Below are 48049 nucleotides of genomic sequence, written 5' to 3'. Positions count from 1 at the left end.
CAAGGCCAAGGCCGACCACATCGTGATCGCCGGCCACGACGGCGGCACAGGCGCTTCGCCCTGGTCGTCCATCAAGCACTGCGGCACGCCGTGGGAGCTGGGCCTGGCTGAAACCCAGCAGACCCTGGTGCTCAACCGCCTGCGCGGCCGTGTGCGCGTGCAGACCGACGGCCAGATCAAGACCGGCCGCGACGTGATCGTGGGCGCCCTGCTGGGTGCCGACGAGTTCGGCTTCGCCACCGCACCGCTGGTGGTCGAGGGCTGCATCATGATGCGCAAGTGCCACCTCAACACCTGCCCGGTGGGCGGGGCCACGCAAGACCCGGTGCTGCGCCAGAAGTTCTCCGGCAAGCCCGAGCACGTCGTGAACTACTTCTTCTTCGTTGCCGAAGAAGCGCGTCAGATCATGGCCCAGCTGGGTATCAGGAAGTTCGACGACCTGATCGGCCGTGCCGACCTGCTCGACATGCGCAAGGGCGTGGAGCACTGGAAGGCTCAGGGCCTGGACTTCAGCCGCGTCTTCGCGCTGCCTCCGGTGCCTGCCGAAGTGCCTCGTCTGCATGTGTCTACGCAAGACCACGGTCTGGACAAGGCCCTGGACGTGCGCCTGATCGAGAAGGCCCAGCCCGCCATCCAGCGCGGCGAGAAGGTCCAGTTCATGGAAGAGGCCCGCAACGTCAACCGTACCGTTGGCGCCATGCTGTCGGGCGAGTTGATCAAGCACCATCCTGATGGCCTGCCTGATCAGACCGTGTTCATCCAGATGGAAGGCACGGGCGGTCAATCGTTCGGCGCGTTCCTGGCCAAGGGCATCACCCTGTACCTGATCGGTGAAGCCAACGACTACACAGGCAAGGGCCTGTCGGGTGGCCGCGTGGTCGTGCGCCCCAGCATCGACTTCCGTGGCAACGCCACCGACAACATCATCGTCGGCAACACCGTGCTGTACGGTGCCACCGAAGGTGAAGCCTTCTTCCGCGGTGTGGGCGGCGAGCGCTTTGGCGTGCGTCTGTCCGGTGCCACGGCAGTTGTCGAAGGCACGGGCGACCACGGTTGCGAATACATGACCGGTGGTACGGTCGTGGTGCTGGGCAAGACCGGCCGCAACTTCGCTGCCGGTATGTCCGGTGGTATCGCCTACGTCTACGACGAAGATGGCCAGTTCGCCAAGCGCGTCAACACCGCCCAGGTCTCCCTGGAGAAGGTGCTGCCAGCCGCCGAGCAAGCCGATGCAGGTATCCCGATGCACAAGGGTGTGGCCGACGAAGCTGCGCTCAAGAAGCTCATCGAAGACCACCATCGCTGGACCGGTTCGCTGCGTGCCCGCGAGATCCTGGACAACTGGTCGACTGCCATGGCCAAGTTCGTCAAGGTGTTCCCGCACGAGTACCGCCGCGCGCTGACCGAAATGGGCGCCAAGCAAGAAGCAACCGTCACCATCGCCAAGGCTAAGGGCGATGAGGGCAAGTCGAAGTCCGGCAAGGCCAAGGCCTGAACCGACGACGTGGAGTGAATTGAAATGGGAAAAGTCACTGGCTTTCTGGAATTCGAGCGGCTGGAAGAGGGCTACGAGCCCGTCGAAAAGCGCGTCAAGAACTACAAGGAATTCGTCATTGGTCTGAAGCCTGAAGAGGCCAAGATCCAGGGCGCACGTTGCATGGACTGCGGCACACCGTTTTGCAATAGCGGCTGCCCGGTCAATAACATCATTCCGGACTTCAACGATCTGGTTTACCGCAACGACTGGAAGAACGCGATCGAGGTGCTGCACTCGACCAACAACTTCCCCGACTTCACTGGTCGTGTCTGCCCGGCACCTTGTGAAGCCGCTTGCGTGCTGAACATCAACAACGACGCCGTTGGCATCAAGTCGATCGAGCATTCGATCGTTGACCGTGCCTGGGCCGAAGGTTGGATCAAGCCTCAGCCTGCTGCCGTCAAGACCGGCAAGAAGATCGCTGTCGTGGGCTCCGGCCCTGCCGGCATGGCTGCTGCTCAGCAGCTGGCTCGCGCCGGTCACGCTGTGACCGTGTTCGAGAAGAACGACACCATCGGTGGCTTGCTGCGTTTCGGTATCCCCGACTTCAAGTTCGACAAGTCGCACATCGACAAGCGCGTCAAGCAGATGGAAGCCGAAGGCGTGGTCTTCAAGACCAACACCATCGTGGGCGAGATGCCCAAGGGTTCCAAGGTCACCAACTGGGCCAAGGATACCGTCACCCCCGAGCAACTCAACAAGGAGTTCGATGCGGTGATCCTGGCTGGCGGCTCCGAGCAATCGCGTGACCTGCCTGTGCCCGGTCGTGACCTGGCTGGTATCCATTTCGCGATGGAGTTCCTGCCTCAGCAGAACCGCGTGAATGCGGGCGGCAAGGTCAAGGACCAGATCATGGCCACGGGCAAGAACGTGATCGTGATCGGCGGCGGCGACACGGGTTCCGACTGCGTGGGTACCTCCAACCGTCATGGTGCCAAGAGCGTGATCCAGTTCGAGCTGATGCCTCAGCCTCCCGAGCAGGAAAACAAGGAACTGACCTGGCCTTACTGGCCGATCAAGATGCGCACGTCTTCGAGCCATGAAGAAGGTTGCGAGCGCGAGTTCGCCATCGCCACGAAGGAATTCATTGGCGAAAATGGCAAGGTCACGGCTGTGAAGACGGTTCGCGTCGAGTTCAAGGACGGCAAGTTCATTGAAGTCGCCGGTTCCGAGCAGATCCTCAAGGCTGACCTGGTGCTGCTGGCCATGGGCTTCACCAACCCGGTGGAAACCATGCTGACCGGCTTTGGCGTCGAGAAGGATGGCCGTGGCAATGCCAAGGCTTCGACCGACGCTGGCGGCTACCGCACCAATGTGGCCAAGGTTTTCGCCGCCGGTGACGTGCGCCGTGGTCAATCGCTGGTGGTCTGGGCCATCCGCGAAGGCCGCCAGGCTGCCCGTGAGGTGGACGCATTCCTGATGGGCTCGACCACGCTGCCCCGATAAACACCGTTTATTGGCCTTTTGCCTGTTGTGCCCACCCATCGGGGCGACAGGCAGATGGCGCGTGAATACCCTATCATCGGAGGGGCCGGCACTACGCCGGCCCTTTTTCTTTTCTGCTCCACCACCTGTGTCCCCAGATGTCTGAACCAGACGCGTCCACACCGTTGCCCGAAAACGCCGTCGAGTTGCGCGCCGTGACTTGCGGCTATGGCGATCGGATCATTCTGGAGAACATCAGCCTGGTGGTGCCGCGTGGCAGCGTCGTCGCCTTGATGGGCACGTCCGGCGGTGGCAAGACCACCGTGCTGCGTTTGATCGGCCGCCAGATCAAGGCCTTGTCCGGGCAAGTGTTGGTCAATGGCCAGGATGTGGCCACGCTGGATGCAGAAGGTCTGATGGCCGCGCGACGTCGCATGGGCATGCTGTTCCAGTTCGGCGCCTTGTTCACCGATCTGTCCGTGTTCGAGAACGTGGCCTTCCCGCTGCGCGAGCACACCAATCTGCCAGAGTCCATCCTGCGTGATCTGGTGCTGATGAAGCTCAACGCGGTGGGCCTGCGTGGTGCGCGTGATCTGATGCCCAGCGAGGTGTCCGGTGGCATGTCGCGTCGTGTGGCCCTGGCGCGTGCCATGGCGCTGGATCCCGAGTTGATGCTGTATGACGAGCCCTTTGCCGGGTTGGACCCCATCTCCATGGGCATCGCCGCGCGCCTGATCCGTGAGCTCAACGACACCATGGGCCTGACCAGCATCGTGGTCTCGCACGACGTGGAGGAAACCTTCCTGATCGCCGATCACATCGTGCTGCTGGCCAATGGCCGCATCGTGGCGCAGGGCACACCCGCCGAGATGCGCGTCAGCGAAGATCCGCTGGTCAAGCAGTTCGTGCATGCCGCGCCCGATGGTCCGGTTCGTTTCCACTACCCTGCTGCCGAAGCAGGTCAAGATTTCGGGGTGCGCGGATGATCAACTGGCTCAATCCGGCCTATGTGGGGCGGGCCACCCGCTCCAAGCTGGCAGACATGGGCTATGGTGCCCGTCTGTTCCTGCGCTTGTTGATGACGCTGGGCGCCACCCTGCGTCGCCCACGCTTGCTGTCCGAGCAGATCTTCTTCCTGGGCAATTACTCGCTGGCCATCATCGTGGTGTCTGGCCTGTTCGTCGGCTTCGTGCTGGGCTTGCAGGGCTACTACATCCTGCAGCGCTATGGCTCCAGCGAAGCCTTGGGCCTGATGGTGGCCTTGTCACTGGTGCGTGAACTGGGGCCTGTGGTGGCAGCCTTGTTGTTTGCTGGTCGTGCAGGTACGGCTCTGACAGCCGGGATAGGCCTGATGAAAGCCGGCGAGCAACTGGCCGCCATGGAAATGATGGCGGTGGATCCGATTCAACGCGTGCTGGCACCTCGTTTCTGGGGTGGCGTGATCGCGATGCCCCTGCTGGGCGCGGTGTTCTCGGCTGTGGGTATTCTGGGCGGCTGGGTGGTGGGCGTCGTGATGATCGGCGTGGACGAAGGTGCCTTCTGGTCGCAGATGCAGAACGGCGTCGAGGTCTGGGCCGACGTCGGCAACGGCATGCTCAAGAGCGTGGTGTTTGGCTTGACCGTGACTTTCGTGGCGCTCTTGCAAGGCTACGAGTGCCAGCCGACGCCAGAAGGTGTGTCGCTGGCCACAACGCGTACGGTGGTGATGGCCTCGCTGGCCGTGCTGGCGCTGGACTTTGTGCTGACAGCCATGATGTTCTCGATCTGAGATCGGGCAGGGCTGCAAGGAAGAACAAGATGCAGAAATCAAAACATGATGTGTGGGTTGGCCTGTTCGTGCTGCTGGGCGCGGCCGCCATCCTCTTTCTGGCGCTCAAGGCCGGCAACCTGCTGACTTTGTCGTTTGACAGCGGCTACAACGTGGTGGCCCGCTTTGACAACATCGGCGGGCTCAAGCGTCAGGCGGCGGTCAAGAGTGCGGGTGTGGTGGTCGGTCGTGTGCAGTCCATCACCTTTGACACCAAGACCTATCAGGCGCAAGTTGAGATCGCCCTCAACAAAGGTGTGGCTTTTCCGAAAGATACGTCAGCCAAGATCCTGACCGCAGGGCTGCTCGGTGAGCAGTACATCGGTCTGGAGCCTGGTTATGGCGAGTCCAATCTGGTTGCTGGCGACACCATCAAGAGCACCCAGTCGGCCATCGTCCTCGAAAACCTGATCAGCCAGTTCCTCTACAGCAAGGCTGCTGAAGGGAGCGGTGGCAAGGAGGGGCAGAAGTGAACAGGAAAACCGCTTTGCTGGTCGGCTTGATGCTGGCTGGCGCTTTGCAAGGCTGCGCCACGCGCCAGAACCCCGATCCGCTGGAGCCCTGGAACCGCAAGGTATTCGGCTTCAACGAGTCGCTGGATGCCAATGTGCTCAAGCCTGTGGCTGAGGGCTACAAGGCCGTGACGCCAGAGCCGGTGCGCACGGCTGTCAGCAATTTCGTCGGCAACATCAAGGAAGTCTGGTCGACGGCCAACCTGTTTCTGCAAGGGCGCTTCAAGGACGGCACACTGGGCGTGATTCGGGTCTCGGTCAACTCCACCCTGGGCTTGGGTGGCCTGATCGACATCGCCACACCGATGCAACTGTACAAATCCAATGAGGATTTCGGGCAGACGTTGGGTGTATGGGGTGTCAAGCCTGGCGCTTACATCGTCTGGCCGGTGCTGGGGTCGTCCACCTTGCGCGATTCGGTCGGGATGCCTGGCGACATGTATTTCTCGCCATCGACCTTGGGCACGTATCCGCGAGAGGAAAACCTGCTGCGTGCCTTGCAGATCGTCAACGCACGCGCCAGTTACCTGAGTGCCACCAATCTGGTTGACGACGTGGCGCTGGACAAGTACTCGTTCGTGCGTGACGCCTTCCTGCAGCGCCGGCAAAACCTGATCTACGAAGGTGATCCGCCCGAGGAAGAGGAGCTGGATGACCCCTCTCAGCCTGAGAACGTGGCGCCACCTGCAGCAGGCGCCAGTGAAGTCGGTGCGGCATCTGGGCCTGCTGATGCACAGGTAAAGGTAGCGCAAGCCGAATCCGCCGCCAACCCATGGGCCATGTTCCCCTGATACCGGCGGGTCTGGCGTAAAGAAAGATAATCGAGGGCAACCAGGTCCACCTGGCGCGCTTTTGCCGCGTTAGTGGATGGAATGCTCTCCGAAAGGGACCACAACATGTCTTCCGTCAATGTCATCACTGTTCGTCTGATCGCGGCTGCCGCCTTGTCGCTGGCTGCGCTGTCGGGTGCATCTGCAGCAGCCGAGGCTGTCGCGACCACGTCTGCCGCCGCTTCCGCTCAGACGCCGGATGCCTTCATCAAGACCATCACCACCGAGGTGTTCGCCACGGTCAAGGGTGACAAGGCCATTCAGGCCGGCGATCTCCACAAGGTGATCCTGGTTGTCGACAGCAAGATCATGCCGAATGTGAACTTCACGCGCATGACGGCTACCGCCGTGGGCCGTGCATGGCGCCAGGCCACACCCGAGCAACAAAAGCGCCTGCAGGACGAGTTCAAGACTTTGCTGGTCTACACCTACGCGGGTGCCGTGGCCCAGATCAAGGATCAGGTCGTTGAGTACAAGCCCATGCGCAGCCGTCCGGAAGACACCGAAGTGGTGGTGCGTACCATCGTGCGCGGCAAGGGTGACCCGATCCAGCTGGACTACCGTCTGGAAAAGGCAGGCGACAGCTGGAAGATCTATGACGTGAACGTGCTGGGCGCCTGGCTGGTCCAGACCTACCAGAGCAGCTTTGCCCAGGAGGTCAATGCATCCGGTATTGATGGCCTGATCGCCAAGCTGGTCGAGCGCAACAAGCAACTGGCGACCAAGAAGGTCGCAGGCTGATTCGGGAACACCATGCTGCTTTTGCCCGCCGTCATCACGCACGCTGAAGTGCCCCATGTGCTGAGCCTGTTCAAGCAGACGCTGGACAAGGCCGCCAAAGGCAGTTCGGATGCAGCCATGCTGACGGTGGATGGCTCTGCCCTGCAGCGTTTTGATTCAAGCGCCTTGGCCGTGCTGCTGGAGTGCCAGCGCATGGCCCGCGCCAAGGGCAGGGCGTTTGCAGTGCAATCGCTGCCCCCGCGCCTGACGGAGTTGGCTCGCCTTTATGGCGTGGACGGCTTGCTGCAGTCGGCCTGATCGTTCAGGCCTCTTCGGCCCAGGCAAACCCATCACGCGCCACGAGGGCGCTGGCCGCAGGTGGCCCCCAGGTGCCGGCGGTGTAGCTGCGCACGGTGCTGCTGTCGTGTGCCCAGGTATCCAGAATCGGCTCCACCCAACGCCAGGCCTGTTCCTGCTCATCGGAGCGCACAAACAGATTGAGCCGGCCGGCCAGTGCATCCAGCAGCATGCGTTCGTAGGCGCCCACGCGATCGGTGGGGAAGGCCTTGTCGAAATCCAGGTCCAGCGACACGGGTGATAAGGTCTCGGGCAATGCACCCACGCCAGCCGATGCCACCGAACCCTTGGCGGCCAGCAGGTGCAACTCCAGCCCGTCCTCAGGCTGCAGCTTGATCACCAGCTTGTTGGCCGTGTGGGCGCCGGGAAAGATCGGGTGCGGTGTCGGGCGGAAGTTCACCACGATGTCCGCATGGCGGTCAGCCATGCGCTTGCCTGTGCGCAGGTAGAAGGGCACGCCCGCCCAGCGCCAGTTCTGTACCTCGCAGCGCAGGGCCACAAAGGTCTCCGTGTGGCTGCCCGCCGGCACCTTGTCTTCTTCCAGGTAACCCTTGACCGGCTGTCCCGCAATCGTGCCAGCGCGGTACTGACCACGCACCACATCGCGGTTCACCGTGGCGGCATCGAAGGGCTTGAGCGAGCGCAGCACCTTGAGTTTCTCATCGCGGATCGCATCCGCGTCGGCGCTGGAGGGGGGCTCCATCGCGACCATGGTCAGCAACTGCAGTGCATGGTTCTGGATCATGTCGCGCAGGGCGCCGGTGCGGTCGTAAAAATCGCCTCGCGTGCCCACGCCCAGCGTTTCTGCCAGCGTGATCTGGATGTTGGCGATGCTCTCGCGGCGCCACAAGGGCTCGAACAGCACATTGCCGAAGCGCAGCGCCATGAGGTTCTGCACCGAAGGTTTGCCCAGGTAGTGGTCGATGCGCAAGGCCTGGCGTTCAGTGAACACGGCGCGCACCGCCTGGTTGATGTCCTGCGCACTGGCCAGGTCGTGGCCCAGGGGCTTCTCCAGCACGACACGGATGCCCTCGTGATTGAGGCCGCAGGCACCCAGTTGCTGGCAGATGGTCGGGAACAGATGCGGGCTGGTGGCCAGGTAGATGACGGTGTTGTCAGTCTGGCGCTCTTGCAACCAAGCCTTGAGGCGCAGGTAATCAGCTGGCAGCGACAGGTCCATGCGCATGTAGTGGATCAGCGCCGAGAACTGGGCGTATTCGTCTTCCGTCGGGCGCTTGGCGCTGTCGGCGGCGCGCAGGCGTTCCTGCAGCCAGTTGCGGTAACTGGCGTCGTCCTGTTCGTCGCGGGCCACGGCGAGGATGCGGCCGTCGGCCGGCAATTTGCCATGGCGCCAGGCCTGAAACAGCGAAGGCATGAGCTTGCGCCAGGTCAGGTCGCCGGTTCCGCCGAAGAAAACGAGGTCAAAAGACATGCGCAGTTGCGAAAAATGGTCAGTCTGACTATCCGCTTGAGGGGTAGTACCGAACTTTGTCACCGAATTGGACTCAGAATAAAGGGAACAATAAGGCAAATTCACCGCTGCAGTCTGTGTATTCAGTACTGGATAAGCCGGTGTATTTTTGACACGCCAACAAAAACACCAAGCGAATCCGCTTTTCCGATTCGAATCAGAGATATGACCTCGCAACTCGAACAGCTCAAGGCCTGCACCACCGTCGTGGCCGATACCGGCGATTTCAAACAACTCGCCCAGTTCACGCCGCAGGATGCGACCACCAACCCCTCTCTGATCCTCAAGGCTGTTCAGAAGCCCGACTATGCGCCCTTGCTGGCTGATACGGTGGCTGCTCACCGAACCGAGTCGCTGGCAGCCATCGTCGATCAGGTGCTGGTGCGCTTCGGGCTGGAAATTCTCAAAGTGGTGCCTGGCCGTGTTTCCACGGAAGTGGACGCCCGCCTGAGTTTCGATACCCAGGCGACGATCGCGCGTGCCCGCCACATCATGGGCTTGTATGAGGCTGCGGGTATTTCGCGCAGCCGCGTGCTGATCAAGATCGCTTCGACCTGGGAAGGCATCCAGGCTGCCAAGGTGCTGGAGGAAGAGGGCATTCACTGCAATCTGACCTTGCTGTTTGCCTACGTACAGGCCCAGGCCTGTGGCGATGCCAAGGTGCAACTGATCTCGCCTTTCGTCGGTCGCATCTATGACTGGTACAAGAAGACGGCCGGTGCGCAGTGGGACGAAGCTGCCAACGCTGGTGTCAACGATCCAGGCGTGAAGTCCGTGGCGCGCATTTACGACTACTACAAGCAGCATGGCATCCGCACCGAGGTGATGGGGGCCAGCTTCCGCAATGTGGGCCAGATTCTGGCGCTGGCTGGTTGTGATCTGCTGACCATCAGCCCGGATCTGCTCGCTCAACTGCAGTCGGCAGATGGCTTGGCTCAACCGGTGGTGCGTCAGTTGACGTCGCCTTCCAGCACGGCGGCTGCCCCGGCACCCTTGACGGAGTCTGCCTTCCGCTACGCTCTCAATGAAGACGCGATGGCCACCGAGAAACTGGCCGAGGGGATTCGTTTGTTTGCGGTGGATGCCGGCAAGCTCGATGCCTTGATCGAGGCGCAGCGTTGACGCGAGTTGCCATGGGCTATCCCCGTTGTGATCAGACTGTGGCCTGGTCCGCTTTGAGCGGGCATTTCGAGGCCCATGGGCGAGATCTGGATCTTCGCCAGGTGTTTGCCGACAACCCCGATCGCGTTCAGTGTCTGGGCATTCAGGCGCCGGAAGTGTTTGCAGATTTGTCGCGTGCGCATTGGGATGTGGCCACGATGCGCCACTTGCTGGATCTGGCGCGCGAGTGTGGCCTGGAGGCGCGGCGCGATGCGCTCCTGGCCGGTGACATCGTCAATCAGACTGAAGGGCGTGCTGCGTTGCACACGGCCTTGCGTGCACCACGAGGGCCTGCGCCATACAGTGAGCAGGTGCATCAGGTCCTGGATCGCATGCTGGCCTTTGTCGAGCGCGTGCGTTTGACCGCCGGTGGTACGGCGCCTGGGCAGATCACGGACGTGGTCAATATTGGCATTGGTGGCTCCGATCTGGGGCCTCAGATGGTGGTGCCCGCGCTGGATGCCTACGTGCACCCTGGCTTGAACTTCCATTTCGTGTCCAACGCGGACGGCCAGGATCTGGCCAGCGTGCTGCGCAAGGTGCGCCCTGATCACACCTTGTTCGTGGTGGCTTCCAAGACCTTCACGACCCAGGAAACCATGGCCAATGCGCAGGCTGCGCGGCAGTGGTTCCTGGACCAGGGGGGCAAGGACATCGCCCGTCACTTCGTGGCCACCACCACCAACGTGGAATTGGCCGCCGCCTTTGGCATCACCCAGACCTTTGGCTTCTGGGACTGGGTAGGCGGGCGCTTTTCGATGTGGTCGGCCATCGGTTTGCCGATTGCGCTGGCACTGGGCAGCAGCAACTTCCACGCGATGCTGGCAGGTGCGCACGCGATGGATGAGCACTTTGCGCAAGCGCCCGTGCAGGCCAACCTTCCGATGCTGCTGGGTTTGATGGACGTCTGGTATCGCAATTTCAAGGGCTACACGAGCCGTTGCGTGGTGCCGTATCACCATGGCCTGCGCCGCTTGCCCGCTTACTTGCAGCAGCTCGTGATGGAGAGCAATGGCAAGAGCGTGGATGCCAACGGCGACCCGCTGCCCTATGCCACCAGCGACGTGCTGTGGGGTGAGCCAGGCACCAATGGCCAGCATGCTTTTTTCCAGATGCTGCACCAGGGCTCGGATGTGATCCCGGTCGAGTTCCTGCTCGTCAAGCACGCCAGTTACCGGGCACCCGGCGCCATGTCGCCGGCCATGCGGGCCTTGCTGGGGCAGCAACACCATGTGCTGTTGGCCAACGGCCTGGCGCAGGCCCAGGCGCTGACGTGGGGCAAGTCCGCTGCGGATGCACTGCAGGAGCATGTGCCTACCGCGTCGAAGGACATGAGCCCTCAGGCCATCGCCAAGCACCGCACCTTCCCCGGCAACCGGCCCAGCCTGACGCTGCTGCTGGACGAAGTCACGCCGCGTTCGCTGGGCGCACTGGTGGCCCTCTATGAGCACCGCACTTTCGTGAGTGGCGCGCTGTGGGGCATCAACTCGTTCGATCAGTGGGGCGTGGAGTTGGGCAAGGCCTTGTGCAAGGACCTGCTGCCGCGCTTGACCTCTGGCGATACCGCCGGACTGGATGCGGCCACGGCCGCCATGATCGCGCGCCTGCGTTGAGCCCGACTTTTCAAGGAATGTGACATGAGCCAGCTTGATGCCGCTCGTCAGCCTCAGGCTGTGGTGTTCGATTTCGGCGGCGTGCTGTTCAACTGGCAACCCGCCAAGCTGATTCAGTCCGTCTTGCCACACCTGGCCAGCAATGACCAGCAGGCACTGGATCTGGCTGCGCGGGTGTTCGAATCCTTTGTGCCGGGCAGCGACTGGTCGGAGTTTGACCGTGGCGTCTTGAGCTGGGATGGGGTTCGCGACAAGATCGCGCACCGGACCGGTCTGCAAGGGCACGACGTTCACCGCCTGATGGAGGCGATTCCGCCGCACCTGGCGCCGATTCCCGCTACGGTGGATTGGTTGCATCGCCTGTCTGAATCAGGCATGCCTTTGTACTTCCTGTCGAACATGCCGCGCCCTTACGCGGAGTTCTTGCAGCGTGAGCACGCCTTCCTGGATCGCTTCCTGGCAGGCGTGTTTTCGTGCGACGTGCAGCAGATCAAGCCCAACGCGGACATCTTTGAAACGGCCGCGGTCCAGTTCGGTGTGCAGCCAGAGCAGACCGTGTTCATCGACGACAACCTCCACAACATCAAAACAGCCCGCACACTGGGGTGGCGGGCTGTTCAATTTGTGGATGCGGCCCAGTGCCAGGCTGAGCTGGCCGAGCTGGGCTGGCTCTGATTGCCTGGGCGACCGGGCCAGGTGATCAGGCTTCGACCGTATCGCTCAGCGCCTTGCGCATCTTCTTCATCGCGGCCACCTCGATCTGGCGGATGCGTTCGGCGCTGACGCCGTAGACCGCCGCCAGATCATGCAGGGTCATGCCGCCGGAGCCGTCGTCATTGACCTTGAGCCAGCGCTCTTCCACGATGCGGCGGCTGCGCTCGTCCAGCTGTTCCAGCGCCATGGCGATGCCATCGCTGGCCAGCCAGTCGCGGCGATGTGCTTCGATCACGCGGGTGGGTTCGTGCACCTCGTCCGACAGGTAGGTCAGCGGCGAGATGGCGCCTTCATGGTCGTCGTCGGCCGGGGCTTCCAGGGCCACGTCACCGCCGGACATGCGGGTTTCCATCTCGATGACATCCTCGGGGCGCACATTCAGTTCTTGCGCCACGCGGTGGATTTCGGCGTCACTGAAGCCGGCGCGACCGACGTGGTCGTTGCCTTCTTCGCCCTTGAACTGGTGCTTCATCGAGCGCAGATTGAAGAACAGCTTGCGCTGGGCCTTGGTCGTGGCGACCTTGACCATGCGCCAGTTCTTGAGGATGTACTCGTGGATCTCAGCCTTGATCCAGTGCATGGCGTAGCTCACCAGGCGCACACCTTGATCCGGGTCGAAGCGCTTGACGGCCTTCATCAGACCGACGTTGCCTTCCTGGATCAGGTCGCCCTGGGGCAGGCCGTAACCCATGTACTGGCGGGAGATGGACACCACTAGACGCAAGTGAGACAGCACCAGCTTGGAAGCTGCTTGCAGATCCTGCTGATCACGCAGACGGCGGGCCAGGGCTTGCTCTTCGTCGGCCTCCAGCATGGGGATGGCCTGCACGGAACGGATGTACGCGTCCAGGTTGCCCAGCGAGGGCACCACACTCCAGGGGTCACGGGTAGCAATGGCGGTGGTCACGGTCATGGGTGGTCCTTTCGTGAATCCTTCTCAGAACATATTAGCACTCTTGCTCAGAGAGTGCTAAGCCCGAAAAGTTCCATCATCGTGCCGTGATTTGATGGCCTCTGCAGCCCAGGTTGATTTTGCAATACAAAAACATGGCGCAGCAGGCGCATGTCAGTGCGCCGGCTCGGGTGGCCGGTGTGAGGCCGGACCTTGCGGCAGGTAGAACGAAAAAGTGGCGCCTTGACCGGGCCGGCTGTCAGCCCACACGTGCCCGCCGTGACGTTCAATGATGCGCTTGACGATGGTCAGGCCGATGCCGGTGCCTTCAAACTCCGAGCTGGCATGCAGTCGCTTGAAGGGTGAAAACAGCACCTGCTTTTTGTCAGGGTCGAAGCCCACGCCGTTGTCCTGGATGTGAACGGTGATGCCCTCACTAGCCTTCTCCGCGTGCACATGAACATCAGGTGACGGCGCCTGTCGTGAGAACTTCAAAGCATTGCCGATCAGGTTGACCAGCACCTGGCGCAGCAAGGCGGGGTCCACATCAACGGATGGCAGAGGACCATGGCGAATGCACGATACAGCGTGATCGCCATGGCTGACTTTCAGCAACCGTACGGCCTCCTGCATCAGTTCCTCCAGTGAGCTTGCCTGCCTGCGCAACTCCGAATGCGACACTTTGGCCAATGTGAGCAAGTCAGACACCAGTTCCGCCAGACGGCCACTTTCGACATTGATGACGTCAAACAGCCGCTTGGCCTTGGCGATGTCGCCTTCATGAATGGCTTGCAAGGCCACAGCTGACAGGCCGCTGATGCCGCCCAGCGGGCCTCGCAGATCATGGGACACCATGCCGTTGAACTGCTCCAGTGAGGTCACCAGTTCCTGCAATTCCTGGGTACGTTCCTGTACACGGCGCTCCAGCGAGACGTTCAGCTCCTTGAGCTCGGACCGCAAGCGCCCCATGGTGGCGGACATCACGCCCAGACCTGCCAGGGTGAAAGGAATGGAGGCCCAGTAAAGAACTTCATTGGGTGGGAACCCGGCCAGAATGGCGCTCACGACCATCATGGGGTAGGCACTGAGCATGAGGGCGGCTGCACCGTGACCTGCCGTGGGCTCTCGGCGGTCTGCACTGATGAACAGTGAAATCAAATACACGAAGATGATCGCCGTCAGCATGTTGCCGCTGCTGGCCATTTGCACAGGGTAGGCAGCACGCAAGGCGATGTTGAGTGCGTAGAGCACCCACATGATCAGAAACCATCGCCATGGACTCAGGCGTGCGTGCCTGGTGTATTTGTGCAGGCCTGCCACCAATGCGCCCATGGTGGAGATGCCCAGAACCAGCGCCACCAGTTTGATGCTGAGGCTCAAGCCAGCGACTTGTTGCGCTTTGATGAGAACTGGCGCCCCGATGTTGAGCAGGGAGCCCATGCCATAGGCCGCAGCCAGCCACCCCAGGCCCCATTCGGGACGCGCATGTTTGAAGCGCCAGAACGTCGCTGCGACAAAGGCTTGCATGACGCCAGCGCTGACGGCAAGGCCTTCTGAAAAGGTCAGGGTGATCATGTGTTGGCGTAGGGATTTCGGAACCAGTATCCCTTAGCCCGCTCACCCATACAAGGCCGCGTCTTTCCCGAGCGCCAGGGCTCAGGGAGGACAGGGTGCATCTGCTTGCCCCATCCCCATGATCAGCATGTCGATCGCGGCATCCACGTAGCGTTGCAGGCCGGCCTCGTCATGTGGCGCTGACAAATAGCGCATGACGCCGCCCTGGATCATGCCCACCACCACCTGGGCCGAGGCGTTGACGTCCAGGTCGCGGCGGAAAAAGCCTTGCGCGACGCCGTTTTGCAGATAGGCCGCGGTGACCTTGCCCGTGACACCGAACATCTTGAAGACCTGATCGGTCATGGCCGCATCGATGGAGGTGGCCTCCAGCATGATCAGCCGCAGCGCGCGTGGGTTGGCGCAGCCGAAGTCCATGAAGCGTTGCGCGATGCGCTGGCACTGGGCGCGGTAGTCCGCCAGGGAGGTGGCCACTGCAGGGGCGTTGTCGTCCACCAGCAGCTGGCTGAGCTTGATGGCCACGTCCTGCACCACGTGCTCGAAGATGTCCCGCTTGTTCTGGAAGTAGCGGTAGAAGGTGCCGTGGCCCACGCCCAGGCGGCGGGCGATGTCGGCGATGCCGGTCTGGTGGTAGCCCTGTTCGGAGAAGGTCTCGAACGCGGCCTCGATGATGTCGGCCCTCAAACGCTGTTTGTTGGATTCGGCGCGAGACATGGGCACAGAGTCGGTCATGCGCCGATGTTACCCGAGCACCTTCACCTGATTACCCCTGGTTGACACCTGATTCCTTGATTGATATTGTGTTCCAAAACGGAATGACATGTCACGTTGTCAGAAAAGGACGGTTTCATGGGGTCAGATCAGTCGAGTGCAAAGCGCGAGGTGCGCCACAGCGAGATCATCATCGTCGGGGCGGGCTTTGCCGGTATTGGCGCGGCCATCCGCTTGCTGCAGGAAGGCATCCAGGATGTCGTTGTGCTGGAGAAGGCGCCCAGCCTGGGCGGCGTCTGGCGTGACAACACCTATCCAGGTTGCGCGTGTGATGTGCCCTCGGCGCTGTACTCCTACTCGTTTGCGCCCAAGCCGGACTGGAGCCGCGTGTTCGCGCCGCAGGAGGAAATTCGCCGTTATCTGCAGGACGTGGCCGCACGGCATGGCGTGACCTCGCGCTGCCGCTTCCAGCACGAGTTGCTGGAGGCGAGCTGGTCTGAAGCCGATCAGCTCTGGCATCTGCAGACCAGCCAGGGGCCTTACACGGCACGCTTTGCCATCATGGCCTGCGGGCCCATGCACGAGCCTGTCTTGCCGGATGTGCCTGGCCTGGCCGCTTTCCCGGGGCAGGTGTTCCATTCCTCACAGTGGCGGCATGAGCATGATCTGCGGGGGCGCCGTGTGGCCGTGATCGGCACGGGGGCGTCTGCCATCCAGTTCGTGCCGACCATCCAGCCGCAGGTGGGCCACATGACGGTGTTCCAGCGCACGCCGCAGTGGATCCTGCCCAAGATGGATCTGGGTATTCCACCTTGGGCGCGTGGGCTGTTTGCCAGGCTGCCGTTGACGCAAAAGCTCATGCGGGCGGGCATCTATGGTGTGTTCGAGATGCTCAATGGCGGCATTCGCCATCCGGCGGCGATGCGCCTGGTGCAGGCCCTGGCGCGCCACAACATCCACCGCAGCGTGAAGGATCCGGCCATGCGGCGCCTGCTCACGCCCAACTATGTGGCCGGTTGCAAGCGCATCCTGCAATCCAACCATTGGTATCGGGCCTTGACGAAGCCCAACGTGTCGCTGGTGCCGCACGGCGTGAAGGCGATCGAGGGCTCGCGTGTCATCGCCGCAGACGGCAGCGCGCACGAGGTCGACACCATCATCCTGGGCACGGGCTTCGAGATCACGGCGCCGCCCATTGCCGAGCGCATCAAAGGCCGCAGTGGTGTGCCAGTGGCGCAGCGCTGGAAGGGCAGCCCTGAGGGCTACCTGGGCACCATGGTGCTGGACTGTCCCAATGCCTTCCTGACGATCGGGCCAAATCTGGCCGTGAGCTCATCGGCGGTCATCATCATCGAGGCCCAACTGGCCTACATCGTGGATGCGCTGAAGCAGGCGCGTGCCAAGGGCTATCGCACGATTGACGTGGACCCTGAACGGCATCGCCGCTACAACGATCGCCTGCAGGAGGCCTTGCAGCACACGGTGTGGAACATCGGCGGCTGTCAGAGCTATTACCTGGATGCCAATGGCCGCAACAGCACGGCCTGGCCTTGGTCGACCTTCGAGATGCGCAGGCAGCTGGCGAGCTTCGAGGCGCAGGATCACATCGTTCAGAAAGGCTGAGCCAGTGGACCCGCTCACGTCACCCTCTGCGGCGGCTTGACGCGGCAGCGCCCTAGCTACCTTTCTTCTTGTTTGCTTCACTGTTGTTGGATCTCATGAACATCACATCATCGTTTGCACCGTCATCGTCCACGGATGGCTCGGCCGTGTCCCTGGGGCAGTCTTTCAAGCTGCGCAATGGCGTGGCCATCAAGAACCGGCTGGTGAAGTCAGCCCTGCATGAGTCCATGGGCGACAAGAAGGGAAGGCCGCTCGATTGCCTGCTGCCTTTGTACAAGGCCTGGGCTGAAGGCGGCATCGGCTTGAGCATCACGGGCAATGTGATGGTGGACCAGCGTGCGCGCAGTGAGCCCGGCAATGTGGTGGTGGAAGACGAGCGCCACCTGGCGTTTCTCAAGCAATGGGCCGAGGCCGGTTCTCGCAATGGCACCGCCTTGTGGATGCAGATCAACCATCCTGGCAAGCAGGCCATGATCGGCTTGAACAAGGAGACGGTGGCACCTTCAGCCATCCCCTTCAAGCCGGAGTTGGCGCCGTTCTTCGGCAAGCCCCGCGAGATGACGCCCGCCGAGATCGAAGACACCATCGTGCGCTTTGGTCGCACGGCACGCATTGCCAAACAGGCGGGTTTTGGTGGTGTGCAGATCCACGCGGCCCATGGCTACTTGATCAGCCAGTTCCTGTCACCACACCACAACCGACGTTCAGACAAATGGGGTGGTTCGGCTGATAACCGCAGGCGCTTCCTGATGGCGGTGTACCGCAGCATGCGTGAGGCCGTGGGCCCTGACTTCCCCATTGGCATCAAGCTCAACTCGGCGGATTTCCAGCGTGGTGGCTTCAACGAAGCGGAGTCGATGGACGCGGTGCTGGCGATCGCCGAGGCCGGCATCGACATGGTCGAGATTTCCGGCGGCACGTATGAAGCCCCTGCGATGACGGGCTCCGAGCAGCCGATCAAGGACAGCACACGCCAGCGTGAGGCCTATTTCATGGACTTTGCCGAGCAGGTGCGCCAACAAACCAAGGTGCCCTTGATGGTGACGGGTGGCTTCCGGTCGGTGGCGGGCATGCAAGAGGCCTTGGCTTCGGGCTCGCTGGACTTCATTGGCCTGGGGCGCCTGATGTGCATCGATGCGTCCACGCCCCAGCGACTGCTGGCCGGTCTGGATCCACAGTACGCCGTGTCACCCCGTGTCAGTGGCATCGGCTACATCGATCGCTCTCGCATGATGGAGGTGATCTGGTACAGCCATCAGTTGATGCGCATTGCGCGTGAAGGGCAGGCACGGCCCAATGAGTCTGTGCTCAAGGTGGCCTTGACCTACCTGGTTGGCAACTTCCTGAAGGGGGAGTTCAGCATGCCCAAGTTCCGGGCGAGTTGATGTGGTCGATGCGTTCATCGCAAGAATCGGAGTGCGGAGACGTCGGTATGTGGCTAAAGTGATGCTGTCAATACCGCATGCAGCAGAGTACAAACTTGGCAGATTCACATACGGAATGGGTGGTAGCGATGTGTCGCTACATAGAGCAGGCCCGTTCGGAACCCAGCTTGTCCGAGCTGGCCGCATGGGCTGGCCTGAGCGCCGCACACCTGCAGCGGGTGTTCAAAGCCCGGATCGGGTTGACGCCAAAGGGCTATGCGGCGGCGCATCGTGCCGCGCGCGTGCGTGAAGCGCTTGTGCAAGGTGGCTCGGTGACGCAAGCCATGTATGACGCGGGATATGGTTCCAGCGGACGCTTTTACGAGCAAACCCATGCGGTGCTCGGCATGACGCCATCGGAGTTCAAGGCAGGGGGGCGCGATCACTGCATTCGCTTCGCTGTGGGCCAGTGTTCGCTGGGTGCCGTGCTCGTAGCCGCCAGTGAGCGTGGCGTTTGCGCCATCTTGCTGGGCGAAGAGGCTGATGCGCTGCTGCGCGATCTGCAAGATCGTTTCCCCGCCGCCGAATTGATCGGCGCCGATGCCGGCTTCGAGCAATGTGTGGCACAGGTCATCGGCTTGATCGAGGCGCCTCAACTGGGCCTGCAACTGCCTTTGGACATTCGCGGCACCGCCTTTCAGCAGCGGGTATGGCAGGCCTTGCGTGCCATACCGCCCGGGCAAACGGTGAGCTACAGCGAACTGGCCGAACGCATCGGCTCGCCCAAGGCTGTGCGGGCGGTGGCTGGCGCTTGTGCGGCCAATGCGCTGGCTGTGGCCATTCCCTGCCATCGGGTTGTGAGAAGTGATGGATCGTTATCCGGCTACCGTTGGGGCGTCGAGCGCAAATGCGCTTTGCTGAAACGAGAAGGTGCAGTGATACATCGGGAGTGATACCGATCTGGTCTGGCTATCGAAGCGGGGGGAAAGGCGCTACATTGTCCGACCAGGAGATCTGAAATGGCTATTCGGGCAACATGGTCGGTGCTGGCTGTATGTGCGGGACTGTGGACAACCGCCATGGCCACTGAGGTGGTGACCGTGGCCGCCGAGGACGACTGGGCCCCTTATTCATCCATGCGCGCTGATCGCACGGGCCCCGAGGGTTTGTCACCCGCCTTGGTCAAGGCCGCATTCAAGACCCAGGACGTGGAGGTGCGCTTTCAGGTCGTCCCTTTTTCAAGGTGCCTGCATTACGCAGAGAAGGGGACGGTGGTGGGGTGTTTTGACACCACGCGAACCGAAACCAACAAGGACTTGTTCTACTGGCATCCCACGCCGCTGTTTCAGGAAGAGTTGGGCATCTTTGCGCGCAGTGAGGTGAACGCCCGAGACATGAAGCAGAAAGACCTGGAGGGCCAGGCAGTGGGCATCACGATCGGCTACACCTATCCGACCGACTTCATGCAGAACCCGCGCATCAAGAAGCTGAGCGCCGTGTCGGACGGTAACCTTGTCAAGATGCTGGTGGCCAAAAGGGTGAATTACATCCTGCTCAACACCATGCCGGGCTATTACCGTATCAAGCAGGAGCCCGCGCTCAAGGGGCAGATCAAACGGGTTGGCGCCATTGGCATGGACCGCTTCTGGGTCAGTTTTTCTCGTGCACATCCTGATGGCAAGCGCCTGTCCGAGGTGTTCGAGAAAGGCTTGCAAGCCATCAAGGCCAATGGCGAATACGATCGCATGCTGACTGCGTTCAAGCAGGAACTTCAACCCTGACAGGAGGCGTTGCGCCATGACGTACTCCATCACGCGCCGCATGACCCTGCTGGTGTTGCTGATCAGCCTGGGCATCGCGCTGCTGGCGGCCGCCTATCAGATCTATGGCGGTTACCGCGTCGGTCTGCGCGCGGTGGAAGACAACCTGCATCTGATCGAATCCAGCCATGTGCCGGCCTTGACGGCCAATGTGTGGCTGCTTGATCAATCGCTGATCGAAAAGCAGCTCGATGGCATCGCGAAGTTACCCGACGTGACCTATGTAGATGTCACCGGTGACTTGCCGTTTCGGGTCAAGGCGGTTGGCAAGCCCCACGCCAGCCCTGCTGCACTGAGCTTCGTGGTGCCCACCTTGCGGCGCGTCTATGACCTGGCCTATACCGACCCGATGCAGCCCGGGCAACACCAGGTGATCGGGCAGCTGCAGGTCGAGGTTTCTCTGGACGGCCTGTATGCCAGACTGAAGGAAACGGCCGTCACCATTATCGTGGCCGAGGTGGTTCGCACCACCGTGCTGGCTTTTGCCATCGTGCTGGGCATGCGCTTGTTGATCACGCGTCATCTCACCCGGATTGCCCGTTTTTCGTCCACCTTGTCGATCGACAACCTGGACACTGCCTTGCAGTTGCCGCAGAGGCAGGCGCACCGCCGCGATGAGATCGATGCCCTGGTGGCGTCCATCAATGGCATGCGTCTGTCGCTGATGAACGAGATCGGCAAGCGTCGCGAAATGGAGTCGCGCAGCCAGCAGCTCACCATCGACAAGGAAGCCGCCGTGCTGGCCAACGAGGCCAAGAGCGAATTTCTGGCGAACATGAGCCACGAGATCCGCACGCCCATGAACGCCATCATCGGCATGTCTGAACTGGCGCTGCAAAGTGGCCTGGACACACGTCAGAGCAACTATGTGCAGAAGGTGCACACCTCGGCCAAATTGTTGCTGGGCATCATCAATGACATCCTGGATTTTTCCAAGATCGAGGCAGGCAAGCTGGACATTGAATCTGTCGAGTTCAGCCTGTACGACACGCTCAATGGCCTGGCAGATCTCATTGGTCTGAAGGCGGAGGAAAAGGATCTGGAGTTGTTGCTCGTGCAGTCGCCCGGTGTGCCTGATCGTGTGATGGGCGACCCCTTGCGCCTGCACCAGGTGCTGGTCAACCTGGCTGCCAATGCAGTGAAGTTCACCAGCCAGGGCGAGGTCATGGTGGGCGTGGAAGAGATCGAGCGCAGCGCCGGTTCGGTGGTGTTGCGGTTCTGGGTCAAGGACACGGGCGTTGGCATGAGTGAGGCTCAGCAGGAGCGCTTGTTCACACCTTTCACGCAGGCGGAGATGTCAACCTCTCGGCGCTTTGGTGGCACCGGGCTGGGCCTGGCCATCAGCCAGAAGCTGGTGCGCATGATGGGCTCCACCATAGAAGTGGACAGTCACGAAGGCAAGGGCAGCACCTTCTATTTCAATTTGCGCATGGGCCTGGGGGCCTCGCAGGCTCAGCAGCCTGGCGCCTTGCCTTTGCCCTCAGGCGGGCGTTTGCTGGTGGTGGACGACAACGCCGCTGCCAGAGAGGTGCTCGCCAGCATGGCCGTGCGCATGGGCTTTGCGGTGGATGAAGCCCACGACGGTGAGCAGGCTTTGCGGATGGTCCATGAGGCCAGCGAAGCCGGGCGGCCTTTCCAGCTTGTCTTGCTGGACTGGAAGATGCCAGGCCTGGATGGCGTCAGTTGCGCGCGTCGCCTGGCGCAGGCGGGGCATGATCGCCCGCAGGTGCTGATGGTCACGGCCTTCAGCCGCGACGAGGTGTTGCGCCGCATGCGTCAGGAAGAGGTACAGGTGCAGGCCGTGTTGACCAAGCCTGTGACGCCGTCGTCCCTGCACGATGCCTGTGTGCGGGTGCTGGTTGCCCCTGGCGCGCCTGCCGTGGAGATGGCCCGTGATATCAAGCTGGCTTTGACCGATCACCAGAAGCGTCTGGCTGGCGTGCGCGTGCTGCTGGCGGAAGACAACGAGATCAACCAGGAGCTGGCTATCGAGTTGCTGCAGCGTGTCGGGGTGACGGTGGCGGTGGCCAAGGACGGGCAGACGGCCTTGGCGATGTTGGCCGAGCAGCCATTTGATGCCGTGCTCATGGATTGCCAGATGCCCGGTATGGACGGCTATACCGCAACGAGCCACATTCGCCAGAACCCGGCGTGGCGGGAGCTGCCTGTCATCGCGATGACGGCCAATGCCATGCTGGGTGACCGCGAGCGTGCGCTGGCTGCAGGCATGAATGACCACGTCGCCAAGCCCATTGATGTGGAGGAGCTCTACCGCACGCTGGCGAAATGGACGCGTGCTCTCAATCAGGCATCAAGGGCCGGGCAGGCTTCAACGGCGCCAGCGGGCTTGCCCTTGCATTTGCCTGGTGTCGATGTCCATGTGGGTCTGGCCCGTACCTTGGGTAACGCGACCTTGTATATGCGCATGCTGCGCATCTTTGTCGAGCGGGAGCGCCACTTCATCGCGCAGTGGCAGACGGCCTGGCAGCAGGGCGATATCGATACCGTCAAGCGCCTGTTGCACACCATGCAGAGCGTGGCCAATACACTCGGCGCCTTGGGGCTCGCACAGGCTTGCCAGCAGGTGGCGGCTGAGGTCCAGGCGCAGGCCTCACCTGATCAAATCGAGCAAGCCGTGTTGATCATGGCCCGCGAACTGGATCAGGTGCTCGTTGGTATTGATGCAGCGTTGACGAGCTGACCAGAACAGCTCAGGTCATGGCGTGAGGTGCCCCTCAGGCAGCACCATGGGCTTGCCCTTGTGATAGTGGGCCGGCAGTTCACTCAATGACTTGACCTGGTAGCGGGGCTGGGCCACTTGTTTGCGCAGGCCTTCCAGCGTCACCAGGGGGGCCTTGGTGGACACGGCGTTGGCCAGCCAGTCAGGCACCAGACCACCCAGGTCAACCTGGGTTTCGAACTCGACGCGGGTCCAGTTGCCCTTGAGCGGCACGAGCTTGAAGGTGTTGTGCAGGTAGGGCATGCGCACATGTCCATCCTGTTGTGGGTAGCCTTCCACCTGATTGGAGTCCACCACGATGGCGCCATCGGCTTGCTGGCTGACGGTAGAGCGGAACATCACGTCGCGATCTGATGCGGGCCAGATGCCCTTGAAGCGCGCATAGGTGTGATCGGGCGGGAATTTGTCGGTGGGACCGCTGGTTTTGCAGTGGTAGACCCAGTTGTTCAGGCCGTTGGTGTCGGCCAGCAGCGCCAGCACGGTCAGGGCCGAGTAGTGCACCTCGGTCACGCCCTTGAACGCCTTGACGGTCATGCCATCCACGCTGCGCACCCAGGTGCTCACGTCTTCGCGTCCCTGGCCTTGTCGAACGGTTTCCCAGTCGTTGGCGGCCAATACCGGTGCGCTCAGGCTCAAGAGGCTCAGAGCAAGAAAGGTCATGCGCAGTGAGGACATGGCGAACGTCTCCGTTGAAGCAGGTTTGCAAACGGTCCAGCGTAGCAAGCTCACGGCAGTGTGATTTGCGCAGAAGCAAGCGCAATCGCAGACTGAGGGGTGCTTTGGCGACGATGGGGCGCTCCTTTTTACCCCTTCTGCGCGCGGATGGCCACTGCTCGATCAAAGATCCTTCAGCACGGCAGGCACCACAGAACGATGGAAACCATCGTAGCTGGGCGCGCCAGCATGGTTGGCCGTCGGCATGACAGGGCTGTGCAGCGGGGCGCCGCCGTCGATGGCCACCGTGATGCCGGTGACGAAGGAAGCGCCCGGGCTCAGCAGGAAGCAGATGACCGAGCTGACCTCGGCCTCCAGGCCCAGGCGCTTGGCCGGCAGGTTGTCCTTGAGCACGCGGATCATGGGGGCCATGGCGGGGCCGTAACTGTCCATGCCGCTCGATGCGATCCAGCCGGGCGCCACGGCGTTGACGCGCACATGGGAGGCAGCCCACTCATAGGCTGCCGTCTTGGTCAGGTTGGCCATGCCGGCGCGTGCTGCGCCAGAGTGCGCCATGCCCGGCATGCCGTTCCACATGTCGGCGGTCATGTTCACGATGGCGCCGCCCTGCTTCATCATGGTCTGGTTGAAGACCTCGCGCATCATCAAAAAGCCGCCCGTCAGGTTGTTGGTGACCACTGCATCGAACCCGCGCTTGGAGATCATGTTCATGGGCGAGGGGAACTGGCCGCCGGCGTTGTTCACCAGGCCATGGATCTGGCCGTGCTTGGCCACGATGCCCGCCACGGCGGTTTTGACCTGGTCTTCGTCGCGGATGTCGAAGGCGAAAGAATCGGCCTTGCCGCCGTCTTCCGTGATCTCGGCCACCACACGGGCCAGCTTTTCCTCATTGCGGCCCGTGATGACCACGGTGGCGCCCAGTGCGGCCAGTTCGTGCGCCACGCAGCGCCCGATGCCGCTGCCCCCACCGGTGACCACATGGACCTGGCCGGTGAACAGACCGGATCGGAAGATGCTGTCGTAGTGCTGCGCGCTCATGGATGTCGTCCTCGGAAATCGTGTTGGTAGGGGAAAGAATATGGGCGACTGTACCGATGCTTTACGTTTGCGTCAACCGGTGGCCGTCTTGGTAAATTGATTGTAGTATTGGGTATGCGAACAAGGCCGCACCAAGGTGGCCGCTACAGGAGACGCCAGCATGAGCACCACACCCTTCGTCACGTACTTCAACGAAACCCATGAGATGGCCCGCGCCACCGCACGCCGTTTCGTCGAGCAGGAAATCAAGCCCCATATCGCCGAGTGGGAAGAGGCAGGCAGCTTCCCGCGTGAGTTGTACAAGAAGGCGGGTGATCTGGGTATCCTGGGTATCGGCCATCCCGAGCACCTGGGCGGCAGTTATGCCGACGACGTGTTCATGAAGCTGGCCGTCAGCGAAGAGCTGATGCGCAGCACATCTGGCGGCCTGGTGGCCAGCCTGGGTTCGCTGGACATCGGTACGCCCCCCATCTGGCGCGGCGCTTCGCCCGAAGTGCAGCAGCGCGTGGTCCCCGCTGTGCTGGCAGGCGACAAGATTGCCGCGCTGGCCATCACCGAGCCCGGTGGCGGCTCCGACGTGGCCAATCTGAAAACGCGTGCCGTGCGGGATGGCGATCACTATGTCGTCAATGGATCCAAGACCTTCATCACGTCCGGTGTGCGCGCCGACTACTACACCGTGGCCGTGCGCACGGGCGGCGAAGGTTATGCCGGCGTGTCGTTGCTGCTGATCGAGAAGGGCACGCCCGGCTTCTCGGTAGGCCGCAATCTCAAGAAGATGGGTTGGTGGGCGTCTGACACCGCCGAACTGTTCTTCGAGGATGTGCGCGTGCCCGTGAGCAACCTGGTTGGCCCGGAGAACGCGGGCTTCATGCTGATCATGGCCAACTTCCAGGCCGAGCGTCTGGCCCTGGCCGTGATGGCCTACATGACCGCCCAGATGGCGCTGGAAGCCTGCCTGGACTACGTCAAGGACCGTGTCACCTTCGGCAAGCCCTTGAGCAAGCACCAGGTGATCCGCCACAAGCTGGCCGAGATGGCCACCAAGGTGGACGTGGCGCGTGAGTACGCCTACCGCGTGGCTGCCCGCATGCAGGCTGGCAAGACCGCCATCCAGGAAGTGTCCATGGCCAAGAATTTCGCCACCGATGTGGCCGATGAGGTGACGTATGAAGCCGTGCAGATCTTTGGTGGCATGGGCTATATGCGCGAGTCCGTGGTCGAGCGCCTCTACCGCGACAACCGCATTCTCTCGATCGGTGGCGGCACGCACGAGATCATGAACGAGATCATCTCCAAGCAGATGGGGCTGTGATCACTTCAGGCGGGCTGACAGAAAAGCGCCGCCTGACACCAGCACCAGCCCTGCTACCAGCCAGCCCGTGAGTGGTTCGCCCAGCAAGGGCACGGCGCCCAGGCCGGCCATCACGGGCACAAGGGCCACCAGCGCCCCGGTGCGCTCGGCGCCCAGGATGGCTACGGCGCGCAGGAACAGCAGCATGGCCACGATGGTGGGCCCCAGCCCCTGATACAGCCCTTGCAGCAAGAGCATGGACATGGGCGTCTGGTCAATGCCCTTGGGCAGGAAGGCCAGGTAGATGGGCATGTAGACCAGGCACGATGCCAGCGCCACAAAGCGCGTGAGCAGCCAGGCATCGACCACCCACTTCTTGACCAGCACGCTGTAGGTGGCCCAGGCCAGCGAGCCACCCAGCAGGAACAGATCGCCGCTCAGGGTGGAGGGCCCATCATGGGCCCCCAGCATCTGAGGTGCGGCGACGCAGCCCACGCCAGCCGCAATCGGGATCAGGCCCAGCAGGCGCAGGCGTGACGGCCTTGCGCCCATGAGCAGCCAGGCCAGCGCGGTCACCAGAAAGGGTTGCATGCCCGGCAACAGGATGCCGCCATGAGCTGCCGGCGCGCGCTTGAAGCCCGCATACACCAGGATCAGAAACAGCAGGCCGCCGATAAGGGCCATGGCCCACATGCGCTTGTTGCGCCAGGTGCCTGCAGGCAGGCTCAGTGAAAAGGGCAGCAGGAACAAGGATGCCGTACCCAGGCGCAGGGCCACGATGTCCCAGCCGGTGAGGGCGGTCTTGCCACCCAGGCGCGAGATCAGGATGAAGCCCGCCCAGATGACCACGGTGGCCAAGGCCGCCAGATAGCCCTGCAGGATGTCGCTGTGAGCTGGCGTACGCGCGAGTGAGGTCATGGGCTCAGTCTAGCGGCGAAGCCAAAAACGAATAGGCCAACTTCTGGTGGCCATTGGCAGCTTGGGTTCAATCTGGCTGTCGGGTTAGGCCGATTGACTAAGGTGTTTGATCTGCTAGGCTTTCAATTCAGCCCAAGCTCGACGTCGGGCTGAATCCACACATAAAACAGGAAGGAAAACTCATGAATATGAGGTTACACGCGTCATGCGTGGCGTTGCTGATTGCGTTGCCGTTGGCAGCCCAAGCCCAACTCAGCGTGGTCAGTCAAAGTGGTTCCGCGACCGTGGGTCAGACAAGCCGCACACCAACAGGAAGCACGGTATCTGCTTCTGTGGGCCAAAGCGCGTCGTTTGCGGCGACGGGGGGGCGAGGGTTGACGACGGGTCGTGCGTCTGCAGTTTCACTTATCGGTGACAGCAGCATCTCGATATGGACAACGTCGTCTTGGTGGTACAACGGGCCTTCGGGGGACGTGGGGCCTTCAGGTGGCAACGCTTCATCGAGCATGGCGTTGTCCTTTTCGGTTCTGAGCGACACGTCGGTTCAGTTTGATGTGGACCGCACGAATGACCCGGGCGTTCCCGCGACTCGACTGACCCTGACAGGACCCAATGGTGACTTCACACCAACTCTGCTGCCTAGTACAACTGGTGCAGGCTTGCGGGCAACCGTGCTGGCAACATTGAAGCCGGGCGTCTACAGCATGGCAGTTAGCGGGGGAATTTCAAATCCCGGCGCCTATGTCAATAAATACGCCTCTGGAAGCATCAAGGTGAGCGTGGTGCCAGAGGCGTCGTCGTGGGTGATGATGGCCATCGGCCTGGGCGCACTTGGTGCGTTGCGCCGCAGGTCGAAGATGCACTGATGCTTCTGCGGCCTTAGCGGCCGTGAGCTGCCTGTGGCGCGCCGTGCGCCACCGCCACAGCCGTCATGTTGACGATGCGGCGCACGGTGGCGGAGGGGTTGAGGATGTGCACCGGTGCGGCCGCACCCAGCAGGATGGGGCCCACGGTCACGCCCTGGCCGCCCGTCATCTTCAGCACGTTGAACAGGATGTTGGCAGCATCCAGGTTCGGGCAGATCAGGACGTTGGCCGTGCCTTGCAGCGTGCTGTCGGGCAGCAGCTTGTTGCGCACCGACTCGCTCAGTGCGGCATCACCCTGCATCTCGCCATCGGCGGGGATGTGGGGCATGCGTTGCACGAAGATGTCACGCGCCTGGCGCATCTTGCGCGCAGACGGCCGGCTGCTGGAGCCGAACATCGAGTGCGACAGGAAGGCCACGCGCGGAGGCAGGCCAAAGCGCTGGACTTCCTCCACAGCCAGGGCCGCGATGTCCGCCAGCTGTTCGGCCGTCGGGTCTTCGTTGACGAAGGTGTCGGCGATGAACAGGTTGTGCTGGTCCAGGATCAGGGCGTTGAGCGCGGCCAGGCCATGGGCCTCGGGGCGCACGCCGATCACTTCCTGAACATGCGCCAGGTGCAGGTCGTAGCGACCGATTACGCCGCAGATCATGCCGTCGGCATCACCCAGCTTGACCATCATCGTCGCGATCAGCGAGTTGGAGCGGCGCACGGCCACCTTGGCCAGATCCGGCGAGATGCCGTCACGGGCGCGCAGCTTGTGATAGGCCTCGTAGTACTGCTTGAAGCGTTCGTCCTTGGCAGGGTTGACGATGTCGCAGTTCACGCCATCTTGCAGGCGCAGGCCGGCGCGTTCGATGCGCGTGGTGATCACGTCGGGGCGGCCGATCAGCAGCGGGCGGGCAATGCCTTCGTCCACGGCGATCTGGGCGGCACGCAGCACGCGCTCGTCTTCACCTTCGGCGTAGGCAATGCGCTTGGGGTTGGCCTTGGCACCCAGGAACAGCGGGCGCATGAACAGACCCGTGTTGCTCACGAACTGCGACAGCGAATCGCGGTAGGCTTTCAGGTCCGTGATGGGGCGCTTGGCCACACCGGATGCGGCGGCTGCCTCGGCCACAGCCGGGGCAATGCGCAGGATCAGGCGCGAATCAAACGGGGTGGGGATCAGGTAGTCCGGGCCGAAGCGCAGTTCGCGGCCTGGGTAGGCGGCAGCCACTTCGTCGGAGATCTCGGCCTTGGCCAGATCGGCGATCTGGCGCACGCAGGCCAGTTTCATTTCGTCCGTGATCTTGGTGGCGCCGCAATCGAGCGCGCCACGGAAGATGTAGGGGAAGCACAGGACGTTGTTGACCTGGTTGGGGTAGTCCGAGCGGCCCGTGGCGATGATGCAATCCGGGCGCACGGCCTTGGCAATCTCGGGGCGAATTTCCGGCTCGGGGTTGGCCAGCGCCAAGATGATGGGGTTGGGCGCCATGGTCTTGACCATGTCGGCAGTCAACGTGCCGGCCGCCGAGCAGCCCAGGAACACGTCGGCGCCATTGACCGCGTCCGCCAGCGTGCGGCCCGTCGTGGGCTGCGCATAGCGGCGCTTGGATTCGTCCAGCTTGTCGGTGCGTTCGGTGTGAATCAGCCCCTTGGAGTCGCACACGAACACGTTTTCGCGCTTGATGCCCAGGCCAACCATGACGTCCAGGCAGGCGATGGCTGCGGCGCCGGCGCCCGATACGGCCACCTTGACTTCGCCGATCTGCTTGCTCACCAGTTCCAGGCCGTTCAACAGGGCGGCGCTGGAGATGATGGCCGTGCCATGCTGGTCATCATGGAACACGGGGATGTTCATGCGGGCGCTGAGCTGCTTCTCGATATAGAAGCATTCAGGCGCCTTGATGTCTTCCAGGTTGATGCCGCCGAGCGTGGGCTCCAGGGCGGCGATCATGTCGATGAGCTTGTCCGGGTCTCGTTCGGCCAGTTCGATGTCGAACACATCCACGCCAGCGAACTTCTTGAACAGGCAACCCTTGCCTTCCATCACCGGCTTGGAGGCCAGCGGGCCAATGTCGCCCAGGCCCAGCACGGCGGTGCCGTTGGTGATCACGCCAACCAGGTTACCGCGCGAGGTGTACTCGGCAGCCAGATCCGGGTTCTGTTCGATGGCCAGACAGGGATAAGCCACGCCAGGCGAGTAGGCCAGCGACAGGTCACGCTGGTTGGACAGCGGCTTGGTCGGCACCACGGCGATCTTGCCGCGGCGGGGCAGGCGGTGGTATTCGTTGGCGGCGTCGCGCAGAGCCTGTTCGGCATCTGACAAAGGTTTGTCGGCACTCATATTGGCTTTTTCACTCAGCAAGGGCGGAGATGGTAAGCCAAATGACGCACCAAATTACTGGGGCGGGCGTGCCTTATGCCGCTGCAACCCCGTGAACAAGGCATCCAATTTCGTCTGACGATATCAAGTTCGGGGGCAAACTGCCGATTCCGTCAGGGTTATCCACATTGGATTGAATGGTGGGGATGTTTCCTTCCAAAGCTACTCAGACGCCAACGATCCGGCAGCGGTTTGAAGAACTGCTCAACGAGGTCTCGCCTCAGGAGGCCATAGACGGGCCGCAGGCTTCCTATTTCCGTGGGCGTCAGGTTCAGGCCTTGATGCGTCTGTTGCCGCTCATCATGACGGGCAACGGCATCAACACGCTGGTAATCTGCTGGGTGTTCTGGGGCAAGATCAACAGCCTTGGGCTGGGGCTCTGGTGCTTCTTTGTGATCTCGGCGCTGCCGATTGCGGCCGTCTGGTGGCGCATGTTGATCACCGATGGCGCACGGGTGCTGGCCCAGAAGTCGGCGCAGTACATCATCGTCGGGCACGTGATCCTGTTTGCCGTGTTGTGGTCGGTGTTGCCCTTGATCGTGTTTCCCAGCGCGGATCACAACGGTGCGATGCTGGTCGCCACGGTGGTCGTGGGTACCATCTGCGGTGGCGCTTTCATGCTCAGCCCCATGGTGCCGGCCGCGATGGCCTATGTGATCACCATGTGCTCTACCTGCGTGATCGGCCTGCTGCAGTCCGATTACGCCACCAGTGAAGCGCTGATGATCGCGTTGGTGGTCTATATGGTGATCATGAGCGGCGTGAGCTATACCAATGGCAAGGTCTTCATGAGCCGGCTTCGCGCCGAGGCGGAAACCGAGCGCCAGAAGCAGCTGATCGACCTGCTGCTGCGAGACTTCGAAGAGCATGCCTCCGACTGGTTGTGGGAAATATCGCCTACAGGGCACCTGCGGCATGTGTCAACCCGGCTGGCGCACGCCTTTGGCATGCCCACCAAGGCCTTGCTGCAGAAGTCCTTCATCGATCTGCTGTCCAACATGCTGCCGCCAGACGACGACGAGGCCACCGCCGCGCTGGCGCACCTCACCACCTGCATCCGCATGGGGCAGCCTTTCCGCGATCTGGAACTTGCGGTCGAGGTGGGGCACGAGATCCACTGCTGGTCACTGACCGCCAAGCCCTTGCTGGACGACACCGGGCGCTCGGCAGGCTGGCGCGGCGTGGGCTCGGACATCACCCACACGCGCCGTACCCGCGACGAACTGGCCCGCCTGGCCAATTTCGATGCCTTGACCGGCCTGGCCAATCGCCATCGTTTCAGCTCCGAACTGAGCAAGCTGGCCTCCGATCCCAAGACGCCGAACCGCCCCTGTTCATTGTTGTTCCTGGATCTGGACAATTTCAAGAACATCAACGACTCCCTGGGGCACGGTGTGGGCGATCAGCTCTTGCGCCGAGTCGGGGCGCGCCTGAAATCCTGCGTGGCGGAGGGCGACCTGCTGGCCCGCCTGGGAGGCGACGAATTCGCCTTGTTGAGCTGGCGTTATGCCTCGCACGAAGAAGCTGCCGCTCTGGCAGAACGCCTGGTGGTCCTGCTGGCCGAACCCTGTCAGCTGGACGATGCCATGGTAGAGGTGCGCGCCAGCATGGGTGTGGCCCTGGCGCCTCGCGACGGCAAGGATCCGCAATCGCTGCTGCAGTGCGCCGATCTGGCCTTGTACGCGGCCAAGGCGGCAGGTCGCAATACCTATCGTTTCTTTGATCAGCAGATGGCTGAAAGCGCCCGGGCCCGTGTGCGCTTGCAGCACGAGCTGGGTCAGGCGCTTAACGCCAACCAGTTCACCTTGTTCTTCCAACCCCAGATGCGGCTGGACACGGGCGAGATCATTGGTTTCGAGGCCTTGGTGCGCTGGCAACATTCCGAGCGTGGGCTGATCGGGCCGGGCGAGTTCATCCCTGTGGCCGAAGAAACCGGCCAGATCGTGCCCCTGGGCAACTGGGTGCTGCGCGAGGCCTGCCGCGTGGCGGCCAAGTGGCCGGGTGACCTGCGCGTGGCCGTCAACCTGTCGGCGGTGCAGTTCCGCAGCTCCGCCGTGATCGACCTGGTGGACGAGGCCTTGGCAGAGAGTGGTCTGGATCCCGAGCGCCTGGAGGTGGAAATCACCGAGTCGGCCCTGATCGAGGACCACGATGGTGCGCAATCCACGCTGATGGCCCTGCGCAGCCGGGGCGTACGGGTGGCCATGGATGATTTTGGTACCGGGTACTCGTCGCTGGCCTACCTGCGCAGCTTCCCGATGGACAAGCTCAAGATCGACGGCATGTTCGTTCGCTCGCTCGACAGCGACCAGGACGCACAGGCGGTTGTCACTGCCATCATCAGCCTGGCGCGTGCCTTGCGGCTGGAAACCACCGCCGAGGGCATCGAGACCTCCGAGCAATTGGTGATGCTGCGTGCCCTGGGTTGTGACGATGTGCAGGGTTACCTGATCGCCCGCCCCATGCCGGGCAGCGAGGTGCGCGCCTATCTGGAGCGCACCACCCTGGCCATGGCCGAGCACTGAGGCGAGTGGGGGCCTTCTCCTGAGGGGTTTCCTGGGGCGAATCTGGTGGAACCAATCCGTTCAAACGTGATCTAGACACCTTTGTTGCACTCTCCCGAAGCTGGCATCGCTTTGTCATGCCCGGGTGATACATTGCATCATCATTTTTCAGAGGACTTTTGCATATGAAGTGGATGCGTGACATGGCTCGGTGGCTGCTGGCCACCATGCTGCTGGTGTTCGGTATGGGCGCACAAGCTGCCGGTCAGAACGATTACGTTCTGGGTGCTGGTGACCAGATCCGGATCTTCGTCTACCAGAACCAGGACTTGCTGCTGGATGCGCGCATCAATGAAAGTGGCACCATTTCATATCCTCTGCTGGGTGTGGTGAAGCTGGGTGGCTTGTCCGTGTCCGACGCTGAAAAGAAGATTGCCGCCGGATTGCGCGACGGCAATTTTCTGAAGCAGCCTCAGGTCTCCATTTTGGTGATGGACGCCAAGGCCAATATGGTGTCCGTGCTGGGCCAGGTTAACCGTCCTGGTCGTTTCGCCTTGGGAGCAAGCGCAGGCGGCAACAAGCTGAGTGAAATCCTTGCACAAGCTGGCGGCACCTTGGCCAACGCGGGGTCGGACATCGTGGTGGTGTCGGGTACCCGCGATGGCAAGTCCTTCCGCAAGGAAATCGATTTTCCTCGTGTGTTCGCGGCCGGCAGTGGTGTGGATGACTTTACCCTGGCTGGCGGCGACAGCATCTGGGTGGACCGTGCGCCCCAGATCTACATCTACGGTGAAGTGCAACGCGCTGGCACCATGCTGCTGCAGCGCGACATGACCGTGCTGCAAGCCCTGGCCTCTGGCGGTGGCCTGACGCTGCGTGGTACGCAGCGCGGCATCCGTGTGCACCGTCGCGATGCGTCTGGTCAGGTTCAGGTCATCCAGCCTGACATGAACGACAAGCTGCAAAACGGCGACGTGATCTATGTGAAGGAAAGCCTGTTCTAAAGGCTTCCCTGCAGAAGAAGGCCTGAAGCGTCAGGCTTTCTTTTCCCATGCCACGGCGTAGAAACCGTCGGTGGCATGGCGATGCGGCCACAGTCTCAGGTGGCCCGCTTCCGTGACCAGCGATTCGGCCTGCGTCACGCCCGCTTGTTCCAGCTTCTCGCGTGCATCGAGCTGCACGAAATCCGGATGCTCGGCCGTGAAGGCGTTCGCAATGATTTCGTTCTCTGCGGGCATCAGGCTGCAGGTCGCGTAAACCAGGCGGCCGCCGGGTTTGAGCAAACGCGACGCGCTGTGGAGGATGGCAGTCTGCTTGGCCTGCAATTGCTCGATGGCTTTGGGGCTCTGGCGCCACTTCAGATCGGGGTTGCGACGCAGGGTGCCCAGGCCGGAGCATGGGGCATCCACCAGCACGCGGTCGATCTTGCCGCGCAGGCGTTTGATGCGCTCGTCGTTCTCGTGCGCGATCTGCGTGGCGTACACATTGGACAGTCCACTGCGCGCCAGACGCGGCTTGAGGTTTTCCAGGCGATGGCCTGATACGTCGAAAGCGTACAGGCGGCCGGTGTTGCGCATCATGGCGCCCAGGGCCAGGGTCTTGCCACCGGCGCCTGCGCAGAAGTCCACCACCATCTCGCCACGTTTGGCGCCGGTCAGCAGGGCCAGCAACTGGCTGCCTTCGTCCTGCACCTCGACATGGCCTTCGGTGTACAGCGGCATCTTCTGCAGCGCCGGCTTACCTTCGATGCGGATGCCGGTGGGGGCGAACGGCGTGGGCACAGCCGGGATGCCGGCGGCCACCAGGGCCTCCAGCACGGCTTCGCGCTTGGCCTTGATCGGGTTGACGCGCAGGTCCAGCGGTGCGCCAGCCGAGAAAGTGTCGACCAGTTGCCAGAACTCTTCTTCGCCCAGTTGTTGCCGCAGGCTGTTGGAGATCCAGTCGGGCAGGTTGTGGCGCAGCTTGTCCTGCAGGGTGCTGCGGTCGATGGTGGCGGTGCGCTCCAGCCACTGACCTTCGTCGGTCGTGATGCCGTTTTTCAGGACGTGAGGCTGACCTTGCCAGGCCAGCAGTACCAGGCGGCGCTCCATGGGGCCGTGGCCGGATTGGGCCAGGTGGGCCCACAGCAGGCGCTGGCGCAGCACGGCGTAGGCCGTCTCGGCCAGGGCGTGGCGTTCCCGCTGGCCCAGGGCCTTGTGCTGGCGGAAAAAGTAGGAAACGATGCTGTCGGCGGGGGCGTCGAGCTTGAGAACCTCACGGACGAGTTGCGTGCTGAGGTCGAGAAGAGCGTTCGGGTGCATGGGGGGGATTATCCCGCGTACCGGCGCCGCGTTCCCACTCGGGTGGCGCCCAAAGGTGTTTGAGGCGCTGATTCAGGGGGCCGGGGCGCAGCATGTCACGGATCATGTCCACCCATTCGTGTATGGTCAACCAGATGGGATTGTGGCTGTGTACCTGGCGAACCAGGCCGTAATCAGGCGCCTCGGTCTCGGCGACGAAGGTGCCGAACAGGCGGTCGAACACGATCAGGGTACCGCCGTAGTTCTTGTCGATGTAGACCGGGTTGCGGCCGTGGTGGGCGCGGTGGTGCGAGGGGGTGTTGAAGATGAACTCGATCGGCGCGGGCAGTTTCTTGATCCACTGCGTGTGCACGAAGAACTGGTAGGCCAGGTTCAAGGACAGGGCAAACAGCACCCAGCCTGGTTCGAAGCCCAGCAGCACCATGGGCGTGTAGAACAGCCAGTTGCCGGCGAAGCTGTAGAGCCAGCTCTGGCGCATGGCGGTGGTGAAGTTCATGTGCTCGGAGGCGTGGTGCACCACGTGCGCGCACCAGAACCAGCGGATGCGGTGGCTGGCGCGGTGGAACCAGTAGTAGCAGAACTCCACGCCCAGGTAGAGCGCAGCGAACGTCCAGGGCGTGATCTCGATGGTACTTAGGCGGAACTGGTAAGCCCACACCATCGCCGGCAGCACCAGCATCACCACGATGAGCACATCCAGGAAGGTGTAGACGCCACCCAGGGTCATGCTGTCCATAGAGTCGCGCAGGTCGTAGATGGGCGTGGCGCGCTGTTTGTCCGAGCGGCGAAACCGCAGCCACTCGATGGCCACGGTCACGAAAAACACGGGTGACAGCAGCACCAGCAACCAATCCTTCAGGTCGGTCTGGTTGATCCAGGTGGTGGCCAGGGCGTACAGGCTATCGAAATCAGGCATTCACAAATCCGGACGTGGAGGCCCCATCATCCTGACCGGTTCGCCGATTTCTGGCTTGATCTTTGCGGTCAGATTCTTGACGTTTCGCGCCAAATTGACGAATGTCGGATCCCGTGTAGCCCGAATGGGCAATATCGTTTTCGATGGGCATCATCATGGGCCACGCTTGGTGAAGAAGTACCCATGGCCGAAAACCGCGTTGCATCTTCGTACGCATTGCTCTTGTACGACTACCTGGAAAAACAGGGGCTGGACCCTGTCCAGGTGTTGGGCGCACCACGCCCGGATCAAGCTCAGCACTTCATTCCCATGAGTGACTGGCAGACCTGGCTGCGCCGGGTGGACGCCATGGAGAATCGCCCAGCCCTGGCTTTGCGCATTGCGGAAGGCATCAGCGCGCGCCACTTCGGCGTGGTGGGCTATGCCGCCCTCGCTTGCGGCACCCTGGCCGAGGCCATGCAGCGCCTGGAGCGCTATCACACCTCGGTGTATGACGCCAACCCCGCCATGATCACCGCCACTGAAGAAGGTGTGGTCATCGAGTGGGGCGTGGAGCGCGGCCGTCCCGGCGCCCTGGTGGACGAAACGGCGATCGCGTCCGTCGTGCAACTGGCGCGCGACATGACCGGGCGTTACTGGCCGGTGAAGGCCGTCAGCTTTGTCAATGCAGCACCCGAGAGCACCCAGCCCTACGAAGACTTCTTCGGTGGTCAGGTGGTGTTCGGCTCGCCCGTGACGCGACTGGTCTTTGCGCATGAATACCTGGCCTTGCCGCTGCGCAAGTCCGATCCCGCCTTGTTGTCCTTGCTGGACCAGCAGGCTGAAAGCCTGTTGCAGCAGGTCGCTGCGGTGCCGGCCATCGTGGACGCCTGGCGCAAGACGCTGGTGCCTTTGATTCGTGAAGGCAAGACCTCGCTGGCGGCACTCGCTCAGGCCCATCACACCAGCCCGCGCAGTCTGCAGCGTCGTTTGTCGGAGCAGGGCACGAGCTTCCAGCAACTGCTGGACAACACCCGTCAGCATCTGGCGGAAGGCCATCTGCGTGATGCCAAGCTGGATCTGGCCGAGATCGCCTTGTTGCTGGGCTATTCCGAACAAAGTGCTTTCACGCGGGCGTTTCGTGCCTGGACGGGCCTGGCGCCTGCTCAGTGGCGTCGCCATCAACTCAAGGCTGAGGCCGCATGACCGTCGCTGCCCTGCAGCTGAACACACTGCCTTGCGTGCCGCGTCGCGTCGTGGCATCCGGCGAGCCTTTGCACGGGCGCTATGCCGGCCGCATTGACGAGATCGATTGGTCCGGTCTGCAAGGCAGCTACAGCCGGTCCGGCCTGTGGAAGCGTCTTCATCACAAGCGCTGGCAGTACGTGGGCATCGGTTCGCAAGAGCTCTACATTGGCGTGGCCATCGTGGACCTGGGCTGGAGCGTCACGGCCTTTGCCTATGTGTTCGATCGATTGCGCAAGCGCGTGATCGCCGATTGGGCGCAAGATGGCCTGCCAGGCCTGTCTGGCGGGGTGTCCGATCAGCCGGTGCAAGGCGCCGATGCACGCTTTCGAGGGCCGGGTGCCTCCTTGTCTTTGTTGCACGAGGACGGCGACATCATGAGCTTGCGGGTGCGAACCCCGGCCATGGCCATGCAGGTCGAACTGGCCTTGTCACAGTGCGCGCCTTTTCTGCTCGCTGTGGGGCCAATTGAGGGCGGCGTGGCGCATGCCACCCAGAAGTCCAGTGCCTTGCCGGTGCGCGGTTGGGTGGAGGTCGATGAGCAGCGCTGGGATCTGGGGCAGGCGGTGGCTTGCCTCGACAGCTCCAATGGCCTGCTGGCGCGAGACACATCATGGCGCTGGGCCTGCGCGCATAGCCAGCGTGTGGGCTTCAATCTGCAGCAAGGCTATTTCGGCGGGCAGGAGAACGTGCTGTGGCTGGATGGCGAGCTGATCCCGCTGGGCGCCGCGCATTTCGATTTCAATGAAAAAGAACCGCTGGCACCTTGGCGTGTGCACACGGAAGATGGCCTGCTGGACCTGAGCTTCACGCCAGAAGGCGCGCGCCAGGACGACCGCGACATCCTGATCGCAGCGAGTTACTACATCCAGCCGGTGGGCACCTTCCACGGGACCGTGCGCCGCGCCATCGACAGCGCGCCTGTTCGTGTCGACAACCTGCTGGGCGTGACGGAAGATCACCGCTCGCGCTGGTGACCCTCGGGCTCACTCGTACTTCAACCTCGCATCGTTGGGCAGGCCTTCGATGGGGCACTCTGCGGTGCCCACGGTGGGTCGGGTCAGTGCCTCGACCATCTCTCTTGTCCCCTCGGGATCTTTGATCCACTTCTCGTAAAACTCGTACGGGCAGGTGGCCAGGCCCTTGTCGCCCTCGCCTGAATTGATCAGGCCGGTATAGCCCCGATGCAGCAGTTTGAACAGGTGGTTCTGTGACTGGCCCGTGCTGCGGGCATCACGGATCAGGCGCTTGCTGAGTTGCGCGTACTGGATGCCGTAGTCTTCCTCGCCGCATTCGCCCAGCGTGCGGCCATCAAAGCCGATGATCGCCGAGTGCCCGAAGTAGCTGTAGACGCCGTCAAAGCCGGAGGCATTGGCCACGGCCACATAGGTGTTGTTGGCCCAGGCCATGGCTTTGGCCATGAGCACCTGCTGATCCTTGGCGGGGTACATGTAACCCTGGCAGCGCACCACCAGCTCGGCCCCTTTCATGGTGACGTCGCGCCAGATCTCGGGGTAGTTGCCGTCGTCGCAGATGATGAGGCTGATCTTCATGCCCTTGGGGCCATCGGACACATAGGTCTTGTCGCCCGGGTACCAGCCCTCGATGGGCGTCCACGGCATGATCTTGCGGTACTTCTGAACGATCTCACCTTCAGGGTTCATGAGGATGAGCGTGTTGTAGGGCACCTTTCTGGGGTGCTCTTCATGCCGCTCGCCTGTGAGCGAGAACACGCCCCATACCTTGGCGTTGCGGCAGGCCTGCGCAAAGATCTCGGTCTCGTCGCCAGGGATGGTGGAGGCCGTGTCCATCATCTCCTGTTTGTCATACATGATGCCGTGCGTGCTGTACTCGGGGAAGATGACCAGATCCAGGCCCGGCAGGCCCAGCTTCATGCCCTCGATCATCTGCCTGATCTTGTGCGCGTTCTCAAGGACCTCCGCCTTGGTATGCAGGCGGGGCATCTTGTAGTTGACGACAGCGACACCCACGGTGTCGTCGCTGCTGGAGATATCGCCGTGAAGCATGGTGCGCTCCTGTGGATGGGCCAATGACGATGCCCATTTTGAAAATCACAGGAGGGGGCGCCAATACGTTGTTTGACGTAGGCAGGGCAGAGCGCGCTCAGGGTTTGGCCATGACGGCCTCGAACAGTGAACTGGTCGTCAGTGAGTGCAGCCAGTTGCGCAAGGCGTCGAGCTCGTTGTGATCCCACCAGTGGCGATCTACTTGTGCAAACTGCCGCACGAAGGGCACGATGGCCATGTCGGCCAGGCAGGGCTGTGCGGCAAACAGATGCGTGTGGCGCCGCAAGCGCTGGTTCAAGTCAACCAGCATGCAGTCCAGCGCTTGTTGACGATAGGTCGTGCGGTCTTGCATCGGATGACGTTCTGGGTATTTGTAGCGATCCAGCAGTGGTTTGAACTGCGTGTCGTTGAGCAGGATCAGCGAGCGCATGTCATCCAGCGGCGCCACGGTCAGCCATCCTTGTGGATCAGCTTGCGCCAGTGCCCATTGCATGATGTCCAGGCTTTGCTCCAGCACGCGGCCATCGGGCAGGTGCAGCACCGGCACGGTGCCTTTGGGCGACAGGGTCAGCATGTCTGCAGGTTTGTCGCGCAAGGCCACTTCCCTCAGGGCATAAGGCACATCGGCGTAGCGCAATGCCAGCCTGGCCCGGATGGCATAGGGGCAGCGTCGGAATGAATACAGAACGGGCAAAGACATGCAAGACGAGTCGCGAAGGCCGGGAGCGAGTGGTCGAGCGATGTTAGTGCGTTTTCCGCACAGACTGCCCTGACTGCAGGCGGTCGACCGACCTCAAGTCGTGGTGAGTGGCGAGGTGCGCAGCGGGGAGGGCGCCTGCCATGAGCGGCTGCGATTGCGGCCCTCTGTCTTGGCTCGGTAGAGCGCCGCATCGGCCTGTCGGATGGGCTCGTCCGCATCGTGATGGTGCTGGGGTATCGTGCAGGCATAGCCCAGGCTGCAGGTCACGCTGACGTGGGTGCTGCGAGTCGGTACGGCGATCTTCAGGTTGGCCACTTGTACGCGCAGCCGCTCGGCGACCACGTGCGCGCCATCTTCCGTGATGTCGGGCAGCAGCACGATGAACTCCTCGCCACCATACCGGGCCAGTACGTCACAGGGCCGCATGATGGCCTGGCGCATGGCATTGGCGGCTTCCTGCAGCACGGCGTCACCAACAGGGTGGCCGTGTTCGTCGTTGATGCGCTTGAAGTGGTCCAGGTCCACGATCATCACCGCCAGCCTGGTGCCCAGCCGGCATGCCCGTCGCCACTCGGCCTGATACTGCCTGTCGAAATGCAGACGGTTGGGGATCTGGGTCAGCGTGTCGGTCAGGCTGGCGTGTTCCAGCGCCTTGTAGGCCACCTGCGCGCGCCAGTAGTCCTGGCTGACCACGCGTGAGGCATGCATGATGTAGACCGTGTAGACCATCATCAGGCCTGCCAGCATCAGGTTGCCTTGCGTCATGTTGCTGGCCGTGGCCAGGGCCACCGGCGTGATCACCGAGACCGGGAACCAGACCTTGAGCGTGGGGTTGATGGCCATGGCCACCGTGCCGCCCGAACTCAGGCCGACGCCCACCAGCAGCATCGATGTGCGAATTGGCTCCAGTTCGGGGAAATAGACGCTGGCCGCAGTCAGCAAGCCCCATGTCAGGCCATTGCACAACACCAGCCCGACGGTGAGCTTGTGTGCCAGACCCGGGTTGTAGTCCAGCAGGCTTTTCAGTTGATGCCCAACGACGCCTCGTACCAGCGCAAGCAATCCCAGCCAGGCGGCCGCGCCCCACACCAGTACAGGATGGCTCCGCTGCAAGCCGCTGACGAGTGTGATCACCAGCCACAGCGAGACGTAGACATACATCGCGCCGGTGATGCGCGCCGTGGTGTCGATCAGGGCCTGATTGCGCGATTGATCCGTACTGCTGAGCGCACCCGTCTCGCCTTGCCAGGTTGGGGCAGGGGCGGGTGCTCCATTTTGCTGAGGATCCGGAAGGGATGACATCTGCGCGACAAAATCACGGCAATACGGGCGCGCGACAGTCGCACGCCGGTCCTTTTCGTATGTCGGTCAGGATCCGGCGTGACTTGATGGCCTGTATGGAACCACTGGCGACGACTGGCCCGCTTGAGCGACTTTTCTCTCGCTTGGGCGGGGTGTGCAGGGTAGTGGCTCAGGCTGATCGCACGATGTGCTCGCTGATGTCCTGCGCTTCCATGGCGATTTCGCGCAGCATGCCCGTCGGCGATATGTAAAAACCGCAGAAGTAGAGGTTCTGACCGACCACCGCCTCGCCACTGGAATGCGGCGTGCCCTGATCGTCCATCGCGCCTGGCGCGTGCAACCAGTGGTTCAACACAGGCTTGAAGCCGGTGGCCAGCACGATGGCATCGACATCGCGCTGACGACCGTCCACGAACATCACGCCAGTGGGCGTGAAACACTCGATGTTGGGATAGACGGTGACATGGCCCTCCTTGATGAGGCGGATGGTGCCGACATCGATGAAGGGCACGCGCCCCTGCTCGCGGATCTGGGTGACCGGGCCCTCGGCGGGGCGGCGGATGCCGTAGGGGCGCAGGTCGCCGATGATGGCGTTGGTGATGGGGGCGTTGAGCTTGTCGACCAGTCGCGATGGCAGGTTGCGCTGCAGGATGCCCATGGTCAGGAAGGGCACGCCCATGACCTCGCGCGGAATCACGTTGACCGGACTGCGCACGGCAATGCACGGGCGTGCGCCATGCTCATGCAGGTCGATCAGCATCTCGCCGCCCGAGTTGCCCAGGCCAACCACCAGCACGTCCTTGTCCTTGAACGCGGCGCCGTTGCGGTAGTGCTTGCTGTGCAGAATGCGGCCCTGGAACTTGTCCTGACCGGGCCACTTGGGTATCTGCGGCACGTTGTTGTAGCCGCTGGCCACCACCAGCGATTTCGCCCGGTAGACGCCCTCGCTGCTCGTCACTTCCCATTGGCCATTGAGGCGCCGGGCATCACGCACTTCTTCCAGAAAGCGGGGATGCAAATCGTAATGACGTGCGTACGCGTCCAGGTAATCCACCACCTGTTGCCGGGCGGGATAGCGGGGGTAGCTGTCGGGCAGCTTGTAGCCTGGCAACGAGGAGTGCGCCTTGTCCGTGTGAAGATGCAGCCGATCGTAGTGCGTGCGCCAGGACGAGCCGACCTGTGCTTCCCGCTCCAGGATCACGCATGACTTGCCTGTGCGTTTCAGGCATGCCGCCACGGCCAGGCCAGCCGGCCCGGCACCCACGATGATGACATCGGTCTGCTGAAGTGGCTGCGTCATCATTGCCCCAGGATTTCGCTGGCGGCGCGCTCCCCGGAGCGGACGGCACCATCCATATAGCCTGTCCACACGGTGGAGGTCTCCGTGCCGGCCCAGTGCAGTCGGCCGGAGGGTGCGCGCAGTGCCGCGCCGAAACCGGTGAGCACGCCGGGCGGGAACACGCCTGTCGGGCCGCCGGCGCTGAAGTTCTCTGATTGCCAGTTGTTCTCGGTATAGGCGATGGGTGTGGCCGCCTTGGCGCCGAAGTAGATGCTCATGGCCTTGAGCACATTGGCCTTGCGGGCCTCCGGCGTCATCAGGACCGCATCACGGGCATCCTGGCCGTCGATGAAGCCCATGAGCACGCCTGGCGCACCGGGTTCCGGTGGGGTGTTGTCGAACACGAGTTTGGGCAGGTAGGCGTCGCTGGTGACCTGGCCACACAAGCCGTCGTCGCGCCAGAAAGGCTTGTCGTACACGCAGTGCACCTTCCAGATCGAACCCATGGGGACGCGCTGCATCATCTGCATGCGGTATTGCAGTGGGCCGTCAAAGGGCTCGTAGGCCAGGCGCGAGGCCATCCAGGGCGACATGGCCATCACGGCATGCTGGGCGCGCACGGTGAAGCCATCGCCAGACACCGCGATGCCATAGGCATCCTGCTTGACCTTGCGAACCGGCGAGTTGTAGAGGATGCGTGTGCCCAGTTCGCGCGCCATGCCCAGTGCGATAGCCTGAGAGCCGCCCACGATGCGGTCTTGCTGCGCGCCGCCTGCCGTGCTCAGCAGCGAGGTGAGGCCGCCGCCAGAGTGAATGTAGAAGAGCAGGTAGAGCATGGAGACGTCGCGAGGCTCCACAGACAGCAGTGCCAGGACGGCCAGACGCAGCAGCGACTTGGCATCGGCGCTCAGCACGTTGGCGTCCATCCAGGTCTGGGCGCTTTGGTTGTCCCACTGCATGGCCTTGCTGGCGTTCCAGGGCGCGTCCAGCGGTACGGTCTTGGCCATGTCATCCAGGCGCAGCATGGCGATGCCGATTTCCGCGGTGGAGTAAAGGCCCGTCCAGGGCAGCACGCCGCTGTAGGTGCTGCGCTTGCCGCCGATGTAGTTGATCTGTTTGCCCGTGTTGTAGGAGGGGAAGGTCTTGAGGCCCAGTTGCTGAACCAGGCTGTACATGCGGTCTTGCGTGGGGCCGATGAACTCGGCCCCGCCTTCCACCGTGTACTGGCCGTAGGGAGCGGGCAGGTTGATGTTGAAGCAGCGGCCGCCCACCCGATCACGGGCTTCCAGCAGCACGACCTGCCTGCCAGCGGCCACCAGGGCGCGGGCACACGCGAGGCCAGCGTAGCCCCCACCAATCACGACGACATCGGTGTTGTAGTCGCCCATTGCGCCGGGACCTGTGGCAGCCTGAGCCAGGTTGTCTCGGCCTGCTGGCAGCAGGGCGGCGGCGGCCGTGGCGGTCAGGCCACCCAGCAGGCGGCGGCGCGATGGGGTCTCGGGTTGGCTCATGATCAGTTCCTGAAACGTTGAAGTGAAAAATAACAACGTTTTTCAGACTAGTGGCCTGAAGGCTCAATGTTTATTGAAGGAAACCCCTATCTGTACGTCACCGCGTAGCAAAAAAGCGTTTGACTGTAAGGCTTCTGACAGTTGCTGCCCCCTTGTTCGAGTGCGTGCAAATAACCCGTTCGGGTTAGTCCTTGTTGGCCTGTTTGATGTCGCTGTTCAGACTGGGTAGCGCCCCCCCAAACAAGCAAAAGGACCCGAGATGAAAGTAAGTCGTTTTTCGCTTCTGGCCACCAAGGCCATCGCCGGTACCCTGATCAGCGGATTGGCCCACGCAGGCTACTTCCAGTGGGAAACGGTGACCGCACCGGCCACCACCGGTGCCACCTGTGGCAATGGCACGCCTTACCGCTTCTTCGTCAACCGCACACCCTTCACCAGCAAGACCGTCATCATGTTCGAGGGTGGTGGTGCCTGCTGGGATGGCGTGGCCTGCAAGGGCGGCTCCATGCTGGCGGCCGTCAACCCTGATGGCGTTCCGGCCAACTACATGTCGGACTTCAACCGGCAGGCTCACCTCGGTCTGGTCACCCCCTTCACGGCGCGCATCAATCCACTGCAGGCGGTGAAGACCCAATCGTGGAACATCGTCTACGTGCCTTACTGCACGGGCGATGTGCAGACCGGCAACCGCACCGTCGTTTACAACCCAGAAGATCCTGCCAAGGCCTATGCCTTCGAGCACAAGGGCCTGCCCAACATGAAGTACGTGGCGTCCTGGATGTCCATCAACATGGGGGCGCCGGCACACTTGCTCGTCACCGGCTTCTCGGCGGGTGGTGTGGCTTCTTCCGCTCATTACGCGACCTTCCGTGAAACGCTGCGCCCGAAGAAATCGGCCTTGTTGTCGGATGCGGGGCCCTTGATGATCGCACCGCGCAACGGCGATCCGGCGCAATACCCGTCGGTGCCCTTGCACAACAAGATCCGTGAAGCCTGGGGGCTGGATGGGGCCAAGGGCATGGTCACCGAGATCGTGGCGAAGTACCCTGGCGTGGGCGATCCCAACAACCTGGGCACGCTGCAAGGCAATTTGGGCAAGCTCTTCCCCAATGACCGGCTGGGCTACACCCTGTTCCAGGAAGATGGCGTGTTTTCGGCCTTCTCGTACCAGAAGTTCTTCCCCGAGATTGCCAATGCGCCGACCAACGAGCAGCGTCTGAAGCTGCTCAATCAGAAGTGGCGCCAGGACCTCAAGCCCTGGCTGGCCGCCCTGAGTGCCTACCCGAACGTGGGGTACTACATCCCCAACTGGCGCAAGTTCAACCAGGCTCACTGCAGCACCATCCTGACTTTTGGTGGCTCCAGCATCGTCGAGCGGGGCTATCAATCCCTCGGGGTCTTCGTTGACAATCTGCTGGATGGCTCAGGCCCTGTGTTGCGCGCAGAAGAGCTGAATCCGCCACCCAAGCGGGTTTACCTCAGTGACATCATTGCGGATGGCCTGTCTGATCTGATTCCGCTTTAATCGCGGCTGGACGGCCTGCTACATGGCAGGCCGCGTTTGACTTTGATGCGTTGCCCCCATGTCCACCACTTTGATCGACAAGTCTTTTTCCAAGCGCTGGCTCTGGTTGCCTGTGGTGGCCGTGGTGGCTGCAGGTGCGTATGTGGCGTGGCAGCGCACGGTGTCGGGCGTTGACGGCGCCACTCATTCCCAGGCGATGGCACCCGCGTCAGGTGGTTGGCCAATCACCGCCTCAGCGGGGAACAGCGACGGCCAGCCCTTGATCCCCCGCAGCCCGGTGGGCGACTCGCGACCTGCCGATATCACCCAGGATGCCTGGGATGCCTTGAACAAGGCGCTGGAGAACGAGCCCAACAAGGCTCAGGAGCGGCAGCGTCTGGTGTCTTACCTGCGCTTTCAACGTGCTGTGACTCAATGGAGCGAGATGAAGGACGGCCCGAACGTGGCCGGCCGGCAGGCACTGGCCCGTGAACTGGTGGATCAGTTGCCGCTGCATGCTGCCAATGGCGAGGTCAATTCCGGTGAGGCGTCGCTGCTGCTCAGAGCGCTGGCCGCTGACATGGAGCCAGACTCGACCAGGCAGCAGGCCTGGATAGACCAGCAATTGAGCCGACTTCATGGCATGCAAAGCGAGGCTCAGGCCAAGGCCCTGACCGAAGAAAAGCGCAAGAATGACGAGTTCGCTGCCTTGCAGGCAGAGCTGGTCGCCAAGTGGCAGACCACACCGACGGCCAACAAGGATCCTGCCACGCTGGAGGCCCAGTTGCAGGCCTTGCGCGAGAAGGTTTACGGCCCAACGGGGCGTTGAGGGCACCAGGGCCAGACAGCCTGGGCGCCGGTGCGGGACAATGCGAGACTTGAACAACAAGTCTGCAAGGAGTCCGGTTGATGTTGGTTCGCAAGATACTGGTGGGCGCGGTGTTGGCAGTGTTGCTGGCCCTGGTCTGGAAATACTTCGTGGCGGGGCGCTTGAATACGCTTGTGCCTGAACATGTCTTGCCTGCTGCCATCAAGCAGGAGGTGGTGCAGGTCAAGGAGTTGGCCGCCACCGTGAGCCGTGAGGCCAAGGTCGAGCGGCCACCAGTCGAGTCACTGCCTCAGGCTCCTGCGGGCATCCACAAATGCAAGGTGGGTGACAAGGTCACGTATACCGATGAGCCTTGCAAGAACCCAGCAGCGGAACGCCCGCTGGACAAGGGCTCGGTGACCGTGGTGAAAAGCGAGAGTTCTGAGGCTGCTGCCACCCCCGAGCACAAGGGGCGCTTGCCCAACGTCCGTGATCTGGCGGGGCCGCCAGGCGAGCCCTCCATCATGGACAAGCAGATCGAGCGTGCGATCAACCACTGAGACAGCCGGAGTTTGCCAACATGACCGTTCGCGCCACCTTCACTCGCATGGAAGACAGCACCCAGGCTGATTGGGTGCTCATCATGCCCGAGGCCATGAAGATGGCGCGGGCCTTGCCGGATCGCGTGCTGGCCCATCTGCAACTGCTCGATGGTGACTTCGGCGGCTTCCCGATCGACAGGCTGAGCCACTGCCGCCAGTCGGCCACGCTGGCCTATCGCGATGGCCGAGATGAAGAGTACGTGGTGTGCGCGCTGCTGCACGACATTGGCGACACGCTGGGCAGCTACAACCACCCGGATATTGCCGCGGCCATCCTCAAGCCGTTTGTGAGCGAGGCGAACCTGTGGATGGTGCAACACCATGGCATCTTCCAGGGCTACAACTTCTTCCATCACATTGGTCTGGATCGTCACATGCGCGACCAGTTCAAGGATCATCCGTTCTCGGCACTGACCGCCGAGTTCGTCGAGAAGTACGACAACCCCGCCTTTGATGGCCAGGCCGAGATGCTGCCTTTGAGCTTTTTCGAGCCCATGCTGCGGCGTGTGATGGCTGCGCCCAGGCAGTCTGTTTACAAGGCCGCGCTCGAGAAGTAACCAGGCGCCAGGCCTGGCGCTCTCACGGTCAAATCCCTACTGGTGGCAGGGCTTGCCTGATGCCTGGCGTGGGTGTACAAGTGCCGTCTGGCGCCTGTTTGCTGGCGCTGATCGGAGGGAACCATGCGCCACCGAATCTACTGGTTGCTGCCGGATCTCGCGAGTGCCCGCCGCGCCATGGATCAATTGCTCCTGGCTCGCATCGAGCACCGCCATCTGCATTTCCACGCCCGAGAGGGCACCGATCTGGGCAGCCTGCACAAGGCCAGCGCGCTGCAGTCTTCCGATCTGGTGAGTGCCGCGCAACGCGGCCTGGCTCTGGGGGCGGCGCTGGGCGCGGCCTGCGGCGCCTTGTTCGCCTTCTCGCCATGGCTGGATGACGCCAACAAACCCGCGCTGGTGGCGGCCCTGTCTGGATCCGGCGCCCTATTTGGCGCCTGGACGGCCAGCATGGTCGGGGTATCCGTTCCCAGTCGTCGTCTGGCGCGATTCAAGTGGGATATCGAGCACGGGATGATCCTGCTCATGGCGGACATCCCCCATTCCCGCGTGAAGGACATCGAGGCCTTGATGGAAGCGAATAGCCCGGATGCCCATTTCGAGGGGCACGATCCGCATGTGCCTTCTTTTCCCTGATCACGTGTTTGACCCACAAAGAGGAGCGACAAGGTGACCACTGCTGCTGACATTCTCCGGTCCAAGAAGGACCAGTTCGTGCACACCATTGCACCTACAGCGTCGGTCTATGACGCCTTGGTCAAGATGTCGGAAAAACGCGTGGGTGCGC

At 62.4% G+C, this 48049-nt stretch carries 44 protein-coding genes (1 of these 44 cut by a window edge); 28 read left to right on the top strand and 16 right to left on the bottom strand.

Annotated elements, in window-relative coordinates:
- The 8 genes from HY836_RS07375 to HY836_RS07340 form a co-directional block, all read left to right on the top strand.
- Positions 1-1495, top strand: a 1495-nt coding sequence (locus HY836_RS07375) for a glutamate synthase-related protein (protein WP_290675046.1), incomplete at its 5' end; no start/stop codon positions are given.
- A 24-nt stretch (positions 1496-1519) separates the two neighbouring features.
- Positions 1520-2983 (top strand): glutamate synthase subunit beta, encoded by a 1464-nt coding sequence (locus tag HY836_RS07370; protein WP_290675044.1) that lies wholly within the window; start codon positions 1520-1522, stop codon positions 2981-2983.
- A 137-nt stretch (positions 2984-3120) separates the two neighbouring features.
- The gene (locus tag HY836_RS07365) at positions 3121-3948 is read left to right on the top strand and encodes an ABC transporter ATP-binding protein (RefSeq protein ID WP_290675042.1); all 828 of its coding nucleotides are present in this window, start codon (positions 3121-3123) and stop codon (positions 3946-3948) included.
- Complete coding sequence (gene mlaE, locus HY836_RS07360; protein ID WP_290675073.1) at positions 3948-4730, top strand: lipid asymmetry maintenance ABC transporter permease subunit MlaE; 783 nt, start codon at positions 3948-3950, stop codon at positions 4728-4730. Before HY836_RS07365 ends, mlaE begins: the two co-directional genes overlap by 1 nt.
- A gap of 29 nt (positions 4731-4759) precedes the next feature.
- Entirely contained in the window at positions 4760-5242 is a 483-nt protein-coding gene (gene mlaD / locus HY836_RS07355; RefSeq protein WP_290675040.1) for an outer membrane lipid asymmetry maintenance protein MlaD, read from the top strand.
- Complete coding sequence (locus HY836_RS07350) at positions 5239-6072, top strand: VacJ family lipoprotein (RefSeq protein ID WP_290675038.1); 834 nt, start codon at positions 5239-5241, stop codon at positions 6070-6072. The genes mlaD and HY836_RS07350 overlap by 4 nt, the downstream gene beginning before the upstream one ends.
- Positions 6073-6177: 105 nt before the next feature.
- Positions 6178-6852, top strand: coding sequence for a phospholipid-binding protein MlaC (locus HY836_RS07345; protein ID WP_290675036.1), 675 nt, complete (start codon positions 6178-6180; stop codon positions 6850-6852).
- A gap of 12 nt (positions 6853-6864) precedes the next feature.
- Positions 6865-7149: an STAS domain-containing protein gene (locus HY836_RS07340; protein ID WP_290675034.1), complete on the top strand. Its 285-nt coding sequence runs from the start codon at positions 6865-6867 to the stop codon at positions 7147-7149.
- 4 nt (positions 7150-7153) lie between these two features.
- Here HY836_RS07340 and zwf read toward each other — a convergent pair whose 3' ends face one another.
- On the bottom strand, positions 7154-8620 hold the full coding sequence (gene zwf / locus HY836_RS07335) for a glucose-6-phosphate dehydrogenase (protein WP_290675032.1): 1467 nt from the start codon (positions 8618-8620) through the stop codon (positions 7154-7156).
- 204 nt (positions 8621-8824) lie between these two features.
- Between zwf and tal the strand changes: the two genes are divergently transcribed.
- Genes tal through HY836_RS07320 form a run of 3 tightly spaced genes read left to right on the top strand, consistent with a single transcriptional unit; the run spans position 8825 to position 12108 of the window.
- Positions 8825-9781 (top strand): transaldolase, encoded by a 957-nt coding sequence (gene tal / locus HY836_RS07330; RefSeq protein ID WP_290675030.1) that lies wholly within the window; start codon positions 8825-8827, stop codon positions 9779-9781.
- An 11-nt stretch (positions 9782-9792) separates the two neighbouring features.
- Positions 9793-11433, top strand: a complete 1641-nt coding sequence (pgi, locus tag HY836_RS07325; RefSeq protein ID WP_290675071.1) for a glucose-6-phosphate isomerase — start codon at positions 9793-9795, stop codon at positions 11431-11433.
- A gap of 24 nt (positions 11434-11457) precedes the next feature.
- A complete protein-coding gene (locus HY836_RS07320) occupies positions 11458-12108 on the top strand; it encodes an HAD family phosphatase (protein ID WP_290675029.1) in 651 nt (216 codons plus the stop codon).
- A gap of 25 nt (positions 12109-12133) precedes the next feature.
- Here the strand turns inward: HY836_RS07320 and rpoH are convergent, their stop codons facing one another.
- From rpoH to HY836_RS07305, 3 genes are all read right to left on the bottom strand, one after another.
- Positions 12134-13060, bottom strand: coding sequence for an RNA polymerase sigma factor RpoH (gene rpoH, locus HY836_RS07315; RefSeq protein ID WP_290675027.1), 927 nt, complete (start codon positions 13058-13060; stop codon positions 12134-12136).
- 153 nt (positions 13061-13213) lie between these two features.
- Positions 13214-14614 (bottom strand): HAMP domain-containing sensor histidine kinase, encoded by a 1401-nt coding sequence (locus HY836_RS07310; RefSeq protein ID WP_290675025.1) that lies wholly within the window; start codon positions 14612-14614, stop codon positions 13214-13216.
- A gap of 81 nt (positions 14615-14695) precedes the next feature.
- On the bottom strand, positions 14696-15346 hold the full coding sequence (locus HY836_RS07305; protein ID WP_290675023.1) for a TetR/AcrR family transcriptional regulator: 651 nt from the start codon (positions 15344-15346) through the stop codon (positions 14696-14698).
- 117 nt (positions 15347-15463) lie between these two features.
- Between HY836_RS07305 and HY836_RS07300 the strand changes: the two genes are divergently transcribed.
- The 5 genes from HY836_RS07300 to HY836_RS07280 all read left to right on the top strand — a co-directional run bounded on the left by HY836_RS07300 (position 15464) and on the right by HY836_RS07280 (position 22833).
- A complete protein-coding gene (locus HY836_RS07300; protein WP_290675021.1) occupies positions 15464-16948 on the top strand; it encodes an NAD(P)/FAD-dependent oxidoreductase in 1485 nt (494 codons plus the stop codon).
- A 95-nt stretch (positions 16949-17043) separates the two neighbouring features.
- Complete coding sequence (locus HY836_RS07295; RefSeq protein ID WP_290675019.1) at positions 17044-18333, top strand: NADH:flavin oxidoreductase/NADH oxidase family protein; 1290 nt, start codon at positions 17044-17046, stop codon at positions 18331-18333.
- A gap of 95 nt (positions 18334-18428) precedes the next feature.
- Positions 18429-19265, top strand: a complete 837-nt coding sequence (gene ada / locus HY836_RS07290) for a bifunctional DNA-binding transcriptional regulator/O6-methylguanine-DNA methyltransferase Ada (RefSeq protein WP_290675017.1) — start codon at positions 18429-18431, stop codon at positions 19263-19265.
- A 66-nt stretch (positions 19266-19331) separates the two neighbouring features.
- Positions 19332-20093 (top strand): ABC transporter substrate-binding protein, encoded by a 762-nt coding sequence (locus HY836_RS07285; protein WP_290675015.1) that lies wholly within the window; start codon positions 19332-19334, stop codon positions 20091-20093.
- A gap of 16 nt (positions 20094-20109) precedes the next feature.
- Positions 20110-22833, top strand: a complete 2724-nt coding sequence (locus HY836_RS07280) for a response regulator (RefSeq protein ID WP_290675013.1) — start codon at positions 20110-20112, stop codon at positions 22831-22833.
- A gap of 15 nt (positions 22834-22848) precedes the next feature.
- Here HY836_RS07280 and HY836_RS07275 read toward each other — a convergent pair whose 3' ends face one another.
- Together HY836_RS07275 and HY836_RS07270 are read right to left on the bottom strand one after the other, a co-directional pair.
- On the bottom strand, positions 22849-23547 hold the full coding sequence (locus HY836_RS07275; protein ID WP_290675011.1) for an START domain-containing protein: 699 nt from the start codon (positions 23545-23547) through the stop codon (positions 22849-22851).
- 162 nt (positions 23548-23709) lie between these two features.
- Complete coding sequence (locus HY836_RS07270; RefSeq protein WP_290675009.1) at positions 23710-24585, bottom strand: SDR family oxidoreductase; 876 nt, start codon at positions 24583-24585, stop codon at positions 23710-23712.
- A gap of 160 nt (positions 24586-24745) precedes the next feature.
- On the opposite strand from HY836_RS07270, the gene HY836_RS07265 reads away from it, so the two are divergent.
- A complete protein-coding gene (locus HY836_RS07265) occupies positions 24746-25900 on the top strand; it encodes an acyl-CoA dehydrogenase family protein (RefSeq protein ID WP_290675007.1) in 1155 nt (384 codons plus the stop codon).
- On the opposite strand, the gene HY836_RS07260 is transcribed toward HY836_RS07265, so the two are convergent.
- On the bottom strand, positions 25901-26797 hold the full coding sequence (locus tag HY836_RS07260) for a DMT family transporter (protein WP_290675005.1): 897 nt from the start codon (positions 26795-26797) through the stop codon (positions 25901-25903). It abuts the gene before it with no gap.
- A 506-nt stretch (positions 26798-27303) separates the two neighbouring features.
- On the opposite strand from HY836_RS07260, the gene HY836_RS07255 reads away from it, so the two are divergent.
- Positions 27304-27663, top strand: a complete 360-nt coding sequence (locus HY836_RS07255; protein WP_290675003.1) for a PEP-CTERM sorting domain-containing protein — start codon at positions 27304-27306, stop codon at positions 27661-27663.
- A 13-nt stretch (positions 27664-27676) separates the two neighbouring features.
- On the opposite strand, the gene HY836_RS07250 is transcribed toward HY836_RS07255, so the two are convergent.
- A complete protein-coding gene (locus HY836_RS07250; protein WP_290675001.1) occupies positions 27677-29989 on the bottom strand; it encodes an NADP-dependent malic enzyme in 2313 nt (770 codons plus the stop codon).
- 185 nt (positions 29990-30174) lie between these two features.
- Here HY836_RS07250 and HY836_RS07245 point away from each other — a divergent pair, with 185 nt between their 5' ends.
- Together HY836_RS07245 and epsE are read left to right on the top strand one after the other, a co-directional pair.
- Positions 30175-32553: an EAL domain-containing protein gene (locus HY836_RS07245; protein WP_290674999.1), complete on the top strand. Its 2379-nt coding sequence runs from the start codon at positions 30175-30177 to the stop codon at positions 32551-32553.
- Between the two features lie 164 nt (positions 32554-32717).
- The gene (epsE, locus tag HY836_RS07240) at positions 32718-33536 is read left to right on the top strand and encodes a polysaccharide export protein EpsE (RefSeq protein WP_290674997.1); all 819 of its coding nucleotides are present in this window, start codon (positions 32718-32720) and stop codon (positions 33534-33536) included.
- 30 nt (positions 33537-33566) lie between these two features.
- On the opposite strand, the gene HY836_RS07235 is transcribed toward epsE, so the two are convergent.
- Genes HY836_RS07235 through HY836_RS07225 form a run of 3 tightly spaced genes read right to left on the bottom strand, consistent with a single transcriptional unit; the run spans position 33567 to position 35905 of the window.
- Positions 33567-34832 (bottom strand): RsmB/NOP family class I SAM-dependent RNA methyltransferase, encoded by a 1266-nt coding sequence (locus HY836_RS07235; protein WP_290674995.1) that lies wholly within the window; start codon positions 34830-34832, stop codon positions 33567-33569.
- On the bottom strand, positions 34786-35748 hold the full coding sequence (locus tag HY836_RS07230; RefSeq protein WP_290674993.1) for a sterol desaturase family protein: 963 nt from the start codon (positions 35746-35748) through the stop codon (positions 34786-34788). The genes HY836_RS07235 and HY836_RS07230 overlap by 47 nt, the downstream gene beginning before the upstream one ends.
- Positions 35741-35905 carry a hypothetical protein gene (locus tag HY836_RS07225; protein WP_290674991.1) on the bottom strand — a complete coding sequence of 55 codons (165 nt, stop codon included), beginning with the start codon at positions 35903-35905 and terminating at the stop codon, positions 35741-35743. Before HY836_RS07225 ends, HY836_RS07230 begins: the two co-directional genes overlap by 8 nt.
- 26 nt (positions 35906-35931) lie before the next feature.
- Between HY836_RS07225 and HY836_RS07220 the strand changes: the two genes are divergently transcribed.
- Positions 35932-36933 carry an AraC family transcriptional regulator gene (locus tag HY836_RS07220; RefSeq protein WP_290674989.1) on the top strand — a complete coding sequence of 334 codons (1002 nt, stop codon included), beginning with the start codon at positions 35932-35934 and terminating at the stop codon, positions 36931-36933.
- Entirely contained in the window at positions 36930-37949 is a 1020-nt protein-coding gene (locus HY836_RS07215; RefSeq protein WP_290674988.1) for a DUF2804 domain-containing protein, read from the top strand. The genes HY836_RS07220 and HY836_RS07215 overlap by 4 nt, the downstream gene beginning before the upstream one ends.
- Positions 37950-37958: 9 nt before the next feature.
- Here HY836_RS07215 and HY836_RS07210 read toward each other — a convergent pair whose 3' ends face one another.
- The 5 genes from HY836_RS07210 to HY836_RS07190 all read right to left on the bottom strand — a co-directional run bounded on the left by HY836_RS07210 (position 37959) and on the right by HY836_RS07190 (position 43791).
- Positions 37959-38999, bottom strand: coding sequence for an aliphatic amidase (locus HY836_RS07210; protein ID WP_290674986.1), 1041 nt, complete (start codon positions 38997-38999; stop codon positions 37959-37961).
- Between the two features lie 97 nt (positions 39000-39096).
- Positions 39097-39699: a glutathione S-transferase gene (locus HY836_RS07205; protein WP_290674984.1), complete on the bottom strand. Its 603-nt coding sequence runs from the start codon at positions 39697-39699 to the stop codon at positions 39097-39099.
- A gap of 93 nt (positions 39700-39792) precedes the next feature.
- Positions 39793-41001 (bottom strand): GGDEF domain-containing protein, encoded by a 1209-nt coding sequence (locus tag HY836_RS07200; RefSeq protein ID WP_290674982.1) that lies wholly within the window; start codon positions 40999-41001, stop codon positions 39793-39795.
- 169 nt (positions 41002-41170) lie between these two features.
- Positions 41171-42301, bottom strand: a complete 1131-nt coding sequence (locus tag HY836_RS07195) for an NAD(P)/FAD-dependent oxidoreductase (RefSeq protein WP_290674980.1) — start codon at positions 42299-42301, stop codon at positions 41171-41173.
- Positions 42301-43791 carry an FAD-dependent oxidoreductase gene (locus HY836_RS07190; protein WP_290674978.1) on the bottom strand — a complete coding sequence of 497 codons (1491 nt, stop codon included), beginning with the start codon at positions 43789-43791 and terminating at the stop codon, positions 42301-42303. The genes HY836_RS07195 and HY836_RS07190 overlap by 1 nt, the downstream gene beginning before the upstream one ends.
- Before the next feature lie 259 nt (positions 43792-44050).
- Here HY836_RS07190 and HY836_RS07185 point away from each other — a divergent pair, with 259 nt between their 5' ends.
- The 6 genes from HY836_RS07185 to HY836_RS07160 all read left to right on the top strand — a co-directional run.
- Positions 44051-45316, top strand: a complete 1266-nt coding sequence (locus HY836_RS07185) for a pectin acetylesterase-family hydrolase (RefSeq protein WP_290674976.1) — start codon at positions 44051-44053, stop codon at positions 45314-45316.
- 58 nt (positions 45317-45374) lie between these two features.
- The gene (locus HY836_RS07180) at positions 45375-46124 is read left to right on the top strand and encodes a hypothetical protein (RefSeq protein WP_290674974.1); all 750 of its coding nucleotides are present in this window, start codon (positions 45375-45377) and stop codon (positions 46122-46124) included.
- Between the two features lie 80 nt (positions 46125-46204).
- A complete protein-coding gene (locus HY836_RS07175) occupies positions 46205-46663 on the top strand; it encodes a hypothetical protein (RefSeq protein ID WP_290674972.1) in 459 nt (152 codons plus the stop codon).
- Between the two features lie 20 nt (positions 46664-46683).
- Positions 46684-47262, top strand: a complete 579-nt coding sequence (locus tag HY836_RS07170; RefSeq protein WP_290674970.1) for an HD domain-containing protein — start codon at positions 46684-46686, stop codon at positions 47260-47262.
- Positions 47263-47385: 123 nt separating this feature from the next.
- Positions 47386-47898 (top strand): DUF1269 domain-containing protein, encoded by a 513-nt coding sequence (locus tag HY836_RS07165; protein WP_290674968.1) that lies wholly within the window; start codon positions 47386-47388, stop codon positions 47896-47898.
- A gap of 33 nt (positions 47899-47931) precedes the next feature.
- Positions 47932-48049, top strand: the beginning of a protein-coding gene (locus HY836_RS07160) for a CBS domain-containing protein (RefSeq protein WP_290674966.1). It continues 323 nt past the right edge of the window; only the first 118 of its 441 coding nucleotides appear in the window; its start codon is at positions 47932-47934; the stop codon falls past the right edge of the window.

It is taken from the genome of Aquabacterium sp. (assembly GCF_016234775.1).
Taxonomy (GTDB): domain Bacteria; phylum Pseudomonadota; class Gammaproteobacteria; order Burkholderiales; family Burkholderiaceae_C; genus Aquabacterium.
The sequence above is the reverse complement of the archived record's forward strand: the minus strand, read 5'-3'. Positions and strand labels throughout refer to the sequence as shown.

Bases quoted from the DNA above. Each gene is read 5' to 3' on its own strand.
- HY836_RS07200 (WP_290674982.1), bottom strand. From the start codon at position 41,001: ATGTCATCCCTTCCGGATCCTCAGCAAAATGGAGCACCCGCCCCTGCC.
- HY836_RS07255 (WP_290675003.1), top strand. From the start codon at position 27,304: ATGGCGTTGTCCTTTTCGGTTCTGAGCGACACGTCGGTTCAGTTTGAT.
- HY836_RS07180 (WP_290674974.1), top strand. From the start codon at position 45,375: ATGTCCACCACTTTGATCGACAAGTCTTTTTCCAAGCGCTGGCTCTGG.
- tal (WP_290675030.1), top strand. From the start codon at position 8,825: ATGACCTCGCAACTCGAACAGCTCAAGGCCTGCACCACCGTCGTGGCC.
- HY836_RS07185 (WP_290674976.1), top strand. From the start codon at position 44,051: ATGAAAGTAAGTCGTTTTTCGCTTCTGGCCACCAAGGCCATCGCCGGT.
- HY836_RS07305 (WP_290675023.1), bottom strand. From the start codon at position 15,346: ATGACCGACTCTGTGCCCATGTCTCGCGCCGAATCCAACAAACAGCGT.
- HY836_RS07220 (WP_290674989.1), top strand. From the start codon at position 35,932: ATGGCCGAAAACCGCGTTGCATCTTCGTACGCATTGCTCTTGTACGAC.
- HY836_RS07230 (WP_290674993.1), bottom strand. From the start codon at position 35,748: ATGCCTGATTTCGATAGCCTGTACGCCCTGGCCACCACCTGGATCAAC.
- HY836_RS07260 (WP_290675005.1), bottom strand. From the start codon at position 26,797: ATGACCTCACTCGCGCGTACGCCAGCTCACAGCGACATCCTGCAGGGC.
- HY836_RS07205 (WP_290674984.1), bottom strand. From the start codon at position 39,699: ATGTCTTTGCCCGTTCTGTATTCATTCCGACGCTGCCCCTATGCCATC.
- HY836_RS07250 (WP_290675001.1), bottom strand. From the start codon at position 29,989: ATGAGTGCCGACAAACCTTTGTCAGATGCCGAACAGGCTCTGCGCGAC.
- mlaD (WP_290675040.1), top strand. From the start codon at position 4,760: ATGCAGAAATCAAAACATGATGTGTGGGTTGGCCTGTTCGTGCTGCTG.
- HY836_RS07215 (WP_290674988.1), top strand. From the start codon at position 36,930: ATGACCGTCGCTGCCCTGCAGCTGAACACACTGCCTTGCGTGCCGCGT.
- pgi (WP_290675071.1), top strand. From the start codon at position 9,793: ATGGGCTATCCCCGTTGTGATCAGACTGTGGCCTGGTCCGCTTTGAGC.
- HY836_RS07370 (WP_290675044.1), top strand. From the start codon at position 1,520: ATGGGAAAAGTCACTGGCTTTCTGGAATTCGAGCGGCTGGAAGAGGGC.
- HY836_RS07320 (WP_290675029.1), top strand. From the start codon at position 11,458: ATGAGCCAGCTTGATGCCGCTCGTCAGCCTCAGGCTGTGGTGTTCGAT.
- HY836_RS07300 (WP_290675021.1), top strand. From the start codon at position 15,464: ATGGGGTCAGATCAGTCGAGTGCAAAGCGCGAGGTGCGCCACAGCGAG.
- HY836_RS07275 (WP_290675011.1), bottom strand. From the start codon at position 23,547: ATGTCCTCACTGCGCATGACCTTTCTTGCTCTGAGCCTCTTGAGCCTG.
- HY836_RS07340 (WP_290675034.1), top strand. From the start codon at position 6,865: ATGCTGCTTTTGCCCGCCGTCATCACGCACGCTGAAGTGCCCCATGTG.
- HY836_RS07235 (WP_290674995.1), bottom strand. From the start codon at position 34,832: ATGCACCCGAACGCTCTTCTCGACCTCAGCACGCAACTCGTCCGTGAG.
- HY836_RS07265 (WP_290675007.1), top strand. From the start codon at position 24,746: ATGAGCACCACACCCTTCGTCACGTACTTCAACGAAACCCATGAGATG.
- HY836_RS07210 (WP_290674986.1), bottom strand. From the start codon at position 38,999: ATGCTTCACGGCGATATCTCCAGCAGCGACGACACCGTGGGTGTCGCT.
- HY836_RS07190 (WP_290674978.1), bottom strand. From the start codon at position 43,791: ATGAGCCAACCCGAGACCCCATCGCGCCGCCGCCTGCTGGGTGGCCTG.
- HY836_RS07245 (WP_290674999.1), top strand. From the start codon at position 30,175: ATGTTTCCTTCCAAAGCTACTCAGACGCCAACGATCCGGCAGCGGTTT.
- HY836_RS07345 (WP_290675036.1), top strand. From the start codon at position 6,178: ATGTCTTCCGTCAATGTCATCACTGTTCGTCTGATCGCGGCTGCCGCC.
- HY836_RS07295 (WP_290675019.1), top strand. From the start codon at position 17,044: ATGAACATCACATCATCGTTTGCACCGTCATCGTCCACGGATGGCTCG.
- HY836_RS07170 (WP_290674970.1), top strand. From the start codon at position 46,684: ATGACCGTTCGCGCCACCTTCACTCGCATGGAAGACAGCACCCAGGCT.
- HY836_RS07280 (WP_290675013.1), top strand. From the start codon at position 20,110: ATGACGTACTCCATCACGCGCCGCATGACCCTGCTGGTGTTGCTGATC.
- HY836_RS07225 (WP_290674991.1), bottom strand. From the start codon at position 35,905: ATGATGATGCCCATCGAAAACGATATTGCCCATTCGGGCTACACGGGA.
- rpoH (WP_290675027.1), bottom strand. From the start codon at position 13,060: ATGACCGTGACCACCGCCATTGCTACCCGTGACCCCTGGAGTGTGGTG.
- HY836_RS07310 (WP_290675025.1), bottom strand. From the start codon at position 14,614: ATGATCACCCTGACCTTTTCAGAAGGCCTTGCCGTCAGCGCTGGCGTC.
- HY836_RS07165 (WP_290674968.1), top strand. From the start codon at position 47,386: ATGCGCCACCGAATCTACTGGTTGCTGCCGGATCTCGCGAGTGCCCGC.
- HY836_RS07270 (WP_290675009.1), bottom strand. From the start codon at position 24,585: ATGAGCGCGCAGCACTACGACAGCATCTTCCGATCCGGTCTGTTCACC.
- HY836_RS07365 (WP_290675042.1), top strand. From the start codon at position 3,121: ATGTCTGAACCAGACGCGTCCACACCGTTGCCCGAAAACGCCGTCGAG.
- HY836_RS07195 (WP_290674980.1), bottom strand. From the start codon at position 42,301: ATGACGCAGCCACTTCAGCAGACCGATGTCATCATCGTGGGTGCCGGG.
- epsE (WP_290674997.1), top strand. From the start codon at position 32,718: ATGAAGTGGATGCGTGACATGGCTCGGTGGCTGCTGGCCACCATGCTG.
- HY836_RS07285 (WP_290675015.1), top strand. From the start codon at position 19,332: ATGGCTATTCGGGCAACATGGTCGGTGCTGGCTGTATGTGCGGGACTG.
- zwf (WP_290675032.1), bottom strand. From the start codon at position 8,620: ATGTCTTTTGACCTCGTTTTCTTCGGCGGAACCGGCGACCTGACCTGG.
- HY836_RS07175 (WP_290674972.1), top strand. From the start codon at position 46,205: ATGTTGGTTCGCAAGATACTGGTGGGCGCGGTGTTGGCAGTGTTGCTG.